This is a genomic window from Pseudomonas sp. UFMG81, from assembly GCF_015354575.1.
Lineage (GTDB): Bacteria > Pseudomonadota > Gammaproteobacteria > Pseudomonadales > Pseudomonadaceae > Aquipseudomonas.
This window is the reverse complement of record NZ_JACAFQ010000002.1, coordinates 115,344-172,610: the sequence shown is the minus strand read 5'-3', so window position 1 is coordinate 172,610 and position 57,267 is coordinate 115,344. Positions and strand designations below refer to the sequence as shown.

General features: G+C 62.5%; 49 protein-coding genes, 5 tRNA genes and 1 pseudogene (1 of these 55 cut by a window edge). 22 read left to right on the top strand and 33 right to left on the bottom strand.

What is annotated here, in order from left to right:
* Positions 1-170, bottom strand: partial view of a flagellar basal body rod protein FlgB gene (gene flgB / locus IX761_RS02610; RefSeq protein WP_194787988.1) — the 5' portion only. 238 nt of this gene lie to the left of the window's left edge; only the first 170 of its 408 coding nucleotides appear in the window; the start codon lies at positions 168-170; its stop codon lies off the left edge, out of view.
* Positions 171-523: 353 nt separating this feature from the next.
* Between flgB and IX761_RS02605 the strand changes: the two genes are divergently transcribed.
* On the top strand, positions 524-3,127 hold the full coding sequence (locus IX761_RS02605; protein WP_323744554.1) for an autotransporter outer membrane beta-barrel domain-containing protein: 2,604 nt from the start codon (positions 524-526) through the stop codon (positions 3,125-3,127).
* A 66-nt stretch (positions 3,128-3,193) separates the two neighbouring features.
* Here IX761_RS02605 and cheR read toward each other — a convergent pair whose 3' ends face one another.
* Both cheR and IX761_RS02595 read right to left on the bottom strand, forming a co-directional pair.
* A complete protein-coding gene (gene cheR, locus IX761_RS02600; protein ID WP_194787987.1) occupies positions 3,194-4,021 on the bottom strand; it encodes a protein-glutamate O-methyltransferase CheR in 828 nt (275 codons plus the stop codon).
* Between the two features lie 51 nt (positions 4,022-4,072).
* Complete coding sequence (locus tag IX761_RS02595) at positions 4,073-5,002, bottom strand: chemotaxis protein CheV (RefSeq protein WP_194787986.1); 930 nt, start codon at positions 5,000-5,002, stop codon at positions 4,073-4,075.
* Between the two features lie 63 nt (positions 5,003-5,065).
* Here IX761_RS02595 and flgA point away from each other — a divergent pair, with 63 nt between their 5' ends.
* The 7 genes and pseudogenes from flgA to IX761_RS02560 all read left to right on the top strand — a co-directional run bounded on the left by flgA (position 5,066) and on the right by IX761_RS02560 (position 9,335).
* Positions 5,066-5,815 carry a flagellar basal body P-ring formation chaperone FlgA gene (flgA, locus tag IX761_RS02590; protein WP_194787985.1) on the top strand — a complete coding sequence of 250 codons (750 nt, stop codon included), beginning with the start codon at positions 5,066-5,068 and terminating at the stop codon, positions 5,813-5,815.
* A gap of 175 nt (positions 5,816-5,990) precedes the next feature.
* Positions 5,991-6,305, top strand: a complete 315-nt coding sequence (flgM, locus tag IX761_RS02585) for a flagellar biosynthesis anti-sigma factor FlgM (RefSeq protein ID WP_194787984.1) — start codon at positions 5,991-5,993, stop codon at positions 6,303-6,305.
* 46 nt (positions 6,306-6,351) lie between these two features.
* The gene (locus tag IX761_RS02580; protein ID WP_194787983.1) at positions 6,352-6,819 is read left to right on the top strand and encodes a flagella synthesis protein FlgN; all 468 of its coding nucleotides are present in this window, start codon (positions 6,352-6,354) and stop codon (positions 6,817-6,819) included.
* 80 nt (positions 6,820-6,899) lie between these two features.
* Entirely contained in the window at positions 6,900-7,643 is a 744-nt protein-coding gene (locus IX761_RS02575; protein WP_194787982.1) for a flagellar brake protein, read from the top strand.
* Positions 7,644-7,772: 129 nt separating this feature from the next.
* Complete coding sequence (locus tag IX761_RS02570; protein WP_194787981.1) at positions 7,773-8,393, top strand: hypothetical protein; 621 nt, start codon at positions 7,773-7,775, stop codon at positions 8,391-8,393.
* Positions 8,394-8,505: 112 nt separating this feature from the next.
* A pseudogene (locus IX761_RS02565) lies at positions 8,506-8,592 on the top strand (pilus assembly protein PilZ); the annotation flags it as partial.
* A gap of 158 nt (positions 8,593-8,750) precedes the next feature.
* Positions 8,751-9,335, top strand: a complete 585-nt coding sequence (locus IX761_RS02560; protein WP_194787980.1) for a hypothetical protein — start codon at positions 8,751-8,753, stop codon at positions 9,333-9,335.
* A gap of 30 nt (positions 9,336-9,365) precedes the next feature.
* On the opposite strand, the gene IX761_RS02555 is transcribed toward IX761_RS02560, so the two are convergent.
* From IX761_RS02555 to bkdR, 3 genes are all read right to left on the bottom strand, one after another.
* The gene (locus IX761_RS02555) at positions 9,366-10,706 is read right to left on the bottom strand and encodes an MFS transporter (RefSeq protein ID WP_194787979.1); all 1,341 of its coding nucleotides are present in this window, start codon (positions 10,704-10,706) and stop codon (positions 9,366-9,368) included.
* Positions 10,707-10,837: 131 nt separating this feature from the next.
* Positions 10,838-12,079 carry a glutamine synthetase family protein gene (locus tag IX761_RS02550; RefSeq protein WP_194788164.1) on the bottom strand — a complete coding sequence of 414 codons (1,242 nt, stop codon included), beginning with the start codon at positions 12,077-12,079 and terminating at the stop codon, positions 10,838-10,840.
* A gap of 272 nt (positions 12,080-12,351) precedes the next feature.
* Entirely contained in the window at positions 12,352-12,840 is a 489-nt protein-coding gene (gene bkdR / locus IX761_RS02545) for a Bkd operon transcriptional regulator BkdR (RefSeq protein ID WP_125465000.1), read from the bottom strand.
* A 198-nt stretch (positions 12,841-13,038) separates the two neighbouring features.
* On the opposite strand from bkdR, the gene IX761_RS02540 reads away from it, so the two are divergent.
* Genes IX761_RS02540 through lpdA form a run of 4 tightly spaced genes read left to right on the top strand, consistent with a single transcriptional unit; the run spans position 13,039 to position 17,983 of the window.
* Positions 13,039-14,271, top strand: a complete 1,233-nt coding sequence (locus IX761_RS02540; RefSeq protein WP_194787978.1) for a 3-methyl-2-oxobutanoate dehydrogenase (2-methylpropanoyl-transferring) subunit alpha — start codon at positions 13,039-13,041, stop codon at positions 14,269-14,271.
* A 2-nt stretch (positions 14,272-14,273) separates the two neighbouring features.
* Positions 14,274-15,332 (top strand): alpha-ketoacid dehydrogenase subunit beta, encoded by a 1,059-nt coding sequence (locus IX761_RS02535; protein ID WP_194787977.1) that lies wholly within the window; start codon positions 14,274-14,276, stop codon positions 15,330-15,332.
* Positions 15,333-16,601 (top strand): dihydrolipoamide acetyltransferase family protein, encoded by a 1,269-nt coding sequence (locus tag IX761_RS02530; RefSeq protein WP_194787976.1) that lies wholly within the window; start codon positions 15,333-15,335, stop codon positions 16,599-16,601.
* 2 nt (positions 16,602-16,603) lie between these two features.
* Entirely contained in the window at positions 16,604-17,983 is a 1,380-nt protein-coding gene (gene lpdA / locus IX761_RS02525) for a dihydrolipoyl dehydrogenase (RefSeq protein ID WP_194787975.1), read from the top strand.
* A gap of 163 nt (positions 17,984-18,146) precedes the next feature.
* On the opposite strand, the gene IX761_RS02520 is transcribed toward lpdA, so the two are convergent.
* Complete coding sequence (locus IX761_RS02520) at positions 18,147-19,157, bottom strand: diguanylate cyclase domain-containing protein (RefSeq protein WP_194787974.1); 1,011 nt, start codon at positions 19,155-19,157, stop codon at positions 18,147-18,149.
* Positions 19,158-19,377: 220 nt separating this feature from the next.
* On the opposite strand from IX761_RS02520, the gene IX761_RS02515 reads away from it, so the two are divergent.
* A complete protein-coding gene (locus IX761_RS02515) occupies positions 19,378-19,941 on the top strand; it encodes a hypothetical protein (protein ID WP_194787973.1) in 564 nt (187 codons plus the stop codon).
* Positions 19,942-19,975: 34 nt separating this feature from the next.
* Here the strand turns inward: IX761_RS02515 and IX761_RS02510 are convergent, their stop codons facing one another.
* A complete protein-coding gene (locus IX761_RS02510; RefSeq protein ID WP_194787972.1) occupies positions 19,976-21,370 on the bottom strand; it encodes a PLP-dependent aminotransferase family protein in 1,395 nt (464 codons plus the stop codon).
* Between the two features lie 219 nt (positions 21,371-21,589).
* Here IX761_RS02510 and IX761_RS02505 point away from each other — a divergent pair, with 219 nt between their 5' ends.
* Positions 21,590-22,801, top strand: a complete 1,212-nt coding sequence (locus IX761_RS02505) for a benzoate/H(+) symporter BenE family transporter (protein WP_194787971.1) — start codon at positions 21,590-21,592, stop codon at positions 22,799-22,801.
* Between the two features lie 29 nt (positions 22,802-22,830).
* Here the strand turns inward: IX761_RS02505 and IX761_RS02500 are convergent.
* Positions 22,831-22,907 (bottom strand) — tRNA-Arg (locus tag IX761_RS02500).
* 103 nt (positions 22,908-23,010) lie between these two features.
* Positions 23,011-23,604, bottom strand: a complete 594-nt coding sequence (gene phnN / locus IX761_RS02495; protein WP_194787970.1) for a phosphonate metabolism protein/1,5-bisphosphokinase (PRPP-forming) PhnN — start codon at positions 23,602-23,604, stop codon at positions 23,011-23,013.
* Between the two features lie 345 nt (positions 23,605-23,949).
* On the opposite strand from phnN, the gene IX761_RS02490 reads away from it, so the two are divergent.
* Positions 23,950-24,276, top strand: coding sequence for an Arc family DNA-binding protein (locus IX761_RS02490; protein ID WP_003254499.1), 327 nt, complete (start codon positions 23,950-23,952; stop codon positions 24,274-24,276).
* 65 nt (positions 24,277-24,341) lie between these two features.
* Here the strand turns inward: IX761_RS02490 and mgtE are convergent, their stop codons facing one another.
* From mgtE to alaS, 8 genes are all read right to left on the bottom strand, one after another.
* On the bottom strand, positions 24,342-25,784 hold the full coding sequence (gene mgtE, locus IX761_RS02485; RefSeq protein WP_194787969.1) for a magnesium transporter: 1,443 nt from the start codon (positions 25,782-25,784) through the stop codon (positions 24,342-24,344).
* A gap of 376 nt (positions 25,785-26,160) precedes the next feature.
* Positions 26,161-26,237 (bottom strand) — tRNA-Arg (locus IX761_RS02480).
* Positions 26,238-26,307: 70 nt separating this feature from the next.
* A tRNA-Arg gene (locus IX761_RS02475) sits at positions 26,308-26,384 on the bottom strand.
* Between the two features lie 71 nt (positions 26,385-26,455).
* Positions 26,456-26,532: transfer RNA gene (locus tag IX761_RS02470), tRNA-Arg, on the bottom strand.
* Between the two features lie 106 nt (positions 26,533-26,638).
* Positions 26,639-26,729, bottom strand: a tRNA-Ser gene (locus IX761_RS02465).
* A gap of 72 nt (positions 26,730-26,801) precedes the next feature.
* A complete protein-coding gene (csrA, locus tag IX761_RS02460) occupies positions 26,802-26,990 on the bottom strand; it encodes a carbon storage regulator CsrA (RefSeq protein WP_003254503.1) in 189 nt (62 codons plus the stop codon).
* A gap of 168 nt (positions 26,991-27,158) precedes the next feature.
* Positions 27,159-28,394, bottom strand: coding sequence for an aspartate kinase (locus IX761_RS02455; RefSeq protein ID WP_028691060.1), 1,236 nt, complete (start codon positions 28,392-28,394; stop codon positions 27,159-27,161).
* Positions 28,395-28,475: 81 nt separating this feature from the next.
* On the bottom strand, positions 28,476-31,100 hold the full coding sequence (gene alaS / locus IX761_RS02450; RefSeq protein WP_194787968.1) for an alanine--tRNA ligase: 2,625 nt from the start codon (positions 31,098-31,100) through the stop codon (positions 28,476-28,478).
* A gap of 139 nt (positions 31,101-31,239) precedes the next feature.
* On the opposite strand from alaS, the gene IX761_RS02445 reads away from it, so the two are divergent.
* A complete protein-coding gene (locus tag IX761_RS02445) occupies positions 31,240-32,556 on the top strand; it encodes a M91 family zinc metallopeptidase (protein WP_194787967.1) in 1,317 nt (438 codons plus the stop codon).
* A gap of 6 nt (positions 32,557-32,562) precedes the next feature.
* Here IX761_RS02445 and astE read toward each other — a convergent pair whose 3' ends face one another.
* The 13 genes from astE to acs form a co-directional block, all read right to left on the bottom strand.
* On the bottom strand, positions 32,563-33,570 hold the full coding sequence (astE, locus tag IX761_RS02440) for a succinylglutamate desuccinylase (RefSeq protein ID WP_194787966.1): 1,008 nt from the start codon (positions 33,568-33,570) through the stop codon (positions 32,563-32,565).
* Positions 33,571-33,580: 10 nt separating this feature from the next.
* Entirely contained in the window at positions 33,581-33,871 is a 291-nt protein-coding gene (locus IX761_RS02435) for a topoisomerase II (protein WP_194787965.1), read from the bottom strand.
* A gap of 15 nt (positions 33,872-33,886) precedes the next feature.
* Positions 33,887-35,236 (bottom strand): N-succinylarginine dihydrolase, encoded by a 1,350-nt coding sequence (gene astB, locus IX761_RS02430; RefSeq protein ID WP_194787964.1) that lies wholly within the window; start codon positions 35,234-35,236, stop codon positions 33,887-33,889.
* 23 nt (positions 35,237-35,259) lie between these two features.
* Positions 35,260-36,723: a succinylglutamate-semialdehyde dehydrogenase gene (astD, locus tag IX761_RS02425; RefSeq protein WP_194787963.1), complete on the bottom strand. Its 1,464-nt coding sequence runs from the start codon at positions 36,721-36,723 to the stop codon at positions 35,260-35,262.
* Positions 36,724-37,752, bottom strand: a complete 1,029-nt coding sequence (gene astA / locus IX761_RS02420; RefSeq protein ID WP_194787962.1) for an arginine N-succinyltransferase — start codon at positions 37,750-37,752, stop codon at positions 36,724-36,726.
* Positions 37,753-37,807: 55 nt separating this feature from the next.
* A complete protein-coding gene (gene aruF / locus IX761_RS02415) occupies positions 37,808-38,827 on the bottom strand; it encodes an arginine/ornithine succinyltransferase subunit alpha (protein ID WP_194787961.1) in 1,020 nt (339 codons plus the stop codon).
* Between the two features lie 137 nt (positions 38,828-38,964).
* The gene (locus tag IX761_RS02410; RefSeq protein ID WP_194787960.1) at positions 38,965-40,185 is read right to left on the bottom strand and encodes an aspartate aminotransferase family protein; all 1,221 of its coding nucleotides are present in this window, start codon (positions 40,183-40,185) and stop codon (positions 38,965-38,967) included.
* A 557-nt stretch (positions 40,186-40,742) separates the two neighbouring features.
* Positions 40,743-41,723, bottom strand: coding sequence for a transcriptional regulator ArgR (gene argR, locus IX761_RS02405; RefSeq protein ID WP_194787959.1), 981 nt, complete (start codon positions 41,721-41,723; stop codon positions 40,743-40,745).
* A 103-nt stretch (positions 41,724-41,826) separates the two neighbouring features.
* Entirely contained in the window at positions 41,827-42,591 is a 765-nt protein-coding gene (locus tag IX761_RS02400; protein ID WP_194787958.1) for an ABC transporter ATP-binding protein, read from the bottom strand.
* 22 nt (positions 42,592-42,613) lie between these two features.
* The gene (locus IX761_RS02395; protein WP_194787957.1) at positions 42,614-43,312 is read right to left on the bottom strand and encodes an ABC transporter permease; all 699 of its coding nucleotides are present in this window, start codon (positions 43,310-43,312) and stop codon (positions 42,614-42,616) included.
* The gene (locus tag IX761_RS02390) at positions 43,309-43,998 is read right to left on the bottom strand and encodes an ABC transporter permease (protein WP_194787956.1); all 690 of its coding nucleotides are present in this window, start codon (positions 43,996-43,998) and stop codon (positions 43,309-43,311) included. The genes IX761_RS02395 and IX761_RS02390 overlap by 4 nt, the downstream gene beginning before the upstream one ends.
* Before the next feature lie 91 nt (positions 43,999-44,089).
* Positions 44,090-44,875: an ABC transporter substrate-binding protein gene (locus IX761_RS02385; protein ID WP_194787955.1), complete on the bottom strand. Its 786-nt coding sequence runs from the start codon at positions 44,873-44,875 to the stop codon at positions 44,090-44,092.
* 546 nt (positions 44,876-45,421) lie between these two features.
* Positions 45,422-47,383 carry an acetate--CoA ligase gene (gene acs, locus IX761_RS02380; RefSeq protein WP_194787954.1) on the bottom strand — a complete coding sequence of 654 codons (1,962 nt, stop codon included), beginning with the start codon at positions 47,381-47,383 and terminating at the stop codon, positions 45,422-45,424.
* 409 nt (positions 47,384-47,792) lie between these two features.
* Here acs and IX761_RS02375 point away from each other — a divergent pair, with 409 nt between their 5' ends.
* Positions 47,793-48,047, top strand: coding sequence for a DUF2790 domain-containing protein (locus IX761_RS02375; protein ID WP_194787953.1), 255 nt, complete (start codon positions 47,793-47,795; stop codon positions 48,045-48,047).
* 122 nt (positions 48,048-48,169) lie between these two features.
* On the opposite strand, the gene IX761_RS02370 is transcribed toward IX761_RS02375, so the two are convergent.
* Positions 48,170-49,729 carry a sigma-54-dependent transcriptional regulator gene (locus tag IX761_RS02370; protein ID WP_194787952.1) on the bottom strand — a complete coding sequence of 520 codons (1,560 nt, stop codon included), beginning with the start codon at positions 49,727-49,729 and terminating at the stop codon, positions 48,170-48,172.
* A gap of 256 nt (positions 49,730-49,985) precedes the next feature.
* Here IX761_RS02370 and phhA point away from each other — a divergent pair, with 256 nt between their 5' ends.
* From phhA to IX761_RS27305, 4 genes are all read left to right on the top strand, one after another.
* Positions 49,986-50,774 (top strand): phenylalanine 4-monooxygenase, encoded by a 789-nt coding sequence (gene phhA / locus IX761_RS02365; protein WP_194787951.1) that lies wholly within the window; start codon positions 49,986-49,988, stop codon positions 50,772-50,774.
* 38 nt (positions 50,775-50,812) lie between these two features.
* Positions 50,813-51,169 carry a 4a-hydroxytetrahydrobiopterin dehydratase gene (locus IX761_RS02360; RefSeq protein ID WP_194787950.1) on the top strand — a complete coding sequence of 119 codons (357 nt, stop codon included), beginning with the start codon at positions 50,813-50,815 and terminating at the stop codon, positions 51,167-51,169.
* Positions 51,166-52,362 carry an amino acid aminotransferase gene (locus IX761_RS02355; RefSeq protein ID WP_194787949.1) on the top strand — a complete coding sequence of 399 codons (1,197 nt, stop codon included), beginning with the start codon at positions 51,166-51,168 and terminating at the stop codon, positions 52,360-52,362. Before IX761_RS02360 ends, IX761_RS02355 begins: the two co-directional genes overlap by 4 nt.
* 232 nt (positions 52,363-52,594) lie before the next feature.
* Positions 52,595-52,723, top strand: a complete 129-nt coding sequence (locus tag IX761_RS27305) for a hypothetical protein (protein WP_267241053.1) — start codon at positions 52,595-52,597, stop codon at positions 52,721-52,723.
* A 313-nt stretch (positions 52,724-53,036) separates the two neighbouring features.
* On the opposite strand, the gene IX761_RS02350 is transcribed toward IX761_RS27305, so the two are convergent.
* Positions 53,037-53,258: a hypothetical protein gene (locus IX761_RS02350; RefSeq protein ID WP_194787948.1), complete on the bottom strand. Its 222-nt coding sequence runs from the start codon at positions 53,256-53,258 to the stop codon at positions 53,037-53,039.
* Positions 53,259-53,384: 126 nt separating this feature from the next.
* On the opposite strand from IX761_RS02350, the gene IX761_RS27375 reads away from it, so the two are divergent.
* Complete coding sequence (locus tag IX761_RS27375; RefSeq protein WP_194787947.1) at positions 53,385-57,170, top strand: deaminase domain-containing protein; 3,786 nt, start codon at positions 53,385-53,387, stop codon at positions 57,168-57,170.
* The last annotated feature ends 97 nt before the right edge of the window (positions 57,171-57,267 follow it).

Below are 57,267 nucleotides of genomic sequence, written 5' to 3'. Positions count from 1 at the left end.
TGCTGCTTGTCCGCCTCGGCGGCGAGCACCGACGAGAAGTCCATGTCACGCGCCTTGTAATTCGGCGTGTCGGCGTTGGCGATGTTGTTGGCCAGCACCTCGGCGCGCTGAGCGCGGAAGCTCAATGCCTTTTCGTGGATACCAAGCGCCTTGTCGAAGCTGATGCTCATGTCGGGGAAACCTTCGAAGGTTGACCAGTGATGCGTTGGCAAAGCTTTAGCAAAGGCTGTGCCAAAACCTGATTCCCGCATGAATGCTGGCCCGGCGCCTGCAATCCACGCGCTCGCTGCCAGAAAAGCGGCAAAGCGCTTCCGCCTGCAACGGCCAAAGCGGCAAATGAGAGACGGCAAAAGCGGCAAACCAAAAAATTGACGCCAAACAAAAGTATCAATGTGCCACTATCCGGGATAGCATCGCCGTCCGCGCAAAGGCGTGGCTGAGCAACGCTCTCGGAGGAGACCGCAGGCCTTACGTCACGCAGGGAAGCGCACCGCTACCACGACGATTTCCAAGGAACGAAAACGTGCCTGCCCCGATATTTCGCAAGACCCTCCTCGCCCTGGCCCTCAGCGCCAGCCCGCTGCCCGCGGTGGCCGCTAGCGGCCCACAGACCATCACCCTGACCAATGCCGGCTACGCCAGCCAGCACCAGACCTACGGCGACGACCTGACCTTCGACGGCCGTTTCAACGACATCAGCCACACCGCCATCGACCTGCTCGACGCCAAGGTCCTTGGTGACCTGACGTTCGCCAGCACGATCAACGACCTGAGCGGCAACTCGATCAACCCCGCGAGCAGCGCCAACGGTATCCGCATCGCCGACAGCGACCTCAGCGGCTATTTCTACCAGCGTGGCGATGTCAAGGTCACAAGCCCAGGCGGCACTGCCCTGAAGCTCAGCGCGACCACGATCGATGGCGACCTGGTCAACGAAGGCCTGCTTCAGTCGGGGATCGATTTCTTCAGTTCCCAGAACACCTCTGCGCGCTACGGCATCGACCTGGCCTCCACCAGCGGCGGCAGCACCCTCGTGCGCGGCGACCTGATCAACGCCAACGGCGCGCGCATCATCGTCAACGGCGACCAGGGGCGCGGCATCAACCTGGCAGGCGCCAGCCTCGAGGGCCGAGTGATCAACAACGGCGAGCTGCGCGTACTGGGCCCCGGCGCAGTTGCCATCGACGCCACCACCGGCAGCACGCTTGCCGGCGTCACCAACAACGGCCTGATCAACATCGGCGCACAGGACTCGATCGGCATCAACCTGGACGGCGCCACCCTGGTCGACAGCATGGGCCAGCAGGTGGTCAACAGCGGGCATCTCACCGCCGGCAACATCGCCATCAAGATCGGCAATGTCGCCTACGACGGCGCCGGCCTGTCGCCGCAATACAAAGCCAACGGCAACCTGAACATCTTCAACAGCGGCGCCTTGTGGGCCAGCAGGGTGGCCATCGACGCCACCACCAGCAATCGCCCGGTCGAGCTGATCATGCGCGAAGGCAGCGACATCCAGGGCACCCTCGACGGCCTGGCCAACATCGAAGTGGAAGGCAACGCCAGCTACGAGGTGTCCTTCCTCAAGCAGGGCGGCCCCGACATTCGCCTGCGCAATGGCGGCTGGATCGAGGTCGGCGACGCCGGCTCGCCGCCGGTGACCTTCACACTCAACAGCCTGCACACCGTCGTCGAAGGCAACCTGCGGGTGGCCGATCACTCGGCGCTTGGCCTGTTCCTGGGCGAAGAAACCGACCCCACCCTGGCGGTGCTCAAGGTCAGCGGCATTGCCGAGTTCGGCCAGGATGCGCGAATCGCCCTGTCCCCCGAGAACGAGGACTACCTGCCCGGCGGTGGGCGCTACCTGCTGCTCGAGGCCGGCCAGGTCCAGGTACTCGACGCCAGCGGCCAGGCGCTCGACCCCAACGGCAAGCCCAAGGTGGTCAGCACCTCGGCCCTGCTTGATGTGCGCAGCAGCACCCTGGAAGCCAACAAGGTCTATATCGAGGTCAACACCAAGTCGGCGCAGGCCATCGAGCAGATGGTCCAGCGACAGGGCGGTGGCGACAACGACCAACGCGCCCTCAACACCCTGGCGCGCTCCGGCCTGCTGGCGTACCTGGGCAAGGACGACGCTTTGCTGCGCGCCATCTCCCACGCCGACGAAGCACAGCTGGCCAGGCTGGCCGAGCAACTGGCGCCGGACGTCAGCGATGGCGCCCGCCAGGCCGCCAGCGCCAGCCAGCGCCTGATCACCAACATCACCCTCAACCGCACCAGCGGCATGCGCGGCATGGCCTCGGGCGACACGCTCCAGGACACCGGCGTATGGGTGCAGAGCCTGTACAGCGACGCCACCCAGCAGCGCCGGGACGGCATCTCGGGCTACAACGCCTACAGCCGCGGCATCGCGGTCGGCGCCGACGGCAAGCTCGACGACCAGTTGACCCTGGGGCTGGCCTACAGCTTCATCGACACCGATATCAATGGCAAAGGCGGCGACAAGACCGAGGTCGAGGGCCATGCCTTCACCCTGTACGGTGGCTATGAACTGGGCAACTACTTCATCGACGGCAACCTGACCTATGGCTTCAATGACAACGAGGGCAAGCGCGACATCGCCAATACCCGGGCCAAGTCCGACTACGACAGCACCCAGCTGGGGTTGAACCTGGTCGCCGGCTATACCTGGCAAGCCAGCTCGCAGTGGCTGGTCGAGCCTCGCCTGGCCGCACGCTACAACCGCGTCGACATCGACAGCTACAAGGAAAAGGGATCGTCCGCGGCGCTGAAGACCGAAGACCAGCGCTACGAAGCCATCGAACTGGGCGCCGGCCTGCGTGTGGCAGGTCACTATGCCCTGGGCACCGGCACCCTCGAGCCGCAGTTCAAGCTGATGACCTATCACGACTTCGCCGCCGACAAGATCCAGAACACCTCGACCTTCCTGGTCGGCAGCACACCGTTCGTGACCCACGGCGCCAGCACCGCGCGCAACAGCTACGAGGCCGGCGTGGGCGCCGACTACAAGCTGGGCGCGGTGACCGTCGGGCTCAACTATGACTACGTGGGCAAATCGGGTTTCGATGCAGACGTATTCTCGGCCAAGGTTCGCTACGACTTCTGACCGTTAGCCACACCCATGAAAAAAGGCCGGTATCTCGCGATACCGGCCTTTTTTAGTTTTCAGACCTTACTTGGCCTGGTAGATGATGCCCGGGCTGCACTGCACCATCTGGTAGTGGTCCGGCAGGCCGTTGAGCGCTTCGGACGCGCCGAGGAACAGGTAGCCGCCCGGCTTCAGGGTGCTGTGAATGCGCATGAGGATGTCCTTCTTGACCTGGGCCGAGAAGTAGATCAGCACGTTGCGGCAGAACACGATGTCGAACTTGCCCAGCGGCGCGTAGCTGTCGAGCAGGTTGTAGGAGCGAAACTCGACGCGGCTGCGGATGGGAGGCTTGATTGCCCAGCGCCCCGGCCCTTTCGGGTCGAAGTAGCGCTGCAAACGCTCCTGCGACAGGCCACGGGCAATCGCCAAGCTGTCGTATTCACCGGTCTTGCAGTTGTTGAGCATCGCCCCGGACAGGTCGGTGGCGACGATCTGCGCGCCCATCTTCAGCTGGCCGAGGTTGCTTCGCTCAAACTCGTCGATGGCCATGGAGATCGAGTAGGGCTCCTGGCCCGACGAACAGGCCGCCGACCAGATGCGCAGGCGCTGGCCCGGGTTGCCCTTGATGAACTCCGGGATCACCTTGTTCTTGAGCACTTCAAAGGGGTAGGTGTCGCGAAACCACAGCGTCTCGTTGGTGGTCATGGCGTCGACCACCTGCTCGCGCAGGCCGCCCCGCGGCTGCGCCTGGATGCGTTGCACCAGCTCGCCCAGCGACTTGATGCCCTGCTGCTCCATCAGCTTGTTGAGACGGCTGGAGACCAGGTACTGCTTATTCTCGCCCAGCAAGATGCCACAGGCTTTCTCCAGGAAGACCCGGAACTGTTCGAAATCCAAATTACCCGTAGACAATGCTGCCGCCTCTTTCTAAATCGCTAGCGCCGGGGACGAGCCCCGGCCGTTTCAATGCGCCGCCTTGATCCGGTCGACCACGCGCTGGGCAAGGTCGTCCGGCTTGAACTTGGCCAGGAAGTCATCGGCACCGACCTTCTTGACCATCGCCTGGTTGAATACCCCGGACAGCGAAGTATGCAGGCAGATGTGCAGTTTCTGCATGCGCGGATCACTGCGGATCTCCGCGGTCAGCGTATAGCCATCCATCTCCGGCATCTCGATATCCGAGATCATCATGAGGAACTCGTCCTCGGGTCGCTTGCCCTCGTCCACCAGCTTGCGCAGGTAGTCCAGGGCCTGACGGCCATCATTGAGCGCCACCACCTCGACGCCGACGGTCTGCAGGCAGCGGCTGACCTGCTTGCGCGCCACCGACGAATCATCGACGGTCAGCACCCGCAGCAGCACGGCCTTGTCCTGCACCTCGGCGTCGATCACACCTTCAGACACCGACTCGGACGACGGCGCCACCTCCGCCAGCACTTTTTCCACGTCGACGATCTCGACCATGCGGTTGTCGACCCGGGTCACGGCGGTGAGGTAGTGATCGCGGCCGGTACCCTTGGGTGGCGGATGGATCTCTTCCCAGTTCATGTTGACGATGCGCTCGACCGAGTGCACCAGAAAACCCTGGGTCTTGGTGTTGTACTCCGTGATGATCACGAAGCTTTTACGCGTTTCTTCCTTCAACCCAGGTAGACCAGTCGCCATCGACAGGTCCAGGATCGGGATGGTCGCCCCGCGAATGTTGGCCACGCCGCGCACCACCGGGTGGGATTTGGGCAGCAGCGTCAGTTCCGGGCACTGCAGCACCTCCCGGACCTTGAACACGTTAATGCCGTAGAGCTGGTCGCCATTGAGGCGGAACAACAGCAGCTCCAGGCGATTCTGACCCACCAGTTGGGTGCGCTGGTTGACCGAATCCATCACTCCAGCCATGCCGGACTCCTTCAACGATTGCCTGTGCAGCGAATCGGCACGGGCTTTGCTTTTTTGAGCACCATGTACACGAAAACGACATTTTTCCGACGACTGACGCGCCAGCTCAAGGGCTGTCTGGCCGCGCTGTGCCTCATGGCACCCGGCGCTCACACGCTGGCGGATTCCGTTACCTTGCCTGAACAGCTTATCGGTGTCACCCAAGGGTTTCTTGAATTCACCGTGGAAGATTACTTGGCGACCACCCAGACCAGCGGGCGCTACGAGATCGAGGTCAACAAGCTCGATCCGCGCCTGCGCATGCCGCTGTGCAGCCAGCAACTGGACGCCTCGCTGGAAAGCCCCACCCCGCTCGGCCGCGTCACCGTGAAGGTGCGCTGCGAGGGCAGCGCCCCGTGGACGGTGTTCGTGCCCGCCCAGGTGCGGCTGCTGCGCGAGGTGGTGGTGATGACCCGGCCACTCAAGCGCGAAAGCGTGATCGGCGACGGCGACGTGGCCCTGCGCGAGCGTGATGTCGGCACCCTGGGGCCGGGCTACCTGACGCAACTGGACCAGGCCGTGGGCATGAAACTGCTCAGGCCCACGGTGATCGACCAGGTATTGACGCAACAGGCGATGCAGCAGGCGGAGGTGATACAGAAGGGTGACCACGTGGTGATCATCGCGCGCAGCGGCACCCTCAGCGTACGCATGCCAGGCGAAGCCTTGAGCAAAGGCGGGCTGCAGGAACAGATCCGGGTACGCAACCTCAACTCCAAACGCGTGGTCAAGGCCCGGGTCACAGGCCCCGGCCAGGTCGAGGTGGCCATGTAACCCTTTGATCGCCCTATAGCGACAGAACGCTGGCGGTGAGGCACCTTGCACCCTAAACTGTGTCGAAAATCGGGTAACGCCAGCCTGCAGACAGGCGGCGATGCATTCCTGGCTAAAGTTTTGTTCGGGTTGGCCGAAAACAGGGCATGCGTCCAAATACCCAGAGGTTCTGATCATGGTCATCGACTTCAGTCGCTTGAATACTTCTCCGTCCGTCACCGGCGGCGTTCGCGGCAATGCCGCGCCCGGCAACGCCGATAAAGCCGGCGCAGCCAGCGAAGCGCCAGCCCGCGCCAATGCCAGCGGAGAAGCGGTACACCTGAGCCAAGAGGCCCAGCAGTTGCAGAAGATCAGCGATAAGCTGCGCGACCAGCCCGCCGTCAATAGCGCCCGCGTGGCCGAGTTGAAGCAGGCCATCGCCGACGGCAGCTACAAGGTCGATGCCGGCCGGGTCGCCAGCAAACTGCTAGATTTCGAAGCCCAGCGCTGAATCCAGACGCGCTGGCTTCAAGGACGCAACGAGCCAAGAGTTAGCCATGCACGACATCACGCTGCTGCAATTGATCGAAGACGACATCGCGCCCACGCAGGAACTGCTCGACCTTCTGCAAAAGGAGACAGTGGCCCTGCACGGCCGTGACATGCAGGTCCTGGAGCAGATCCTGGCCCGCAAACAGTCACTGGTGGTCTTGCTCGAACAGCAGGGCATGCGCCGCAACCAACTGCTCAGCGAGCTCGGCCTGAGCTGTGACCGTTCCGGCGTGCAGGCTGTGGCAGCGCAGTCGAGCAACGGCGAGATCATTCTGCAGCAACTCGATGTGCTCACCCAGCTGATGGACACCTGCCAGAAGGTCAACGAGACCAATGGCCGGATCATCCAGGTGCAACAGCACGCCACGGCCAACCAGATCAGAATCCTCAACGGCGGCGATTCCCCTTCGCTGTACGACAGCCGTGGCACCACCTCGCCAATGGCCAAGCCCCGGGCGCTCAGCCAGGTGTGATTAGTTCTATCAAGGCACGGAACATACTGGCAAAATGCCGTAACTTGCGTGTGACGTTTTTGCCTGGAGATTGAAAACCCGTGTTCAATGAAACCGATGCTCCCCAGCCACCAAAGGTGCTCACCACCCCTCTGGAGATCACGGCCAACCTGCGCCAGCTGCTGGACAGCCACGATCCGCTGATCATCAGCTTCCATGAGCGCAGCCAGCGATTCCAGAGCTACGTGGTGCATGTCGACCGTGACGCCGGCGTGCTGGCGCTGGACGAAATGATCCCACGCGATGGCGAGCGGTTCATCGAGAACGGCGAACCGTTCCGCGTCGAAGGCTTCCACGATGGCGTACGCATCGCCTGGGAATCCAGCACGCCCCTGACCATCACCGAGATCGATGGCCACCGCTGCTACCGCGGCCCGTTGCCCGACGAGGTCACTTATCACCAGCGCCGCAACGCCTTCCGCGCGGCGCTGAAACTGTCGCAACTGGTCGACGTCGTCCTCGACGGCACCCACCTGAAGGGTAACGGCGCCCTGCGTGGCAAGTTGCTGGACATCTCCGCCACCGGCTGCAAGCTGCGTTTCGACGGCAATGTCGAAGAGCGTCTGCAACTGGGCCAGGTGTATGAGCGCTTCAAGGCCGCTAACCCGCTAGGTCTCACCGACACCATGGTCGAGCTCCGTCACCTGCATTTCGAGGAGCGCATCAACACCACTTTCGCCGGCGTGCGCTTCCACAACCTCAGTGGCCAGGCGCAACGCAAGATCGAGAGTTTCGTCTATCAACTGCAGCGCGAAGCGCGGCGGTTCGACAAAGACGATTATTGATCCTTATGCCTGATGCGCAAACGCCACCCATTGGGTGGCGTTTGCATTTTCCCATTTGCAATACAAGCCGGAACCGGCGCTAAGGGAGCAACCGCTTCCAACTTATGCGCGGGCGTCTGACGGAATAGTGTGAATTCTCTGCGCTCAACCAGAGCGCTTTTCGAGAGTACCCGCACTATGCTTCCTACAGATTTTACCGCTGAACTGCATTGCAAATATGGCCAGGTAGGCGCCGCTGACACGCCAGCGCTATCCCTCACCTCAACCGCTATTGATCAGGACGGATGGCTGTGCACAGAGAATACTCGACCGAAAAACCTCGGTTTCACACCCATCACTTTTTCCTTCAAATTCATTGACACGATTGATGGCAAAAATCATTACCGAATCAACGCCGTTGGAACCTGGAACTTCGACGGCGCGAAGCTCGAGCGTAACCACAACGGCTGGGTGGGCCTATATGGAACACATATTGTAGGGCGCATTACGGACGCCCTGAATCCCTTTAACCATTTTTTTAGCGCCCCGCATAGATGGGAAATCGAAGTCTTGGATGACTGGAACGGCGAGGCCGCAAGCGCTGAAGGCAAGGAGTTCTGGCTGCGCGACCGCTGGGGCTATAGAGTCGCGCAGACTGAGGTCGAATGGAGTGAAATTACAGGTAGAGAGAGGACACTGCTGTATCTCAACGCAAGTAACCTCGACGGTGAAATACTGAAATTCCACCTGCGTAACATCAAAGTGTCCTGAATCCTTGGCCCTTACCGCATGGTTACGCGGGTGATGGCTCGCGCAATAGGGTTTCGACAGACGTTGACACCCTACACCGCACGCCCTTCCTCGACTTCAGGCTATCGACGTGATCCGCAGCCAGGCGCAGCGCAAGATCGAGAGCTTTGTGTACCAGCTGCAGCGCGAGGCGCGGCGCTTCGATAAAGACGACTACTGATCAACCGCCAGACATGCAAACGCCACCCATCGGGTGGCGTTTTCGTTGTTGGCCATCGCCCAAGGCTGGAAAGGCGTCCAGCTGATGTCAGTGCACACAATTGCTTAATGATGCAGGCCTCAAGCCCATCCAGGGCACCATCAGCAACAGGAGGCTTCATGATTCTTGAGAATTTCACTGCCGAGCTGCACTGCCGACACGGCCAGGTTGGTGTTGCAGACACCTCATTCACCGACAACATTATCACCAGCGCCGACGAAGATGGCTGGCTGTGCACCCGCAATGCACGCACGAACCAGGAGGGATTCAAGGCAGTCTCATTCAACTTCAAGTTCCATAAAAAGAACAGTGATCGCATCCTATACGCCATCAGCTGTGCCGACGAATGGGACTACATAGACGCCAGACTCGAGCGCAACAAAAATGGCTGGCTGGGGCTGTATGGCACTCACATAGCAGGACGATACATCGATGCGATCAGTACTCTCATTCATGGGAGCCAAGAGTACATCTGGAGGATCGAACCGCTACAAAAATGGGACGGTAATGTGAACAGCGCCGAGACTATCGAGTTCTATATTCGCGACCACCATGGGCATCGTGTCTCCCAGACCAGAGCTTTGGTCAATGGCCGAGGGAATGGGTCGTACCTGAATGCAAGCGAGCAGGAGGGTGAGATACTGACCTTCACCCTGCGCAATATCGTGCTCGAAAGCAATGGCGAGTGGGAATTTGAGTTGTGACTGCTCCGAGGCGCGGTCTTCGATGAGCGTTTAAACCTGCTTGCCCACTTCAGGCTCCCGTTTAGCCCCCTGCTCCTGCGCAACCGCCTCCTCCTCGGTATCCTCAGCAGCCACTGGCGTCTGCATCACCTCCTGCACGGTTTGCTCATCGACCCGCGGATCAAGTGCAGCCGACAGTGGCGAACCGGCCGCCGGCATGGCCACGTGCCCCAGCGGTGCATCCTGGACCTGGTGCAGCCCGGTAACCGCCTTGGGCCGAATGCGCCAGACCAGCACCAGCGCAAAGAACACGAAGAACGCATACAGCATCTGCGGGCCCAGCACCTTCATCAGCACCCCCGCCGCCAACGGCCCGATGCACGCACCCACGCCATAGGTCACCAACAGCATGGCAGTCAGCGACACCCGCCGCTCGCTCTCCACATGGTCGTTGGAGAATGCCACTGCCAGTGGATAGAGGCAGAACTGCAGCAGCGAGATGACGAACCCGATGGCGAACAGCAACTCCAGCGGCACGCCTGGCAGGATCGCCAGAGGCGCCGAAGCCAGCGCCAGTCCGATTGCCACACTGCGTATCAGTACCGCACGGTCGTAGCGGTCAGAGAGCCAGCCCAGCGGCCACTGCACCACCAGGCCAGCCAGGATGCAGCTACCCATGAACAGACCGATCTGCTCGGTGGACATGCCCTGGCTGGTGGCATACAGCGGCGCCAAACCGTAGAACGAGCCGACGATCAATCCTGAGCCCAGCACAGTGGAGAGCGATTGCGGAACCCGCTTGATGAAGAACTTCGGCTCCATCGGTGCCGGGCGCAACGGTGCGGGGTGGATGCGCCGGGTCATGGCCACGGGCACCAGGCACAGGGCGAAGCACATGGCTACCAGCATCAGCAGCTCCGGCCCCAACTGCGGATGCACCACCAGAATCAACTGGCCGAGCACCAGCCCTAGATAAGAAGCGATCATGTAGCCGCTAAACACCGCGCCGCGATGCTTGGCATCGGCCTGCTCGTTGAGCCAGCTCTCGATCACCATGTACTGGCACATCATGCCCAGGCCGACGATCATCCGCAGCCCGATCCAGACCGGCAACCAGTTGGTCATGCCATGCCCGAGCACCGCCGCGCAGACGATGCCGGCACAGGTGGCATAGGCGCGGATATGCCCGACCCGCCCGATCAACCGATGGCCGACCTTACCGCCCACCGCCAGGCCGAAATAGTTGGCCGCCATCAGCGCGCCGATCCATAGACTGTCGACGTGGTCCGCAGCCAGGCGCAACGCCAGGTAAGTGCTGAGCAGGCCCGAGCCGATCAGCATCATCAAGGCAGCGAAGTACAGCGACTGAAACGGCTTCCAGATATTACGCATACGTCCCGTCAGGCTCCTGGCGCAGGTGGCATTGGGTTGCAGGCAAGCATAAAAGCAAATTAGCCGCGACGCAGGCCCCCTGCGGCGAAAATGACCGCGAGGGGGCGCATCCAGAGGAGGTTGTGTCGCGCTCAGGCCTGCGCAGCCAGCACCCGGCGCTCCCAAGGTGTGATTTCATCGAAGAAATCGGTCAGCTCCAGGGTCTTGGTGGCGACGTAGCCTTCGATGAACTCATTGCCGAACAGTTCCCGCGCCAGCGCACTGCGCCTGAGCCGCTCCAGCGCTGCATGCAAGGTGCAAGGCAGGCTCAGGTGCTCGGGTACTTCGAACTCGCCCTGGATCGCCGGCGCTGGCGCGATCTGCTGTTCGATGCCATGCAGGCCGGCCGCGAGGCTGGCGGCAATGGCCAGGTAGGGGTTGGCATCGGCGCCCGGCAAACGGTTCTCGACCCGCCGGGCCGCCGGCGAACTGGCCGGGATACGAAGCCCGGCAGCGCGGTTATCCTCCGACCAGCAGGCATTGTTCGGTGAGGCATAGGGGTGACACAGGCGCTGGTAGGAATTGACGTTCGGCGCGAACAGCGCGGTGAAGTCAGCCAGGCAGGCCTGCAGGCCACCGATGAAGTGGTGGAAGGTATCGGTCGCCCTGCCCTGCTCGTCGCTGAACACGTTGCGACCACTGGCGATATCCACCAGGCTCTGGTGAATATGCATCGAACTCCCTGGCGTGTGTGCCAGCGGCTTGGCCATGCACACCACGGTCAGGCCATGGCGCAGCGCCACTTCCTTGAGCAGGTGCTTGAACAGGAAGGTCTGGTCGGCCAGCAGCAACGGATCGCCGTGCAGCAGGTTGATCTCGAACTGGCTGACACCCATCTCGTGCATGAAGGTGTCACGCGGCAGGCCCAGCGCCGCCATGTGCTGGTAGACCTCGTTGAAGAACGGGCGCAGGCCGTTGTTGGAGCTGACGCTGAACGCTGAATGGCCCATCTCCCGCCGGCCATCCTTGCCCAGCGGCGGCTGGAACGGCCGGTGCGGGTCGGTGTTGGGGGCGAATACGAAGAACTCGAGCTCGGTCGCTACCACCGGGGCCAGGCCGCGTTCGGCGTAGCGCGCGATCACGGCCTTGAGCTGACCGCGACTGGACAGCTGCGAGGGGCTGCCGTCGAGTTCGACTGCATCGCAGATGGCCAGGGCGCGGGGTTCGTCGCTCCAGGGCAGGCGATAGATCTGCGTCGGCTCGGCGACCAGCGCCAGGTCGCCATCGTCGCTGCCGTAGTACTTCGCCGCCGGGTAGCCACCCATGATGCATTGCAGCAACACCCCACGCGCCATCTGCAGGCGCCGCCCTTCGAGGAAACCTTCGGCGGTCATCACCTTGCCGCGGGGAACGCCGTTGAGGTCGGGGGTGACACATTCGATCTCGTCGATGCCCTTCAGGAAATCAGCCTGATTGCGTGGGCCTTCGGTCGTCATGACGCTGTCCTTCTTGTTGTGTGCGCGTGCCGGGAATGGCGACGAGCACAACATAGGCCTGGGGTGTTTAAAATATCAAGCACCCCATGGAGCACGGCGTCCTCTTCGCGGGTAAACCCGCCCCCACAGGATTGTTGGCACCCCGTGGGAGCGGGTTTAACAGCGACGGGTCAATGCTCACGCAAGGTCATGCCATTGGCCGGCAACGGCAACGCGGTCTTGTAGCGCACCTGCTTGAGGGCAAAGCTGGAGCGGATGTTCGCCACGCCGGGCAGGCGCGTCAGGTAGTCGAGAAAGCGCTCCAGCGCCTGGATGCTCGGCAGCAGGACCCGCAGCAGGTAGTCGGGGTCGCCGGTCATCAAGTAGCACTCCATCACCTCGGGGCGCTCGGCAATCTCTTCTTCGAACCGGTGCAGCGACTGCTCTACTTGCTTCTCCAGGCTCACGTGAATGAACACGTTGACGTCCAGCCCCAGCGCCTCAGGCGACAGCAACGTGACCTGCTGGCGGATCACCCCCAGCTCTTCCATGGCCTTGACCCGGTTGAAGCAGGGTGTGGGCGACAGGTTGACCGAACGCGCAAGCTCCGCGTTGGTGATGCGGGCGTTTTCCTGAAGGCTGTTGAGAATGCCGATATCGGTGCGATCCAGTTTACGCATGAGACAAATTCACCTGGTTTTTGTGTTTGTGCGGAATGTTTATCTCCGGCGCAGAACAAAGGCAATGAACATGAGAGAAAAATTCTCCTGCCGTCCCCCTATGATGTAACAGACGCTGACCTGCCAGTCACAAGCCGGCACTCAGCGGCGGCCGCTTCAAAGCTCACAAAAACAACATCCGAGCGAGCGTAAAAAGCAATGAACGAGTACGCCCCCCTGCGTCTGCATGTGCCCGAGCCTACAGGCCGGCCAGGCTGCCAGACCGATTTCTCCTACCTGCGCCTGAACGACGCGGGTCAAGTCCGTAAACCGCCCATCGATGTAGAACCTGCCGACACTGCCGACCTTTCCGGCAGCCTGGTCCGCGTGCTCAACGAGCACGGCGACGCCGTTGGCCCGTGGGCCGAGGGCATCGATGCGCAGGTGCTGCGCCAGGGCATGCGCGCCATGCTCAAGACGCGCATCTTCGACAGCCGCATGGTCGTGGCCCAGCGCCAGAAGAAAATGTCGTTCTACATGCAAAGTCTCGGCGAGGAAGCCATCGGCAGCGGCCAGGCACTGGCGCTGAACCGCACCGACATGTGCTTCCCCACCTACCGCCAGCAGAGCATCCTGATGGCCCGCGACGTGTCGCTGGTGGACATGATCTGCCAATTGCTATCGAACACCCGCGACCCGCTCAAGGGCCGCCAGCTGCCGATCATGTACTCGGTGCGCGAAGCCGGCTTCTTCACCATCAGCGGCAACCTGGCCACCCAGTTCGTCCAGGCGGTCGGCTGGGCCATGGCCTCGGCGATCAAGGGCGACACGAAAATCGCCTCGGCCTGGATCGGCGACGGCGCAACCGCCGAGTCCGACTTCCACACCGCCCTGACCTTCGCCCACGTGTACCGCGCCCCGGTCATTCTGAACGTGGTCAACAACCAGTGGGCGATCTCGACCTTCCAGGCCATCGCCGGTGGCGAGTCGACCACCTTCGCCGGCCGTGGCGTGGGTTGCGGCATCGCTTCGCTGCGAGTCGACGGCAACGACTTCATCGCCGTCTATGCCGCCTCGCGCTGGGCCGCCGAACGCGCCCGCCGCGGCCTGGGCCCAACGCTGATCGAATGGGTCACCTACCGCGCCGGCCCGCACTCCACTTCGGACGATCCGTCCAAGTACCGCCCCGCCGACGACTGGAGCCACTTCCCGCTGGGTGATCCGATCGCCCGCCTCAAGCAGCACCTGATCAAAGCCGGGCACTGGTCCGAAGACGAGCACCAGGCGGTCAGTGCGGAGCTTGAAGCCGAGGTGATCAAGGCACAGAAGGACGCCGAGCAGTTCGGCACCCTGAGCAATGGCCATATCCCCAGCGCGGCCTCGATGTTCGAGGATGTGTACAAGGACATGCCTGACCACCTGCGCCGTCAGCGCCAGGAACTGGGGGTCTGAACATGAACGATCACAACAACAGCATCGACCTGGAAAACGCCATGTCCACCACCACCATGACCATGATCCAGGCCCTGCGCTCGGCCATGGATGTCATGCTCGAGCGCGACGACAACGTGGTGGTCTATGGCCAGGACGTTGGCTACTTCGGCGGCGTTTTCCGCTGCACCGAAGGCTTGCAGACCAAGTACGGCAAATCGCGGGTGTTCGACGCGCCGATCTCCGAAAGCGGCATCGTCGGCACCGCCGTGGGCATGGGCGCCTATGGCCTGCGCCCGGTGGTCGAGATCCAGTTCGCCGACTACTTCTACCCGGCCTCCGACCAGATCGTCTCGGAGATGGCGCGCCTGCGCTATCGCTCGGCCGGCGAGTTCATCTCCCCGCTGACGCTGCGCATGCCCTGCGGCGGCGGCATCTACGGCGGGCAGACCCACAGCCAGAGCCCGGAAGCGATGTTCACCCAGGTGTGCGGCCTGCGTACCGTCATGCCCTCCAACCCCTACGACGCCAAGGGCCTGTTGATCGCCTCGATCGAATGCGACGACCCGGTGATCTTCCTCGAGCCCAAGCGCCTGTATAACGGCCCGTTCGACGGCCACCACGATCGCCCGGTAACCCCCTGGGCCAAGCACCCGCACAGCGCCGTGCCGGATGGCTACTACACGGTGCCACTGGACAAGGCGGCGATCGTGCGCCCGGGTAACGACGTCACCGTGCTGACCTACGGCACCACCGTGTATGTCTCGCAAGTGGCGGCTGAAGAAACCGGCGTCGACGCCGAGGTCATCGACCTGCGTAGCCTGTGGCCGCTGGACCTGGAGACCATCGTCGAGTCGGTGAAGAAGACCGGCCGCTGCGTGGCGGTGCACGAAGCCACCCGCACCTGCGGCTTCGGCGCCGAACTGGTGTCGCTGGTCCAGGAGCACTGCTTCCATCACCTCGAGGCGCCGATCGAGCGCGTCACCGGTTGGGACACCCCCTACCCCCACGCACAGGAATGGGCTTACTTCCCCGGCCCTTCGCGGGTAGGCGCGGCATTGAAACGGGTCATGGAGGTCTGAATGGGCACGCACGTCATCAAGATGCCGGATATCGGTGAAGGCATCGCGCAGGTCGAGTTGGTCGAGTGGTTCGTCAAGGTCGGCGATGTGATCGCCGAGGACCAGGTGGTGGCCGATGTCATGACCGACAAGGCCACCGTGGAAATTCCGTCGCCGGTCAGTGGCAAGGTGTTGGCCCTGGGTGGCCAGCCAGGCGAAGTGATGGCGGTCGGCAGCGAGCTGATCCGCATCGAGGTCGAGGGCAGCGGCAACCATGTCGATACCCCGCACAGCAAGCCGGCCGAGGCACCCGCCACGCCCGTGGTGGCCGAAGCCAAGCCTGAGCCGCGTGCAGAAGCTCGGCCGCAGGTTGCGGCGGGGCATGTCGCCGCGCCGATCGTGCCGCGCGAGGCACACGAAAAACCGCTGGCCTCCCCTGCCGTACGCAAGCGCGCGCTGGATGCCGGTATCGAGCTGCGCTACGTGCATGGCAGCGGCCCGGCCGGGCGCATCCTGCACGAAGACCTCGACGCGTTCATCAGCAAACCGCAGAGCGGCGCCGGCCAAGCGCCGGGCGGCTACGGCAAGCGCACCGACAGCGAACAGGTGCCGGTGATCGGCCTGCGCCGCAAGATCGCCCAGCGCATGCAGGATGCCAAGCGCCGCGTGGCCCACTTCAGCTATGTGGAAGAAATCGACGTCACCGCGCTCGAAGCCCTGCGCCAGCAGCTCAACGCCAAGCATGGCGACAGCCGCGGCAAGCTGACGCTGCTGCCGTTCCTGGTACGCGCCATGGTCGTCGCCCTGCGCGACTTCCCGCAGATCAACGCCACCTACGACGACGAAGCCCAGGTCATCACCCGCCACGGTGCGGTGCATGTGGGCATCGCCACCCAGGGTGACAACGGCCTGATGGTACCGGTGCTGCGCCATGCCGAAGCCGGCAGCCTGTGGAGCAACGCCAGCGAGATTGCCCGGGTGGCCCATGCTGCACGTAACAACAAGGCGACCCGTGAAGAGCTGTCCGGCTCGACCATCACCCTGACCAGCCTTGGGGCGCTGGGCGGTATCGTCAGCACGCCGGTGGTCAACACCCCGGAAGTGGCGATCGTCGGCGTCAACCGCATGGTCGAACGGCCGGTGGTGATCGACGGCCAGATCGTCGTGCGCAAGATGATGAACCTGTCCAGCTCGTTCGACCATCGCGTGGTCGACGGCATGGATGCCGCGCTGTTCATCCAGGCCGTGCGCGGCCTGCTGGAACAGCCCGCCTGCCTGTTCGTGGAGTGATCATGCCAGAAATCCTCAACACCACCCTGCTGATCATCGGTGGCGGCCCCGGCGGCTACGTGGCCGCTATCCGTGCCGGGCAACTGGGCATCCCCACCGTGCTGGTCGAAGGCCAGGCGCTGGGGGGCACCTGCCTGAACATCGGCTGCATCCCGTCCAAGGCGCTGATCCACGTGGCCGAGCAGTTCCACCAGACCAGCCGCTATACCGAACCGTCGGCACTGGGCATCAGCGTATCGTCGCCGCGCCTGGACATCAGCCGCAGCGTCGAATGGAAGGATGGCATCGTCGACCGCCTCACCAGCGGCGTCGCCGCCCTGCTGAAAAAGCACGGCGTGAAGGTGATCCATGGCTGGGCGAAGATCCTCGACGGCAAGAGCGTCGAGGTCGACGGCCAGCGCATCCACTGCGAGCACCTGCTGCTGGCTACCGGCTCGAACAGCGTCGAGCTGCCGATGCTGCCGATCGGCGGGCCGATCATCTCGTCCACCGAAGCCCTGGCGCCCAAGCGCGTGCCGCAACACCTGGTGGTGGTCGGCGGCGGCTACATCGGCCTGGAGCTGGGTATCGCCTACCGCAAGCTGGGGGCCAAGGTCAGCGTGGTGGAAGCGCGTGAGCGCATCCTGCCGACCTACGATGCCGAGCTGACCGCCCCGGTGGCCGACTCGATCAAGAAGCTGGGCATTGCCCTGCACCTTGGCCATAGCGTTCAGGGGTATGCCGATGGCTGCCTGCTGGCCCGCGATGGCCAAGGCACGGAACTGCGCCTGGAGGCCGATCAGGTACTGGTCGCCGTGGGCCGTCGCCCACGCACCCAGGGCTTCGGTCTGGAAAGCCTGGACCTGAGGATGAACGGCGCGGCCATCGCCATCGACGAACGCTGCCAGACCAGCATGCGCAATGTCTGGGCCATCGGCGACGTGGCGGGCGAACCCATGCTGGCCCATCGGGCCATGGCCCAGGGCGAGATGGTCGCCGAGATGATTGCCGGCAAGAGCCGACGTTTCGAGCCCAGCGCCATCGCCGCGGTGTGCTTCACCGACCCGGAAGTCGTGGTGGCGGGCACTACGCCGGAACAGGCCAGCCAGCAAGGGCTGGACTGCATCGTCGCGCAGTTCCCTTTCGCCGCCAACGGCCGGGCCATGAGCCTGGAATCGAAAAGCGGTTTCGTGCGGGTGGTGGCGCGCCGCGACAACCACTTGATCCTCGGCTGGCAAGCGGTGGGCGTGGCAGTCTCGGAGTTGTCCACAGCCTTCGCCCAGTCGCTGGAGATGGGCGCACGACTGGAGGATGTCGCTGGCACCATCCATGCTCACCCGACGCTGGGTGAAGCCGTCCAGGAAGCGGCACTGCGTGCACTGGGCCATGCCCTGCACATCTAGACACTGAAGCGGCAATAGCCGATTTGGCCCGTTGCGTTACCAGGCGCAGCGGGCATTTTTTTGCCAACACGCCCCTGGCCCGGGAGGGTGCAGGAGCCAGCCTTGCTGGCGAACAGCCTCAACACACAACCAACATCACACCCTCCGCCAGCGACGCTGGCTGCTACAAAATGGGTTGGTGCACGATCGCGTCCTTGCCCGCCGCCTTGGCCTGGTACAGGGCTTTGTCGGCGCGGGCCAGCAGCTTGCGCTGGTCCTCCCCGTCTCGCCATTGCACCACCCCATAGCTCATGGTCAGCTGACACTCGCCGATTCGCGCGATCGCGGCCACGGCCTGGCGAATCCGGCGCGCTGCTTCGCGCGCCTCCTCAAGCGTGGTCTGCGGCAGGACCACGACAAACTCGTCGCCACCCCAGCGTGCCAGCAGATCCTGAGCGCGCAGGCACTCATGAATGCGCTCGCTCACCTCGACCAGCGCCGCATCGCCGCGGGCATGGCCGTGCAGGTCATTGATCGGTTTGAAATCGTCCAGGTCCATGGCAATCAGCGCCAGCGGCTGGCGGTAGCGCCGGGCCCGCTCGCACTCCTGCTCCAGGGTCTTTTCCAGGCGGTAGCGGTTGGCGGTGCGGGTCAACGCGTCGCGCTCGGCCAGCTCACGGTTCTCGTCCAACTGGCGTTGCAGCTGTTGATTGACCCAGGACAGCTCGCGGGTGCGCTCGGCTACCTGGCTCTCCAGCGACTGGTTGCGCTGCTCAAGCTCCGCCACCAGGCGCTTGCCAGCGTCGATGTTGCGATGGGCGCCGAGCATGCGCGCCACCGAGCCGTCCCCGTTGCGGGCGATGATGTGGCCGCTGTCCTCAATCCACAGGTAGCTGCCGTCCTGGCAGCGGCAGCGGTACTCGATGCGATAGTGCTCGTTGCGCCGGTTGATGTAGGCCTCGAAGTGGGCCATGACTCGCGGATAGTCCTCCGGGTGGATCACGCTCTCCCAGGTGAGCACCGAATTGTCCATCGAGTGGCTGGGGTAACCCAGCATCGCGTACCAGCCTGGGTTGCGGTAGACGTACCCGCTGTTGGCATCCCAATCCCAGATGCCATCGCTGATCAGATCGAACAAGGTGTGCAGTTGCTGTTCGCTGAAACCGGCCGGTATGGGCCTTGGTGCCTTACTCATGGGACGCTCTCCTTAAACCAGCCGGCAACTGCGCCCCGGTTTCGGTGCTGCCGGCGTTACCCGAATTGCCGCATGTGGCAATCCTGTTCCTCTGCCGGGCAAGCATATGCCCACAGCGCACATGTCGATATAGCCCGGACGGGCTATTTCACACCACCGCCCGCACTGGCACAGCTTTTGCCCCATTTGTCGCGTTCGATGAACCATTCAAGGAGGAGACATGCTGATTTCAGCCAACGGCCTGAGCTGGCAGGCCCCGATACAATCGTATAACCGCATTGCCAGCGACCAGAGCCTGGCGCCACTGGCTGCATTCGAGCCGGTTGCGGCCCCCGGCAACAGCACAGCGCAGCAGGGCAGCCAGGGCAGCACGTCGCAGCAGAACACCGAGGACAACCGCAAGGAAGCCTTCGCCAAGCTGATGGTGATGCTGCAGAACCCGGATGTGGCCGCCCGCCAGCAGGCCAGCATCGGCGAGCAGAAAGAAACCGACGCCGCCCAGGCGTTCCGCGACTACATGGCCAAGTCGCCGGAAGAGAAGATCAAGGAGAAGATCCTCCAGGAGCTGGGCTTGACCGAGGACGAGTACAACGCGCTGCCACCGGAGCGTAAAGCCATCGTCGACCAGCAGATCGCCCAGCGCATGAAGGAAGATGTCGAAATGAAGACCCAGGCCAAGCTCGAACAGCAGGCACAGCGTACACAAGCTGCCAGCCAGCTGGGCGCGCACCTGGGCACGGGGGATGCGCAGGCCGAAGACAAACGCAAGACCATCGAGCTTTGACGGTTGGGCGTGGCCCGTATGCGGGCCACGCCACTCAATAGAAGCGCTTCGGGTCGCCTGATTCAAGCAGGCTGGCCAGCCGTGTCAGGGCAAAACGCAGCTCTTCACGGCTGGTAGGCGACATCAACACCACGCGCACACCCCGCGGGTCATCGCCACGTTCCACCTGAAACTGGCTGGCGCTCATGACGATCACGCCATTGGCCCGCGCCAACAGCGCGAACTCATCGCTGCGCCACTGTTCCGGCAGGTTCAGCCAGATGTGATAGCTGTAAGGCTGCGCACGCACCGCGTCACCGAGCACTTCGCGGGCGATCGCTTGGCGCGCGGCGGCTTCAGCCCGGTGCAAACGGATCAGTTGGCCATCAAGCCCCTGATTGATCACCTGGCTGGCCAGTTGCGCGGTCAAGGGTGACGGCATCCACACCGTGCTGCGCACCATCGATGTCAGGCGCGACAGCATCCTTGCCGGGCTGTACAGGTACCCGGTACGCAAGGCCGGCGCCACCGACTTGGACAGGCTGGTGAGGTAGATCGAGCGCTCAGGCGCGAAGGTCGACAGCGGTCGGGTGTCGGCATCGGTGGCGAGGAAGCCGTAGATGTCGTCATCGAGCAACAGGAAGTCGAACTCCTCGGCCAGGGCAGCGATTTGCGCACGGCGGGCGTTGGACATGATCGCCGTGGTCGGGTTCTGACAGGTCGCCACGCACACCAGCATGGCTGGACGCTCACGCTGGCAGATCTCACGCAGGGCCTCGGGAATGATGCCTTGTTCGTCCATGGGCACACCACGCAGGCGCCGGCCCAGGCCATGTGCCGCGGAAATGATGCCCGGGTAGCACAACGATTCGCAGAGCACCAGGTCACCGGCCTCGGTCATGGCGCTGAGCGCCACCATCAGCCCATGCTGGGCGCCGCTGGTGATTACCACTTGCTGCCACTGGGCGCCAGGCAACCAGTGCCGCAGCCATTGCGCGCCGGCTTCGCGATGCGCCGGGTGGCCGCCGTCGGGGGGGTAGTCCAGCGCCTGCTCGAGATGTTCGGCCCCGGCCAGTTCGACCAGCGCATTGCGCAACCAGTACTGCAAGGTATCGCCGTAGGGCTTGATGATCGACAGGTCGAGCTCCTCGGCCCGTTGCGCATGGGCGGCGGGGCTTCTGTCTACCACAGGCTGCTGGGGCTTTTCACCAATACGATCGAGGACGTAGGTACCCCGCCCAACCTCGCCATGGGTCAACCCGCGTCGCGAGGCCTCCATGTAGGCACGGCTGATCGTGCCTGGAGTGACGTCCAGGGCTTGGGCCAGTTCCCGCAGGGTGGGTAGGCGCTCGCCCCGCCGAAGGGTTCCGCTGGCGATGTCGCGGGCCAGGGCATCGGCGATGGTCAGGTACATGGGCTGATGGCTTTCGCTGATCTGGGGGACCCACATGGAACGTACCGAAGTGCAAATGAATGAAGTCGCAGCTTATCACATGACTTGAATCGATCCATTGATCGACTCAAAAGTGCCCGACAGATCTCGCAAGCCGTGCAATTTCTACGCATTTTTGTAGCGCTACGCTTGAATTGGCTTGCCACGACGGTATAGATTCATTTCGCACCGACTCAATCGACTCAATCAATTCAATATTACTCACTGGAATTCGTCATGGACCGACTTGGAAAAGACTTCTCACTTTCGGCGCTGGTCGCCGGCCTGATCGCGGTGATCATCTCCTATGCGGGCCCGCTGATCATCGTGTTCCAGGCAGCCCACCAGGCCCAACTGAGCAACGAAGTGACCGCTTCGTGGATCTGGGCGATTTCCATCGGCAGCGGCCTGACCGGCATGCTGCTGAGCTGGAAACTGCGCGTGCCGGTGATTACCGCGTGGTCGACGCCTGGGGCGGCATTACTGGTGTCGATGCTGCCAAGCGTATCGTTGGCCCAGGCGGTAGGCGCCTACATCGTCGCCTCGCTGCTGATCGCGGTGATTGCGTTGAGCGGTGCGTTCGACAAACTGATGAGTCGCCTGCCCAAGGCCATTGCCGCTGCCATGCTGGCAGGCATTCTGTTCCGCTTCGGGGCCGAGCTGTTCAACTCGATCAGCCTGCAGCCGGTGCTCGTGCTGACGATGCTCGCCACCTACCTGCTGTTCAAGCGCCTGTCGCCGCGCTACGCCATCCTCGCGGTGCTGATCGTGGGCGGCGGGCTGGCCAGCAGCCTGGGCCACCTTGATAGCCAGGCCCTGGTACTGGAAATGGCCACGCCGGTCTGGACCACACCGCAATGGAACTGGAGCGCCATCATCAACATCGGTCTGCCCCTGGCCTTGGTGTCACTCACCGGCCAGTCCGTACCGGGTATCGCCGTGCTACGTACATCGGGCTACCAGACGCCGGCACGGCCGATCGTCTCGGTGACCGCCATCGGCTCGTTGCTGCTCGCACCCTTTGCCTGCCACGGCGTCAACCTGGCGGCGATCACCGCAGCCATTTGCACAGGCCGGGAAGCTCATGAGAATGCCGACAAGCGCTATATCGCCGGCATTGCCTGCGGCGCCTTCTACCTGCTGATGGGGACCTTCGGCGCCACCCTGGCTTCGGTGTTCGCCGCCCTGCCGAGGGAAATGATCGCCGCCCTCGCCGGCCTGGCCCTGTTCGGCGCGATCGCCACGGGCCTTACCGGCGCCATGGCCGACGAGAAACAACGCGAACCGGCGCTGATCACCTTCCTGGTGACCGCTTCGGGCATGAGCTTCCTCGGCCTGGGCGCAGCCTTCTGGGGGTTGATCTTTGGGCTGCTGGCACACTTCGCCTTGAGCTACACGCGGGCGCGGCCTGCACAAAGTGAACACGTGTCGCTTGGCGAGCAACGCTGAGGCGTTCTGCAAAGAGAGAGATCGCAAGATGGCGTCCCAGGCAGGATTTGAACCTGCAACCTTCCCCTTAGGAGGGGGATGCTCTATCCAATTGAGCTACTGAGACACGAGACAGGCAACACACGATGCCTAGAAGGGACGGCGTGCATGTTAACCAGCGTATCGCCTTTTGTCATGCCTCAATCGGGCATTTTGCACGTCAGCTGTTTCTACTCTGCCTGCCCGACAATACCTTGCTCACGCAACAACCTCATCAACGCCTCGACTGAATCGGTCAATGAAGCGGAATTGTCCAGTACGTGCACGGCGGCATCGTATGCCGCCATGCCCGCGCTCCTCGCCAGCCGCTGCTCGATCTCCCAGGCGCTCTCCCGCCCTCGCGCCAGCAAGCGTTGACGCAGCGTCGCGGGTGAAACGCTCAAACCCACTGCCAGCAGGTCTGGGTAAAGCCGACGGGCCTCAGGCAGGTAACCGCGCGAACCATTGACCAGCACCGAGCGGCCGCCAGCCAGCCAGTGCTCCACGTGCGCGGGTATTGCGTAGCGAAGACCATTGGCCTCCCAGCTCAGGGCAAACTCACCAGCCTCACGCATGCCCTCGAAGCGTTCGACACTGACCCCCTCGGCAGCTTCGCCCCTGGCTTCGGCCGAGCGGGTAATGACCCGCCGGGCGACTTCGACACCGTGGGCAGCCAGCTGCGCGCGCGCTGCATCGATAAGGGAATCTTTTCCCGAACCAGAAGGTCCCATCAGGAAGATCAGCCGCCCCCTTGAGGGCGCTGCACCGCTTGCGTCATATTGCATAGCCACTATGCTCAATGTGTGGGAAGCTGCGCATTGTAGGCTTTTTCCGTACCCTTTGTTGCTAGTTACCAGATTTTGACGACAAAGGTCTGACACTCCTATGCGCCGTAATATGTGAAACTTTTCAAACCAGTACTCATTTCTGATAATTGGTACTGGCAAAAAGCCTTTATCGGATTCACTATTAGTCACAGAATTGACGCCAAGGAAACGGCGACCCTGAGGCAAGATGAAGAACCAAAATCACATAACGGTTGAACATTTTGTCGTCGCCGCGGTCGTACCACCACCGTGCGGCCAATTTGCGAACCGCTTCCACTGAACCAGAACAACCGGTCAATCTATATGCGCCCAATGAAACAGGCTATCTACTCGAGCCGCACCGCTGACAAGTTCGTCGTCCGCCTGCCTGACGGGATGCGTGAGCGCATTGCCGAAGTAGCGCGCAACCACCACCGCAGCATGAACTCCGAGATCATTGCACGCCTGGAGCAAAGCCTTATCCAAGAAGGCGCACTGGGCGATGAACTGAGCATGCGCCTGGACAGCCCAGAGCTCAGCCTGCACGAGCGCGAGCTGCTGCAACGCTTCCGCCAGCTGTCCCATCGCCAGCAGAACGCCCTGGTCGCCCTCATCGCTCACGATGTGGAAATGGCCGCCGACGCTTCCTGATACGGAACGTCACGCACAAAAAAGCCAGCGCAAGCTGGCTTTTTTGTGCGTGACGTTCGGCTCATTCAAAGCAGGAACAGCGTGGCCAGGCCCAGGAAGATGAAGAAGCCGCCACTGTCGGTCACGGCCGTGATCATGACGCTCGACCCCATGGCCGGGTCCCGCCCGAGGCGCGTCAGGGTCATGGGGATCAATACTCCCATCAAGGCAGCGAGCAGCAGGTTGAGGGTCATCGCCGCCGTCATCACCAAGCCCAGCGACCAGCTACCGTAAAGCCAGAACGCCACCACACCGATTACTCCACCCCAGATCAGGCCATTGAGCAGCGACACCGCCAGCTCCTTGCGCATCAGGCGGCTGGTATTGCCCGGCGACACCTGGTCCAGCGCCATGGCACGAACGATCATGGTGATGGTCTGGTTGCCCGAGTTACCACCGATACCAGCAACGATCGGCATCAACGCCGCCAGCGCCACCAGCTTCTCGATCGACCCTTCGAACAGACCGATGACACGCGAGGCCACAAAAGCAGTGATCAGGTTGATCGCAAGCCAGGCCCAGCGGTTGCGCAACGAACGCCAGACCGAGGCGAAGATATCTTCTTCTTCGCGCAGACCGGCCATGTTGAGCACTTCACTCTCGCTCTCTTCGCGAATCAGATCGACCATCTCGTCGATGGTCAGGCGGCCGATCAGTCGGTCGTTCTTGTCCACTACCGGCGCAGAAACCAGGTCGTAACGCTCGAACGCCAGGGCTGCATCGTAGGCATCTTCCTCAGGGTGGAAGGCCACCGGGTCATTGGCCATGACCTCCGCAACCTTCTTGTCCGGGTCGTTGACCAACAGCCGCTTGATCGGCAACACGCCCTTGAGCAGACCGTCATAGTCAACCACGAACAGCTTGTCGGTATGGTTTGGCAGCTCCTTGAGGCGACGCAGGTATCGCAATACCACTTCCAGGCTGACGTCTTCGCGGATAGTCACCATCTCGAAGTCCATCAGCGCACCGACCTGCTCCTCGTCGTAGCTCAGGGCCGAACGTACACGTTCGCGCTGCTGCGCATCGAGGCTCTCCATCAGCTCATGCACGACGTCACGCGGCAGCTCTGGCGCCAGGTCGGCGAGCTCGTCGGCATCCATCTCCTTCGCAGCGGCCAGCAGCTCATGATCGTCCATGTCGGCGATCAGGGTCTGGCGTACGGCGTCGGATACTTCCAGCAGGATGTCGCCATCGCGATCCGAGCGCACCAGCTGCCAGACCGTCAGGCGGTCTTCCAGGGGCAAGGCTTCGAGGATATAGGCGATGTCGGCGGGGTGCAGGTCATCGAGCTTGCGCTGCAGCTCGACGAGATTCTGGCGGTGGACGAGGTTCTCAACGAGGTCGTGATGGTGACCTTCCTGACGGTGCGTCAGGTCTTCGACCACCCGCTGGCGCTGCAACAGTTCGATCACCTGGGCAAGGCGATCCTGCAGGCTCTCTTGGGCTTTTTTTACTTCAACTTCGGTCATAGGCGAACTCCACTCCCAGCAGCGGAGCACGCCGGGAGAATCAATCGGTCAGATCTGGCAGTTTGATGCGCGTTAGGGAGTAACTACTGGGTAAGTCCATGGTGGGATTCCACAAGCCCCGGCGGGGCTGACGGGCGCAATCATACACTGTGCAAGCTGTCGGATCGCTTAAAATTTTGGCCAGAACAATCGTTTGCACGATAAAGCTATGACAACGCTCGAAGCCAACAGTGCGACGGCTCGAGGGTAGGAAAAAGCACATTCGCCTACGGGATGTTCAGCAGTGGCTAGCAACTTGAGTCTAGTCGCGCGAACTCGAAATCAGTAAACGCCGGACAAGAAAAAGCCCGCTTGTATAAGCGGGCTTTTTCAGAAGTGGCGGACTCAGGAGGATTCGAACCTCCGACCGCTCGGTTCGTAGCCGAGTACTCTATCCAGCTGAGCTATGAGTCCGTGGGGTAGTTTTAGACCAGATTACCACTGGTGGCTTGATGTAGCCTTGCAAGCAAAGCCACTTCAAAAGTGGCGGACTCAGGAGGATTCGAACCTCCGACCGCTCGGTTCGTAGCCGAGTACTCTATCCAGCTGAGCTATGAGTCCGTGATGGTAGTTTTAGACCAGGTTACCACTGGTGATTTGAAGCAGCCTTGCAATCAAAGCCACTTCAAAAGTGGCGGACTCAGGAGGATTCGAACCTCCGACCGCTCGGTTCGTAGCCGAGTACTCTATCCAGCTGAGCTATGAGTCCGTGTCTTGCCGCGCATTATAGGTCGCTGAAACATTTTTGCAAGAACTTTTTCGTTTAAAATCAACTACTTAGCGTTCTTACCGTTTACAGCGCCCTAAGCGAATAATGGCGGTGAAGGGGGGATTCGAACCCCCGATACCCTTATGAGGTATACTCCCTTAGCAGGGGAGCGCCTTCGGCCACTCGGCCACCTCACCGCAACACGAGGCGAATATTAAACACACCCTTCCTCGTTTGCAACCCTTTTTTTTAAAAAAACTTCAAAAAAATTAAAGGCTTGGCTCTTCGTCCTTCTCTTTCTTGATCCGCAGGTAGATTTCCTCACGGTGAACGGCCACTTCCTTTGGCGCGCTCACGCCGATACGCACCTGGTTGCCTTTGACACCCAGGACCGTCACGGTGATTTCACCGTCACCAATGATCAGGCTCTCGGCGCACCGACGAGTCAGAATCAGCATAGCTTTCTCCTCACATGAAACTTCAGGGACAACAGTCTTTGATTAAGCAGGGCCCGGCCGGGGACGACGGCACTGGCCCGAACAAACCGTCAGCTACACCTGGACAAGGGTGCGCCGACAGCCAGAAACGCGAAGGGCGCGGCAAGCCGCGCCCCTCCAGGCAGCGTGTCACTCACCCTGTCGGGCGGGAGCGTCAAGCTCGAACGCGGTGTGCAGCGCGCGAACGGCCAGCTCCAGGTACTTCTCTTCGATCACGACCGAGACCTTGATCTCGGAGGTAGAGATCATCTGGATGTTGATGCTCTCCTTGGCCAGTGCTTCGAACATGCGGCTGGCAACGCCTGCGTGGGAGCGCATGCCAACACCGACGATCGACACCTTGGCAATCTTGGTGTCGCCGATCACTTCACGCGCGCCGATTTCACGGGCGGTGTTCTCCAGCACGCTCAGCGCCTTCTCGTACTCGTTGCGGTGCACGGTGAAGGTGAAGTCGGTGGTGTTATCGTGCGAGACGTTCTGCACGATCATGTCCACTTCGATGTTCGCGGCACTGATCGGGCCGAGGATCTTGAAGGCAACGCCTGGGGTGTCCGGGACGCCACGAATGGTCAGCTTGGCTTCATCACGGTTGAAGGCGATACCGGAAATGATCGGCTGTTCCATGGATTCCTCTTCATCGATGGTAATGAGGGTACCCGGACCCTCCTTGAAGCTGTGCAGCACGCGCAGCGGGACGTTGTACTTGCCGGCGAATTCCACCGAGCGGATCTGCAGCACCTTGGAGCCGAGGCTGGCCATTTCCAGCATCTCCTCGAAGGTGATCTTCTCCAGGCGCTGGGCCTGGGGCACAACGCGCGGGTCGGTGGTGTAGACGCCATCGACATCGGTGTAGATCTGGCACTCGTCGGCCTTCAGAGCCGCCGCCAGGGCCACGCCGGTGGTGTCGGAGCCACCACGGCCGAGGGTGGTGATGTTGCCGTGCTCGTCGACACCCTGGAAACCGGCCACCACCACGACACGCCCGGCCTTGAGGTCGGCGCGGATCTTCTGGTCGTCGATCTGCAGGATGCGCGCCTTGTTGTGCGCGCTGTCGGTGAGGATGCGCACCTGGTTGCCGGTATAGGATACCGCCGGCACGCCACGCTTCATCAGGGCCATGGACAACAGGGCGATGGTGACCTGCTCGCCGGTCGAAACGATTACGTCCAGCTCGCGGGGTTCCGGTTTGTCGGTGATCTGCTTGGCCAGGTCGATAAGGCGATTGGTCTCGCCGCTCATGGCCGACAGCACCACCACCAGGTCGGTGCCTTGCTCACGGAATTTCTTGACCTTGTCGGCAACCTGCTCGATCCGCTCGATGGAACCGACAGAGGTACCGCCAAATTTCTGTACGATCAACGCCATTTCAAAGGTGCCTCAGCCCACAAGGGCCCCAAAAAACAATCCAACATGGTGGGGCGGTGACTAGACCACCGCCCCGCCATCTCAAAGTCCCTGCTCGGCGAACGGCACGGCCAGGGCCAGGGCATTGTCCAGCGCGGCGACGTCGACGCCACCGCCCTGGGCCATGTCCGGACGGCCACCGCCCTTGCCACCCACTGCCGCAGCGGCTTGCTTCATCAGATCGCCAGCCTTGAGTTGGCCGGAGAGGTCCTTGGTCACGCCAGCCACCAGCACGACCTTGCCCTCATGCTCGCTGCCCAGCAGGATCACTGCGTGGCCGAGCTTGTTCTTCAGTTGATCGACGAGCGCCAACAGGGCCTTGCCATCCTGCCCATCCAGGCGGGCGGCGAGCACCTTGGCACCCTTGACCTCAACGGCCGCATTGGAGAGATCGTCCCCGGCGGCGCTGGCGGCCTTGGCCTGCAGCTGCTCGAGCTGCTTTTCCAGCTGACGGTTGCGCTCAAGCACAGCCGACAGCTTGTCGATCAGGTTGTCACGGTTACCCTTGACCAGTTGCGCGGCTTCCTTGACCTGCTCTTCGGCAGCGTTCAGGTAGGCCAGCGCGGCGGCGCCGGTGACCGCTTCGATACGGCGCACGCCAGAGGCCACGCCGCCTTCGCTGATGATCTTGAACAGGCTGATGTCGCCGGTGCGCTTGGCGTGGATGCCACCGCACAGCTCGACGGAGAAATCGCCGCCCATGCTCAGCACGCGCACGGTGTCGCCGTACTTCTCGCCGAACAGCGCCATGGCGCCCTTGGCCTTGGCGGTCTCGATGTCGGTCAGTTCGGTCTGCACCTCGGTATTGCGGCGCACTTCACGGTTGACGATGTCTTCCAGGGCCTTGATCTGCTCCGGTTTGACCGCCTCGAAGTGGCTGAAGTCGAAACGCAGGCGCTGGCTGTCGACCAGCGAGCCTTTCTGTTGTACGTGCTCGCCCAGTACCTGGCGCAGCGCTTCGTGCAGCAGGTGAGTGGCGGAGTGGTTCAGCGAGGTGGCGTGCTGCACCTCGGCATCGACCTGGGCCTGGACCGCAGCGCCAACAGTCAGCGCACCGCTGGCGACCACACCGTGGTGCAGGAAGGCGCCGCCGGTCTTGGTGGTGTCGCGCACGTCGAAGCGCGCTGGGCCAGCCTGCAAGTAGCCGCTGTCACCCACCTGGCCACCGGACTCGGCGTAGAAGGGGGTGCGATCCAGGATCACGACACCCTCTTCACCCTCGCCCAGTTGCTCGACCGCCTGGCCGTCCTTGTACAGGGCGATGACCTTGCCCTGCCCTTCGGTGGCGTCGTAGCCGAGGAAGTCAGTGGCGGTGTCGACCTTGACCAGGCTGTTGTAGTCCATGCCGAAGGCGCTGGCGGAACGGGCACGCTCACGCTGGGCCTCCATTTCACGCTCGAAGCCGGCTTCGTCGATGGTCAGCTCGCGCTCGCGGGCGATGTCGGCGGTGAGGTCCATGGGGAAGCCGTAGGTGTCATACAGCTTGAACACCACGTCGCCCGGCACGACCTTGCCCTGCAGCTGGGCCAGGTCCTGCTCGAGGATGCGCAGGCCCTGCTCCAGGGTCTTGGCGAACTGCTCTTCCTCGGTCTTGAGCACGCGCTCGATGTGCGCCTGCTGGCTTTTCAGCTCAGGGAAGGCTTCGCCCATTTCAGCGACCAGCGCAGCGACGATCTTGTGGAAGAAGCTACCGGTGGCGCCCAGCTTGTTGCCGTGGCGGCAAGCGCGGCGAATGATGCGGCGCAGCACGTAGCCACGGCCTTCGTTCGACGGCAGCACACCATCGGCGATGAGGAAGCCGCAGGAACGGATGTGGTCGGCAACCACTTTCAGCGATGGCTGCTCGTCATTGCTGCAACCGATGGCCTTGGCGGCGGCGGCCAGCAAGCTCTGGAACAGGTCGATCTGGTAGTTCGAGTGCACGTGCTGCATCACCGCACTGATGCGCTCCAGGCCCATGCCGGTGTCCACCGAAGGGGCCGGCAGTGGGTGCAGGACGCCGTCGGCAGTGCGGTTGAACTGCATGAAGACGTTGTTCCAGATCTCGATGTAGCGGTCGCCGTCTTCTTCCGGCGAGCCGGGTGGGCCACCCCAGATGTCGGCGCCGTGGTCGTAGAAAATCTCGGTGCACGGGCCGCATGGGCCAGTGTCGCCCATGGTCCAGAAGTTGTCGGACGCGTACGGAGCACCTTTGTTGTCACCGATGCGCACCATGCGCTCGGCCGGTACGCCGACTTCCTTGGTCCAGATGTCGTAGGCTTCGTCGTCGCTGGCGTAGACGGTGACCCACAGCTTCTCTTTCGGCAGCGCCAGCCACTTGTCCGAAGTCAGGAACGTCCAGGCGAAGGTGATGGCGTCGCGCTTGAAGTAGTCACCGAAGCTGAAGTTGCCCAGCATCTCGAAGAAGGTGTGGTGACGGGCGGTATAGCCGACGTTTTCCAGGTCGTTGTGCTTGCCGCCGGCGCGTACGCACTTCTGACTGCTCACCGCGCGGGTATAGGCGCGCTTTTCCTGGCCGAGGAAGCAGTCCTTGAACTGGTTCATACCGGCGTTGGTGAACAGCAGGGTCGGGTCATTGCCCGGAATCAGCGAGCTGGAGGCGACGCGGGTGTGACCCTGCTCTTCGAAGAAGCGAAGGAAGGCTTCACGGATTTCTGCGCTTTTCATAGGTTCTTCCACGGAAACGGCCGGCCCCTTTGGGCAAACTCGTCAAATCGACGAAACGACGGCAAAGGGCGCCATTATATCCAGCCTGAACGGCGGATGCAGTGTGTTTATAAGATAGAAACGTTCAATCGAAGGTGAAATGACCTTCATTTTGGCGGTCATATCCGCAGGCTATACAGTTCACCGCGCCGGGACAACTACACCGGCTTGCAATATGTACCGCCGCGTCCACCTGCACGACTCCGAAGATTGCCCCTTCATTCTCGGCAATACGGAGCAACACATGCCCATCAATCAACCTGTCACGCCCTTGCAGCGTGTCAGCACTGGCCCGTCGCCAAAAGCCCTCAACGACGACCATCCACTTCCCTATCTGGATCAGAATCTCGATCTGCAAGCCCTGCCCGGCAAGCTCCTGGTCAAATCGCAACGCCAGCGCATCGACCTGTACGCCCGGCGCGACAAGCACGGCGCCCACTTGCAGACCGAAGCCCGCTGCTACTTCATCGCCCTTAACGAGCGCGACGTGCTGCACATCATTACCAAGGATGGTGACGACAAGGTCGAGATTGATGCCGAACAAGAGCACCTAATCATCGTCGAGACAGGCGAAGGCGACGATTGGGTGAAAGGCCATGCCAGCTCCAATGCCAATATTCTGGTCAACACCGCACAGGGTAATGACCGGATCGAATTGGACGGACGGGGCCTCGGGACTATCTATGCAGGTGACGGCGATGACCATGTCACCACCAGGATGCAACGGTCGACAGTATTCACAGGAGCAGGAGACGATCATGTGCTCTGCCTCGGCGAGTCGATCGTGGACGCGACCGTCGGTGTGAATCGGGTGGTGAGAACACCACATCGTGATCATGTCTATGCCAACGACCAGAGCCTGCTGATTGCCAACAACTTCGACACCCGACTAACCCCCAGGTCAGGCGCACATGCCGGTTACCGCTCAATCACGATCAACGGTACGCCCGAATACAGACAACTGGTGATCGCTAACCTCGAGCTACTGCTCGCCACCTCGACGGGTGAAGCGCTGCTACAGAGCCTGGATGCCAGCAATGTGCAGATCGCCATTGACGACATCGCTGAAACGGACAACGGTCGTTTCGACTTCGATCATGCACTGGGCGACCCCAGTATCAGAGACGGGCAACCCGGGACCAGGGTGCTGACGGGCAAGATCGGCTTCAACCCGCTGGCCCAGCGCCCCAACACGCCGGCTGTGGTGATCCTGTACCACGAGCTGTGCCACGCCTGGAATCACGCCAATGGCACGGTCATGCCGGAGCATGAGAACCAGGTCACCGGCCTTTGGACCGCAAACACCTTCGACTTCGACGGCGATCCGAGCACCCCACCCGACAACACCAACCCAGACCCCTTCAACGAAAATGCCCTGCGCCGCGAGCTGGGGCTGCCCCGACGCAACGTCTATTGAGACGCGTCAGGATAGCCGCTGACCGTTGTCTGGCACGATGAGTATCCCCGCCCTGAGGCCATTCTTGACCTTGGGGTTGGGGAAGATGATCCGCGCGCCCTCCTCCTCGACGACCCAGCGCATTTCGGCGAGGTCCTCGGCCAGCAGGTAACCCTTGCTCAGTTCGGAGAAATTCTCGATGTCCGCTGGCAGGTGCAGATGGAAACTGTCACTGTGCTTGATGATCTCGCGGGCGACGCTGAACAGTTTGAGCCCATCCAGCGAGCCTGTGGTTTCGGGCTCGGTCCCTTCGATGATCTGGATCAGGCGCTCCTCGAGCTTGTCGAGGTTGACCCCTTCGTTCTGGCCGAACGGCCGTGCCTTGCCCAATTCGAGGGTGAAAGCCTCGGCATCCAGCTGCTCGTAGGTGAAGGCACTGAAGGTAATCGACGACTTGCTTTGCAGCAGCACCGCCTCCATCCCCGCCGCCGCCAGGCGCGCCAGCTCACGCCGAGAGTGCTTACGCCCCTCCTTGAAAGGGTACAAGGCGAACTGTTCGATCTTGGACCCGCGAATCGCGGTATGCAGGTCGTAATGCAGGCGGGTGCGCTCTGGCTTGCTGAAGAACACCCGGGCAAACTGCTCGAGCTCAGCGGCACGCAGCGCCTCGAAACCGCTGGAGAGCTCATGACGGCCATTGAACAGGCGATTGATATCCTGCTCGATAAAGCGCTCGCCCTTGCGGATGGCCGCCGGGTTGCCAAACAGGAACAACACCCGCGCTCGGGGCTTGATCTTGCCATTGGCCACACCATGCAGCAGCCGCTCGAGCAATTCGATGGGCGCTGTCTCGTTGCCGTGAATCCCGGCCGACAACAGCAGGTCCAACCCACTGTCTTCGCCTTCCGGTGGCCGCACTTCGAGTGCGCCCTCCCCCAGCCAGCGCAAACGCGCGCCCTTGGTCGTCACTTGGGTCTTCTCGGCCGGTTCGTGATCGGTCAGGGTCAGCTCAAGCAGTTTGCCGAGGGCGAGCATAGGCGCTTCCTTAGTGGTGGTGGCCGCAGTCCGGGCCGTGGACGTGGTCGTCGTCATCTCCGGCTTGCGCCGGTTCCATTTCCAGCTGCAAGCTGACCAGGTTGGTGGCCATCGGGCGCAGCAGCAGGTTGGCGTACTCGGTGTCGTTCTCGTCGACATCGACACCGATCAGCAGCTGGCCGCGACCATCCTGCTGGATCCACACTTCCTTGCCCTGCCACACCACGGCAAAGCGGGTGCAGGAGGTTTCCAGCTGGGTGCCGTCTTCATCTTCCAGGATCAGGCGCAGGGCGTCGGACATTGCAATTTCTCTCTATCAGGGTTGGCGTTGGAACGGATAGACCGAGCCCAGCTTGAGGATCTGGGTCAGTTCGTCCAGGGCCGTGCGGCACTCGGTGAGCAGTTGCGGGTCGGCCAGGTCCGCTTCGCCCAGGCGATCGCGGTAGTGCTTGTCGACCCACTGCACCAAGGTGTCGTACAGCGAGGCGGTCATGATAACGCCTTGGTTGACCGCCGCCAGTTCGTTTTCCTTCAACGCCACCCGCAAACGCAGGCAAGCCGGGCCACCGCCGTTCTGCATGCTCTGCTTGAGGTCGAACACCTTGACCTCCTTCACCGGGCCGCCCTGGCTGGTCAGCTGGCCGAGGTAGGCCCAGACGCGTTCATTGTTGCGGCACTCCTCCGGCACCACCAGCAGCATGGAGCCGTCATCACGGCTGAGCAGCTGGCTGTTGAACAGGTAGGAACGCACCGCGTCCTCCACCGTTACCGCCGCGCGCGGCACGCAGATGCCCTTGAAGTTGCCACCCTTGCTGGCCAGTTTAGCCTGCAGCTGGCCGAGCACCGCATCGGTCTCGAGGAAGGCGTCCTCGTGGTAGAACAGCACCTCGCCGTTGCCCACCGAGATCACGTCGTTGTGAAACACCCCTTGGTCGATCACTGCCGGGTTCTGTTGAGCGTAGACCACGCCCTCGTCACGCAGGCCGTGCAGCCGGGCGACCGCCTGCGAGGCTTCCAGGGTCTGGCGCGCCGGGTACTTCTGCGGCGCCGGGTAGCGGCTGTCGAAGGCGCTGCGGCCATAGACGAAGAACTCGACGCCGGCCTCGCCATAAGCGCGGCAGAAACGGGTGTGGTTGGCCGCGCCTTCGTCACCGAACTGCGCCACCGCCGGCAGCGCTGCATGGTGGGCGAAGACCTTGTCATCGCTGAACATGGCGCCGAGCACGCGGCTGGTGGTCGGGTGCTCGATGCTGCGGTGGTACTTGCAGTTGAGGTTGGCGGCCGTGAAGTGCACACGGCCATCGGCGGTGTCGGCACTGGGGCTGACGGTAGCGGCGTTGGCCACCCACATGCTCGAGGCCGAGCAACTGGCGACCAGCAATGGCATGGCTTCTTTCGCCGCGCGCTGGATCACCTCGGCGTCGCTGCCGGTGAAGCCCAGGCTGCGCAAGGCCGCCACATCCGGGCGCTCCTGCGGCGCCAGCACGCCTTGCTGGAAGCCCATCTCCATCAGCGCTTTCATCTTGGCCAGGCCCTGGCACGCAGCTTCGCGCGGGTTGGAACCCTGCTGGCTGTTGCTCTGTGACGCCACGTTGCCGTAGGACAAGCCGCCGTAGTTGTGGGTCGGCCCCACCAGGCCATCAAAATTCACTTCATAGGATTTCATCGGCTAGGCTCCGAGACCTGTTGTTATAGGGTGACGCCCGGCGTCAGGGTCGCCGGCAGTACAAGGCTCGCGGTCTCCAGCGAAGCCACGGGGTAGGCGCAGTAGTCGGCCGCGTAGTAGGCGCTGGCGCGGTGGTTGCCGCTGGCGCCCACGCCGCCGAATGGCGCGCTGCTGGCAGCACCGGTCAACTGCTTGTTCCAGTTGACGATGCCGGCGCGGCTGCGCAACCAGAAGTGCTGGTAGCGGGCATTGGAGTCCGACAGCAGGCCGGCGGCCAGGCCGTACTGAGTGTTATTGGCCTCCTCGATCGCCGCATCGAAGTCGGTGTAGCGGATCACTTGCAGCAATGGGCCGAAGAACTCTTCGTCCGGGCGACCGGCCACGGCGGTGACATCAATGATGCCTGGCGTCAGCAATGCGGCATTGGCTTGCGGCTGGGTCATTTGCAGAAGCGCCATACCACCCTTGCCAAGCAGTTCGGCCTGGGCGTCGATCAACGCGCGGGCTGCCTGCAGCGAAATCACCGAGCCCATGAAGGGCGCCGGCTGCTGGTCGAAGGCACCAACGCTGATACTGCGGCTGACGTCTACCAGGCGGGCGAGCAGTTGGTCACCCCACGCGCCTTGCGGTACCAGCAGTCGGCGGGCACAGGTGCAGCGCTGGCCGGCGGAAATGAAGGCCGACTGGATGATGGTATACACCGCCGCGTCCAGGTCCTTGACCTCGTCGACCACCAGCGGGTTGTTGCCGCCCATTTCCAGGGCCAGGATCTTGTCCGGGCGACCGGCGAACTGCTGGTGCAGCAGGTTGCCGGTGCGGCTCGAGCCGGTGAAGAACAGACCGTCGATGCCAGGGTTGGCGGCCAGCGCCACACCGGTTTCACGGGCACCCTGCACCAGATTGAGCACGCCGGCCGGCAGGCCGGCCTCGATCCAGCACTGCACCGTCAGCTCCGCGACTTTCGGTGTCAGCTCGCTTGGCTTGAACACCACGCAGTTGCCTGCCAGCAGTGCCGGCACGATATGGCCGTTGGGCAGGTGGCCGGGGAAGTTGTACGGCCCGAACACCGCCACCACACCGTGGGGCTTGTGGCGCAGCACTGCGGTGGCGTCGGCCAGCGGGCCGCTCTTCTCCCCCGTACGCTCACGGTAGCTCTGCACCGAAATAGCGACCTTGTTGACCATGCTGGTCACTTCGGTGGCCGACTCCCACAGCGGCTTGCCGGTTTCCTCGCCAATACAGCGCGCCAGCGCTTCGCTACGCGCCTTGAGCTTTTCAGCGAACGCTTCGAGCACCCCGATACGGGCGTCCAGGCTCAGTTGCGCCCAACCGGGGAACGCCTCACGAGCGGCATGCACGGCAGCTTCCACCTGGGCGGCGTCGGCGCCCTGCCCTTGCCAGACCACCGCCTGGGTGACCGGATTGAGCGATTGCAGCGCTTCGCCCTGGCCAGCGAGCCATTGGCCTGCGATGTAATGCGTATTCATTTACTGAGCCTCCCGGCCGGCGGACAGCGGCACTGCGCGCACATTGTCGCCGGCGCCCAGGCGCAGGCGCTTGGCGGTCTGCGGATCGACCACCAGGGTGCCCGCGGCCAGGCGCGCCGGTGCGGCCGTGATGCGGCAGTCCTCGCGCTTGCGGTTATGGATGATGTAGGGGGTAGCGTCGTCACCCGGCGTGCCGACGGCCAGCACCAGGGTTTCGCTCTCGCGCACGGCGCGAATTTTCGAGGTTTCGCACTCGATGGCCGGGCCGGCGTCGAAGATGTCGACATAACCCTGGTAGTTGAAGCCTTCACGCTTGAGCATGGCCAGGGCTGGCTCGGTGTCGGTGTGCACGCGGCCGATGACATCGCGCGCGGCCTGCGACAGGAAGCAGGTGTACAGCGGGAACTTGGGCATCAGCTCGGCGATGAACGACTTGTTGCCCACCCCGGTCAGGTAGTCGGCCTGGCTGAATTCCATCTTGAAGAAGTGCCGCCCCAGGCTCTCCCAGAACGGCGAACGACCGGCTTCATCGGACATGCCGCGCATCTCGGCGATGATCTTGTTGCCGAACAGCTCGGGGAATTCAGCGATGAACAGCATGCGCGCCTTGGACAGCAGGCGGCCATTGAGGCCACTGCGACAGTCGCTGCGCAGGAACAACGAGCACAGCTCGGAGTTGCCGGTCAGGTCGTTAGCCAGGAACAGCGTGGGGATCTCGCGGTAGATGCCCAGTTCTTGCGAAGCACTGACGGTCAACCCCACCCGGTAGTTGTACCAGGGCTCACGCAGGCCGACGGCGCCGGCGATGGCACTGATACCCACCACCAGGCCCTCGTCGTTCTCCAGCACGAACAGGTAGTCAGTGTCGCCGCGCTCGGCCTCGCCACGGAAGGTCTTCTCGGCCCAGCCGACCCGCTGGCCGAGCCGCTCCTCGTTGGCCGGGAGGGTGGTCAGCCCGGTGGTGCCGGTACTGCGGGCCAATTCGATCAGCGCGGGTAAATCGCTGCTGCGTACAGGACGAACGATCATGCTATCTCCTTGTGCGGCGGACTTCGCCTGCCGCGAAACTCTCTGTTCCGGCTTATCAGACCGCGACCAGGCGCACGCTGGCGCCCTCGCCGACACCCAATGCCTCGGCGGCCTCGCTACTCAGGCTGAGCGGTTTGCCCGGCACCCAGTCCAGCTCCAGCAGCACCGCCCGGTAATCCTGCAACTGGCCGTTGCACACCAGGTACGGGCGGCCACCCTTGACCGGCGCTTCGTCGAGCTTGACCGGCACCACACGGCTCTGGGCGATCGAGCGAATGCCCGAGGTGCGCGCGTGCAGGGTCGGGCCGCCGTCGAAGATGTCGATGTAGTGTTCGGTCTCGAAGCCTTCGCGCATAAGGATGTCGAAGGTGATCTGCGCCCGCGGGTGCACCTGCCCCATCGCTTCTTGCGCTTCGTCGTGGAGCAGCGGCACATAGATCGGGTAATGCGGCATCAGCTCGGCGAGGAAGGTGCGGCTCTTCAGGCCGCACAGGCGCTCGGCATCGGCGTAGTTGAGGTCGAAGAAGTTGCGCCCGATGGCATCCCAGAACGGCGACTCGCCCTTCTCGTCGCTGTAACCGACGATCTCGGTCACCACCGAATCGGCAAAGCGCTCCGGGTGCGCAGCCATGAACAACAGGCGGCCACGGGAGTTGAGCTCGGCGAAAGCGCTGCTCACCAGTTCCGGTACCACATAGAAACTGGTCAGCAGGCTGTTGCCGGTGAGGTCGTGGCACAGCGAGAGCACGTGGATCTTGTTGTGGATCTTCAGCTCGCGCGAAGCATGCACGAAGGTCTCGTTGCGAAAGCTGTAGAACGGCTCGGAGTAGCCGGCCGAAGCGACGATGGCCGAGCAGCCGACCAGCTTGCCGGTGGCGCTGTCCTCGAGCACGAAGAAGTAACTCTCTTCGCCATTGAAGCTCACTTCGGCGGCGAACGAGGTTTCCGAGGCGGCGATCTTGTCGCCCAGGCGGCCGGTATCGTCCGGCAGCGAGGTGACACCAATGGGGCTGTCGGCAGCCATGCGCTGCACTTCGTTCAGATCCGCCATTTGCGCGGGGCGCATCACCAGCATGGTGTCACTCCTTTCGGGAAAGCACGCCGATCACATCGGCACGGAAAAACAGCGGACACACACCGCTATCTGCAAGCAGGTGCCCGCATTGGAATTCAGGGTTCGCCGGCCCCAGGTCGAGGCCGGCGAACGGGCGATCAGCCCTTGGTCAGTTTCGCCACAGCGCGCTCGAAGCGGTCCAGGCCTTCATCGATGTCGGCGTCCTCGACCACCAGGCTTGGGGCGAAGCGCACCACATCCGGGCCGGCCTGCAGCACCATCACGCCTTCTTTCTCGGCGGCGTTGAGGATGTCCTTGGCCTTGCCTTTCCAGGCGTCGCTCAGCACACAGCCGATCAGCAGGCCAACGCCACGCACCAGGGTGAACAGGCCGGTGTCCTGGCCGATCTGCTCCAGGCGGGTCTTGAAGCGCGCGTGCTTGGCCTTGATGCCGGCCAGCGTCTCTGGGGTATTGATCACGTCCAGCACCGCGCAGGCAACGGCGCAACCCAGCGGGTTACCGCCGTAGGTGGTGCCGTGGGTACCAACGGCCAGGTGCTTGGCAATGTCGCTGGTGGTCAGCATGGCGCCGATCGGGAAGCCGCCACCCAGGCTCTTGGCGCTGGTGAGGATGTCTGGCGTCACGCCATAGTGCTGGTAGGCGTACAGCGAGCCGGTACGGCCAACGCCGGTCTGCACTTCGTCGAAGATCAGCAGGGCATTGTGCTCGTCGCACAGCTTGCGTGCGCCTTCCAGGTAGGCCTTGTCCGCCGGGACCACACCGCTCTCGCCCTGGATCGGTTCGATCACCACGGCGCAGGTCTTGTCGGAAATCTGTGCCTTCAACGCTTCCAGGTCGTTGTACGGCACGTGGCTGATGCCGGTGATCTTCGGGCCGAAACCGTCGGAGTACTTGGGCTGGCCACCGACGCTGACGGTGAACAGGGTGCGACCGTGGAAGCTGTTCACGGTGGCGATGATCTCGTGCTTGTCCGGGCCGAAGCGGTCATGGGCGACGCGACGGGCCAGCTTGAAGGCCGCCTCGTTGGACTCGGCGCCGGAGTTGCAGAAGAACGCGCGCTCGGCGAAGGTCGCGTCCACCAGCTTGTGCGCCAGGCGCAGGGCCGGCTCGTTGGTGAATACGTTGGAGACGTGCCACAGGGTGTTGGCCTGCTCGGTCAGCGCCTTGACCAGCGCCGGGTGGCAGTGACCCAGGGCGTTCACCGCGATGCCGCCGGCGAAGTCGATCAGCTCGCGACCGGTCTGGTCCCAGACTCGGGAACCCTCGCCTCGGACCGGGATGAAGGCCGCCGGGGAGTAGTTGGGAACCATGACCTGGTCGAAATCGGCACGTTGCACCGGGGCTTGCTCAACGGACATCTGAGTCTCCTGAAGAGGAACGCTGGCCTGGAAGTGGCGAGCGATGGGGGGATTGTAAGGACTGATCGGCGCCTGTCCTTGCTGCCAGGCGACAACTTGTTACAGCGCAAAACCCTGTTTCCAGCGGGTTTTCGGCAATGCGACAAACAGTGTCGCAATCGCGCAGTGTAACGGCAGAGGGAGAATGGGTGAACGGGTGTTCACAGGTTATATGGCGGGGATGCCGCGTAGGGCGAGGTTATTGCGTAGTGGCTGAAATCGAGCGCCGCNCGNGCGGCGCATCGCTGGCAAGCCAGCTCCCACATTTGTTTCGGGCCAATTATTCCTGTGAAGGTACCGCTGCACGCCTTGGTGCATGTCTCAAGTCTTGTGAGAGGCCGGCAATGCCCACCGAGACACCGCGTCATGCCAACAAGGCGGACAGTGGAGATGAGCCAGAAGTAATTGGCCCGAAACAGATGTGGGAGCTGGCTTGCCAGCGATGCGCCGCGCGGGCGGCGCTCGATCTCTGCCCAGCACCAAACTCAAGGCATGCACCCCTCGCCCCAAACCGCCTGTCAGCCCTTTTCGGCTGGAGCCGAGCTCAGCTCGAACGGGCTGCTACTGCGGCGCTGGTTGCGGTCTTCGCGCGGGGTGGCGCCAAAGAAGTTGCGGTACGCACTGGAGAAATGCGGCCCGGAAGAGAAGCCGCAGGACAAACCGATCTGGATGATCGACTTGCTGGTCTGCATCAGCATCTGCCGCGCCTTGTTCAGGCGCAGCTCCAGGTAGTACTGGCTGGGAACGCGATTGAGGTACTGCTTGAAGATCCGCTCCAACTGGCGGCGGGACACGCAGACATGCTGGGCGATCTCGTCGGTGGTCAGTGGCTCTTCGATATTGGCCTCCATCAGCAGCACCGCCTGGGTGAGCTTTGGATGGCTGGAACCCAAGCGGTTCTGCAACGGAATGCGCTGACGCTCACCGCCTTCGCGGATACGCTCGACCACCAACTCCTCGGACACCGCGCCAGCCAGTTCGGCCCCATGATCCCGCGCCAGCACCGCCAGCAGCAGGTCGATCACCGCCATACCGCCACAGGCCGTCAAACGGTCACGATCCCAGTCGAACAGATGGCTGGTAGCGATCACCTTGGGGAAGCGCTCGCCAAAATCATCCTGCCAGCGCCAGTGCACGGCCGCACGATAACCATCGAGCAGCCCCAGCGCCGCCAGCGGATACACGCCAGCGGACAGGCCGCCGATCATGCAGCCGCTACGCGCCAGCTGCTTGAGCGCGCTCGACAGTGCCGAGCCGGTTGCCGCCGGCGGCTCGTCGGCCACCAAAAACAGCTTGTGACACCCCTCCAACCGCCCCGCCCACGCCTCGCCCGGCAAACGCCAGGCGCCCTCCTGACCCGCCTCGGCCTGCAGATAGACCAGCTCGTAGACCACATCCGGGTGCACCCGCTGAGCCACCTGCAACACCTCGTCCGCCAGCGCCAGGGTCAATGGCTTGGTGCCGGGCCAGATGAGAAATCCGATTCGCTGGGTGGTCATAGGGCGTGATCCGAAACCTGGGAAGGAAGAGTGGCGCTTGTGGCGCCGGGGCATACTGCGTGCGTTGCGCAGCATGCCCCATCATGGTGCAAAAGTGCAGCCTTTACTTCAGGCTGCCGGAAAGGAACTGCTTGAGGCGCTCGGACTGTGGATTGGCCAGCACTTCCTTCGGGCAACCACGCTCTTCCACCAGGCCTTTGTGCAGGAACACCAGCTGGTTGGACACTTCGCGGGCAAAGCCCATCTCGTGGGTGACCACCACCATGGTGCGGCCTTCCTGGGCCAGCGACTGCATCACCTTCAGCACATCGCCCACCAGTTCGGGGTCGAGCGCCGAGGTGGGTTCGTCGAACAGCATCACTTCAGGCTCCATGGCCAGGGCGCGAGCGATGGCCACCCGCTGCTGCTCGCCGCCGGACATGTGCCCGGGGAAGGCGTCCTTGCGATGAGCAACGCCCACCTTGTTGAGATAGTGCTCGGCCTTCTCCAGCGCTTCCTTCTTGTTCACGCCCAGCACATGGACCGGCGCCTCGATGATGTTCTCCAGCGCGGTCATGTGCGACCACAGGTTGAAATGCTGGAACACCATCGACAGGCGCGAGCGCATGCGCTGCAGCTGTTTCGGGTCGGCGGCCTTGAGCGCGCCGTCCTTGCCGGCCACCAGCTTGAGCTCTTCATTGTTGAGCAGGATCTTGCCCGCGTGCGGCTGCTCGAGCATGTTGATGCAGCGCAGGAAGGTCGATTTGCCCGAGCCACTGGAGCCGATGATGCTGATCACGTCGCCCGCCTTGGCTTCGAGGGAGACGCCCTTGAGCACCTCGTGGCTGCCGTAGCGCTTGTGCAGGTCTTGGATTTGCAGTTTGTACATGCTGTCGGTTCTCACAGAGCGGTCAGTGCTTGCGCGGCGCCAGGTAGCCGAGCCAGCGGCGTTCGGCCATCTTGAACAGGCGCACCAGGATGAAGGTCAGGCACAGGTAGAACACGCCCGCCGTGATGTAGGCCTCGAAAGGCAGGTAATACTGGGCATTGACCGTGCGCGCGGCACCGGTGATGTCGATCAGGGTGACGATCGACGCCAGGCTGGTGGTCTGCAGCATCATGATCACTTCGTTGCTGTACTGCGGCAGCGCCCGGCGCAGTGCCGACGGCAGCAGGATGCGGCGGTACATCTTGAAGCGCGACATGCCGATGGCCTTGGCCGCCTCGATCTCGCCATGGGGCGTGGCCTTGAGGCTGCCGGCGATAATTTCCGCGGTGTAGGCACTGGTATTGATGGCGAACGCCAGGCAGGCGCAGAAGGTTGCACTGGACAACCACGGCCACAGGAAGCTCTCGCGCACCGCCTCGAACTGGGCCAGGCCGTAATAGATCAGGAACATCTGCACCAGCATGGGCGTGCCACGAATCACGTAGGTGTACAGCCACGCCGTCATGTTCACCACCGGCTGTTTCGATACGCGCATCAGCCCCAGCGGGATGGCCGCCAGCAGGCCGAACACCAGCGACAGCGCCAACAGCTTCAGCGTGGTGAGCAGGCCGCCAAGATACAGCGGCATGGCCTCCCAGATGACGTTGTAGTCAAAGATCATAGTTCAACCACCTTGACGCCTACCGAGTAGCGCTTCTCGAGGTATTTCAACGCCAGCAGCGAGACACTGGTCAGCACCAGGTACAACGCCGCCACCGCCAGGAAGAAGGTGAAGGGCTCGCGGGTGGCGTCGGCCGCCTGCTTGGCCTTGAACATCATGTCCTGCAGGCCGACCACCGAAATCAGCGCGGTCGCCTTGGTCAGCACCAGCCAGTTGTTGGTGAAGCCCGGGATCGCCAGACGGATCATCTGCGGCACCATGATGCGGAAGAACACCTGCAGGTTGCTCATGCCGTAGGCCGCGCCCGCCTCGGCCTGGCCCTTGGGGATGCCCAGGAAGGCGCCGCGGAAGGTCTCCGACAGATAGGCCCCGAAGATGAAGCCCAGGGTGCCGATACCAGCCACCAGCGGGTTCAGGTCGATATAGTCATCGTAGCCGAGCAGCGGCGCCACACGGTTGAGCAGATCCTGGCCGCCGTAGAAGATCAGCAGGATCAAGACCAGGTCAGGGATGCCACGAATCACCGTGGAATACAGGTCACCCAGCCAGGCCAACCAGCGCACCGGCGACAAACGCAGCGCCACACCGATCAGACCGAGGACGATGGCCAGGGCCATCGACGACAGGGCGAGCTGCAGCGTCAGCCACGCCCCATCGAGGATGACTGCCCCATAGCCTTTCAACATGATTGCAATTCCTCAGGGCTTGGGAATGAAAAATGGTGCAAACCTCAGAGATTCTGCTGTTTGCACCATTGCACAGGTGAATCTCGACGACTTACTGGGCTTCAGGGCCGTAAATATCGAAATTGAAGTACTTGGCTTCGATCTGCTTGTACTTGCCGTTGGCGCGGATCGCATCGATGGCCTTGTTGATACGCTCGCGGTTGGCGTCGTCGCCCTTGCGCACAGCGATACCCACGCCATCACCGAAGTACTTCACGTCGGTGAACGATGGGCCAACGAAAGCAAAGCCCTTGCCGGCGTCGGTTTTCAGGAAGCCGTCTTCGAGCAGGGTGGCATCGGCCACGGTGCCGTCGAGGCGGCCAGCCGCCACGTCCAGGTAGATTTCGTTCTGGGTGCCGTAAGGGACGACAGTGGCGCCTTTGGGGGCCAGCACTTCCTTGGCGAAGCGGTCGTGGATCGAACCACGCTGCACACCGATCTTCTTGCCCTTGAGTTCATCCAGGCTTGCGCTGACGGTGGAACCTTCCTTCATCACCAGGCGAGCCGGGGTGAGGTAGTAGCGCTTGGTGAAGTCGACCGACTTCTTGCGGTCGTCAGTGATCGACATGGACGACAGGATGGCGTCGATCTTGCGCACTTTCAGCGCCGGGATCAGGCCGTCGAACTCCTGCTCGACCCAGGTGCACTTGGCTTTCATCTCTTCGCACAGAGCGTTGCCGATGTCGTAGTCGAAGCCGGCGATGCTGCCGTCGGGTTGCTTGAAGGCGAAGGGTGGGTAGGCGGCTTCGATACCGATCTTCAACGGCTTCTCATCGGCCTGCGATACCAGGGAAAACACGGAAAGCGCCAGGGCGCCAAGCAGTGCGAGCTTCTTCATCAGGTAACTCCATCGGTACGGGGCAATACAAGGCAGTTGTAACGGCTGCCCGATATGCGAATGGGTACAACGCGAGCCGCGCAGGTTTCGACCAAGGTCGCAGACCACGAGCGAGTGAGTGGCATTTTAGCGACAGCCCGGTAGTCGATATTTCTTCAAAGCGACAACTAGTTACAGAAGCGCCTGAAACCGCGGCGGGCGATATTGACAGCTCTTGCAGATTATGCAAGCGCAAAAGAGAAATAACCTTTATCCAAAGCAATAAGCGCGCCCATTATTGGCAAAGCCTTGTATTCCGGCAAGTGCAGCGTGGCGTGGCGCAGAAAATGGCGGAAAAATCGCACCACGCTGGCCCGCGAATGTTTCCACAAGCCCCATTTCCGTGCGAAATGACCTACAGGCAAGGTTACCGATGAATGTCGGGTAACAGTTCATTCAGTAAAGCAAAAACCCCGCCGATTGCCCGGCGGGGTTTGATTCAAACCATCGCGGGGCAAGCCCGCTCCCACACAGCGTGGGAGCGGGCTTGCCCCGCGATTGAATGGCTCAGGCCGAAGCCAGGCTCATCGCCTTGTGGGTGTCGATCAGGTGCTGCACCACCCCCGGATCGGCCAGGGTGGAGATATCACCCAGTGCGTCGTACTCGCCCGTGGCGATCTTGCGCAGGATACGGCGCATGATCTTGCCCGAGCGGGTCTTGGGCAGCCCCGGCGCCCACTGGATGACGTCCGGCGAGGCGATCGGGCCGATCTCCTTGCGCACCCAGTTCTTCAGCTCCAGGCGCAGCTGCTCGTTCGGCTCCTCGCCGGCATTGAGGGTGACGTAGACATAGATACCCTGCCCCTTGATGTCATGCGGCACCCCCACCACCGCCGCCTCGGCGACCTTGGCGTGGGCCACCATGGCGCTCTCGATCTCGGCGGTCCCCATGCGGTGGCCAGACACGTTGAGCACGTCATCCACGCGACCGGTGATCCAGTAGTAGCCATCCTCGTCGCGGCGGGCACCGTCACCGGTGAAGTACATGCCACGGAAGGTCTTGAAGTAGGTGTCGACGAAGCGATCATGGTCGCCATACAGCGAGCGCGACTGGCCCGGCCACGAGTCGAGGATCACCAGGTTGCCTTCGGCGGCACCTTCGATCAGGTTGCCCAGGTTATCGACCAAGGCCGGCACCACACCAAAGAACGGACGGGTTGCCGAGCCCGGCTTAAGCGCAGTCGCCCCTGGCAGTGGGCTGATCAGCACACCGCCCGTCTCGGTCTGCCACCAGGTGTCGACGATCGGGCAGCGCTGCTTGCCGACCGTCTTGTAGTACCAGTTCCAGGCCTCGGGGTTGATCGGCTCGCCCACCGAACCCAGCAGGCGCAGGCTGGAACCGTCGGCACCGGCCACGGCGGCCTCGCCTTCGGCCATCATCGCGCGGATCGCGGTCGGCGCGGTGTAGAGGATATTGACCTTGTGCTTGTCGACGATCTTCGACACGCGGGTGATGTCCGGGTAGTTCGGCACACCTTCGAACAACAGCGTGGTGGCGCCGTTGGCCAGCGGACCATAGACGATGTAGCTATGGCCGGTGACCCAGCCCACGTCGGCGGTGCACCAGTAGACTTCACCCGGGCGATAGTCGAACACCCGCTCATGGGTCAGCGCGGCATACACCAGGTAGCCGCCGGTGGTGTGCAGCACGCCTTTCGGCTTGCCGGTGGAGCCGGAGGTATAAAGGATGAACAGCGGCTCTTCGGCGCCCATCTCTTTCGGTGCGCAGTGGCTGGACGCCACCTTCATCAAGTCTTCGTACCAGATGTCGCGGTGCTGGTGCCAGGCGATGTCGCCACCGGTGCGCTTGCACACGATGATCTTCTGCACGCTGTTGGTTTCAGGGTTGGTCAGCGCCAGGTCGACGTTGCCCTTGAGCGGCGTGCGACGACCGCCACGCACACCTTCGTCGGCGGTGATCACCACTTTCGACTTGCAGTCGATGATGCGCCCGGCCAGGGCTTCCGGCGAGAAGCCGCCGAACACCACCGAGTGGATTGCGCCGATACGGGCACACGCCAGCATGGCCACCACGGCCTCGGGGATCATCGGCATATAGATGGTCACCACGTCGCCACGGTGCACGTCCTGGCCACGCAGGGCGTTGGCGAACTTGCAGACCTGCTCGTGGAGCTCGCGGTAGGTGATGTTGCGGTGTTCGGAAGGGTCGTCGCCTTCCCAGATGATCGCCAACTGGTCGCCGCGCTCTTCGAGGTGGCGGTCCAGGCAGTTGGAGGAAACGTTCAGAGTGCCGTCGGCGAACCACTTGATATCGACATGATGGTCGTCGAACGAGGTCTGCTTGACCTTGGTGAAGGGCTTGATCCAGTCCAGGCGCTGGGCCTGCTCGCGCCAGAAGCCGTCCGGGTTGATCACCGATTGCTGGTACATGGCCTTGTAGGTGGCCTCGTCGGTCAGGGTACTGGCCGCAATCTCGGGACGAACGGGATACAGTGGAGCCGCACTCATCTGTGTTACCTCGGTGTAATAGTTGTTTTTGTATGGAATCGTTTGTAACTGTACCAGAGCGGCCAATGCCATTCGACGTTGGTAGTAACGCGACGAACCGGTGCTCTTTCGATTTTGCGCAACCGCTCTAGCCCATGGCACACGGCCATCCCGAGCGCGAAAAAAACCTGACCACCGAGGGATTGTTACAGATTCTGTCAAAAGACTTTATCAAAACCCCCTCTGTTTCAACCCCCGCCACCTCCATAAAATTCACCTCGCCAGCAACGGCAACGCGATTAACTTCTGGTTACAGCCCCCACGAAGGCAAAGTTGATCCGCACCTCATCCTGATAGTTGAACAACCGTTGTACTCGCGGCGCCACAAGCGCCGCGTGCCCCCACACGACCTTAGACAGGTAAATAGAAAATGAAAGCTTTACTGGTATTGGTACTTGGCGGTTTTTGCAGCATGGCGATCGCCAGCGAAGCAAAAGATGTCGAGCAGATTCCGGTTGAACAGTACAGTTACTCGCAGCACCTGGACATCGCCCGCGTCATTTCCATGAGCGAAGTACCGAATGTCTGCGAAGTGGTGCCCGCCCGTATGACCTACGAGGACTCCCAGGGCCAGAAGCACATTCTCGAATACCGCGTGATGGGGAACGGTTGTTCCAACGGCTGATCCTGTGAATTGGGGCCCCACTGGGGCCCTTTCGCGGCTAAAGCCGCTCCTACAGGCTGTGCACCATCCCTGTAGGAGCGGCTTTAGCCGCGAAAAATATTGAAGCTTACAACTTTCTGAAACTAATCCGCCGACTTACCTAGCGAATATTCGCGCAACTTGTTGGCAATCGTTGTATGTGAAACACCCAGTCTTTTGCCCAGCGCCCGGCTACTTGAATATTCACCCATCAAACTTTCAAGTACCGCCTTTTCAAAACGCCCGACAATCTGCGCAAGATCACCGTCCAGCGAAAACTCGCCCAACGGCTGGCGCGCACCATAATCCGGCAAACGGATATGTTCGCTCTTCACCACCCCGCCCTCGCATAACGACACGGCCTGGAACAATACGTTCTCCAATTGCCGCACGTTGCCCGGCCAATGGTACTGGCTGAGTTTGTCCATCGCTGCCGGCGCCAACCGCGGCATCGGGCAACCAATCTGCCGGCTGGCCTGGTCGAGGAAATGCTGCACCAGCCCTTCCAGCCCATCCATGCACTCGCGCAGCGGCGGGATGTGCAGCGACAGCACGTTGAGTCGGTGATAGAGGTCCTGGCGGAACTCGCCACGGGCGCAGAGTTCGGACAAGTCCACCTGCGTCGCGCAGATGACCCGCACATCCAGGTAGACCTCTTCGTCGCTACCCACGCGACGGAAGCAGCCATCCTGCAGGAAGCGCAGCAGCTTCACCTGCAGACGCGGGCTCATCTCCCCTACCCCGTCGAGGAACAAGGTGCCGCCGGCGGTCAGCTCAAGCAGCCCGAGTTTACCCTCTGCCCGCGCCCCTTCGAACGCCCCCGGCCCATAACCGAACAGCTCGGTCTCGGCCATCGACTCTGGCAAGCCGGCGCAGTTGAGCGCCATCAATGGCGCCTGGCCACGCGGGCTGGCCAGGTGGCAGGCACGGGCCAGCAGTTCCTTGCCGGTACCGGTCTCGCCCTCGATCAGCAGCGGCGCATCCAACGGCGCCATGCGCCTGGCCTCGCGCACCACCGCCGCCATCACCCGTGAGCTCTGGAAGATGCTGTCGAAGCCGCGCAGTTCCTGCTTGCGCACGTTGTAGATGCGCTCGCCGATGCGGTCGGCGCGGTGCAACGTCAGCACTGCACCGGCCAGCGCCTCGCTTTCGTCATGTTCCGATTGCAGTGGCGCGATGTCGGCCAGGAACACGTCGCCCTTGACCTTGATGCGCAAGCCGTTGATCCGTGACTTGTTGGCCCGCACCAGCTCTGGCAGGTCGAAGTCCTCGACATAACGCGACAGCGGGATGCCCGGCACCTCGTCGACCCGCACCCCGAGCAACTGCGCCGCACTGCGGTTGGCAGCAACGATGCTGCCGCCCATGTCGATCGACAGCACCGGGAAATCCAGCGCCCCGAGCAACGCATTGAGTTCCATGTGCCGGCGCTCGCTGGGCATCAGCCCGACGCGCTTGACCCCGAACACCCCGGCAATCGATTCGAACTTCGGCCGTAGTGCCTGGAATTGCAGGTTGATCAGGTTCGGGCAGTGCAGGTAGATGGCGTTACCATGATCGCCCCCTACCTCGCCGCGCAACACGTTGATGCCGTACTCCACCAACAGGTTGAGGATGTCGCGAAGAATGCCGATGCGGTTCTGGCAGTGCACTTTGATACGCATGAAAGCTCTCGAAGCCGGCCAGGTTTTTACCGAGCCCGCGGAAAAGTCGTAAAGATAAGCTGACAGTTTCAGCCCAACAGCCAGCCTTATGCCTGTGATTTTCCGGGATGACGCTGATTTTGTAAAATTATCGTTACAAAACCTGGATAAGCGGACCCTTGCCGAGTGCGCAACCCCCCGTGCAAAGCGGCGCCGAGGGGGATATTCCTAGTGCATGTCCTGCACATAACAAGAAAGCCCTCACCAGGAGAGCCACATGAAACACACGCAATACGTGGCACGCGAGCCCGATGCGCATGGTTTTATCGACTACCCGCAGCAAGAGCATGCGGTGTGGAATACCCTGATCACTCGCCAGCTGAAAGTCATCGAAGGCCGGGCCTGCCAGGAGTACCTGGACGGCATCGAGCAGCTCAAGCTGCCCCATGACCGCATCCCGCAGCTGGGCGAAGTCAACAAGGTGCTCGGCGCCACCACTGGCTGGCAGGTTGCCCGCGTACCGGCGCTGATCCCCTTCCAGACCTTCTTCGAACTGCTGGCCAGCAAGCGCTTCCCGGTCGCCACCTTCATCCGCACTCCGGAAGAACTCGACTACCTGCAAGAGCCCGACATCTTCCACGAGATCTTCGGCCACTGCCCGTTGCTGACCAACCCGTTCTTCGCCGAGTTCACCCACACCTATGGCAAGCTCGGCCTGGCCGCGACCAAGGAGCAGCGCGTCTATCTGGCGCGGCTGTACTGGATGACCATCGAGTTCGGCCTGATGGAAACTCCGCAAGGCCAGAAAATCTACGGCGGCGGCATCCTCTCGTCACCGAAAGAGACCGTCTACAGTCTTTCCAGCGAGCCGGAGCACCAGGCCTTCGACCCGATCGAAGCCATGCGCACCCCGTACCGCATCGACATCCTGCAACCCCTGTACTTCGTCCTGCCGAACATGAAGCGCCTGTTCGACCTGGCCCACGAAGACATCATGGCCATGGTCCACCAGGCCATGCAGCTGGGTCTGCACGCACCGAAGTTTCCACCCAAGGCGGCCGCCTGAGCCGTCCTGCCGATAACAACTCAAACCGGAAAACACTCATGAATGCCTTGAACCAAGCCCACTGCGAAGCCTGCCGCGCCGATGCCCCGAAAGTCACCGACGAGGAACTGGCGGTACTGATCCGCGAGATCCCGGACTGGAACATCGAAGTGCGCGACGGCCACATGGAGCTCGAGCGCGTGTTCCTGTTCAAGAACTTCAAGCACGCCCTGGCCTTCACCAACGCTGTTGGCGAAATCGCCGAAGCCGAAGGCCACCACCCGGGCCTGATGACCGAATGGGGCAAGGTCACCGTGACCTGGTGGAGCCACTCGATCAAAGGCCTGCACCGCAACGACTTCATCATGTGCGCGCGCACCGACGAGGTCGCCAAGACCGCCGAAGGGCGCAAGTGATGCATTTCGCGGCGATCGATCGGGTCCCGGGGGACCCGATCCTCGGGCTAATGGAGGCCTATGCCCGCGACGACAACCCCGCCAAGTTCGACCTGGGTGTCGGCGTGTTCAAGGACGCCCAAGGCCTGACGCCGATCCCAGTGGCGGTCAAGCAAGCCGAGCAACGCCTGGTCGAGCGCCAAGCCAGCAAAAGCTACATCGGCGGCCACGGCGATGCAGCCTTCGGCCGGTTGGTCAGCGAACTGGTGCTGGGCAGTGAATCGCCGCTGCTCGCCAGCCAGCGCGCCGGTGCCACCCAGACCCCCGGTGGTACCGGCGCCCTGCGCCTGGCAGCGGAATTCATCGCCCACTGCCTGCCCGGCCGTGGCCTGTGGCTGAGCGACCCGACCTGGCCGATCCACGAGACGATCTTCGCCGGTGCCGGCCTGAAGGTGTCGCACTACCCCTACGTGGGCAGCGATAACCGCCTCAACGTTGCCGGCATGCTCGCTGCGCTGGAACAGGCACCGGAAGGCGACGTGGTGTTGCTGCACGCCTGCTGCCACAACCCCACCGGCTTCGACCTGGGCCAGGATGACTGGCGCGCGGTGCTGGAGATCGTCAAACGGCGCAACCTGCTGCCGCTGATCGACTTCGCCTACCAGGGTTTCGGCGACGGGCTGGAAGAAGACGCCTGGGCCGTGCGCCTGTTCGCCGCCGAGCTGCCGGAACTGCTGATCACCAGTTCCTGCTCGAAGAACTTCGGCCTGTACCGCGACCGCACCGGCGCCCTGCTGGTGTGCAGCCACGACAGCGAGAAACTCCAGGATGTGCGCAGCCAACTGGCCTTGCTCGCCCGCAACCTGTGGTCGACACCACCGGACCATGGCGCCGCGGTGGTTGCAGAGATTCTCGGTGACCCTGCGCTCAAGGCGCTGTGGGTCGAGGAAGTCGAGGCCATGCGCCAGCGCATCGCCGAACTGCGCCAGGGGCTGGTCGAGGCCCTTGAGCCACACGGGCTGGCCGAACGCTTCGCGCACATCGCCGCGCAACGCGGGATGTTCTCGTATACCGGGCTGAATCCGCAGCAGGTGCGCCTGCTGCGCGAACGGCACAGCGTGTACATGGTCGGCACCGGCCGGGCAAATATCGCCGGCGCCGATGCCAAGCGCCTGGAACAGCTGGCTGCAGCCATCGCCGACGTCTGCCGCTGACGGCAGACCTTCAGTGGGAGCGGGCTTGCCCCGCGATAAATCGATCGCGGGGCAAGCCCGCTCCCACAGCACTCAACACTGCACTGCGGCTCGGTACCCGTCGGCAAAAACCGACGAATGCGGCGGAAAAATCTCAAACTGTCATCCCTACTGCTGTATCCTGCCCCAGCTTTTCGAAGCCACACACGCGCCACGCGCAGTCTTTTCACTCACACTTGCGAGGAACGACGAGATGCATGAAATCCCGAATCTTCCCTTCCCAAGCCTGAACCCCGAAGAGCAATCCGTTGCCGCCCACGCCGAACCGACGCCTGCCGTCGAACAGGGCAGCGACGATCAACCCTGCGCCGACCAGGAATAAGCCGCGCATTCACTGACCGTGTGAAAACGGCTGGCCTAAGTGACGCTATTCGCCAGCGCGTTTTCACACCGCCCACAACACCCAACTCGATCCTGGCGCGATAACCCGCTACCACCCTGCCTCATCACTGCCGGCCAGACTTGCCCCTCCTAACCCAGGAGGCCCCATGGCAACCACGAACCCTTCCAGCACTCTCTTAGCCACGATCCGCGCCCTCAGCATCAATGATGTGTTGATCCGAAGCGAGCTCTCCGGCGATCTCGACCTTGCCACCTCGCTGAATGAGCACTTCGACCAGGCGTTTGGCTTCGACTCACAGTTCCCAAAAGATCTGCAGGACTCGGCACTGAATCTTGCCCTTGACCTTGCGCTGCGCGGCAAACCGGCAAGTGTGCTGCTGAACCGCATGCTCGGACGCCGGCCCGACGAAAATGTAAACAGCAAGGCTTGCACCCAGTTCTATCTGACCCTTGCCAACCTGCTGATCGGCACCGTTGATACCTATGAACAGCCTGACCTCTTCCACCTTGCGCATGTAGGGGCGACGCACCGAGCCAGCAGTTACGCCCAGGCAATCTGGGAGCATTTCCCGCGGCTGAAGCGAACAAGCGCCTATATCATCGCCACGCTACTCCTGCGCGCATTCTCCACCGAGTCAATCGTGCAACGCCCGCATCTCCCGGCACTCGAGCTTGGCGACGCGCTCGACCTGCCCGTGTTGGCCGAACACCTGCTCGAGCAAACGCCTGGCCACCACCTGTTCGAAAAGTTGCTTAATCACATGCAGGCCTCACTCTACTACGGGGGCTGGTTCTACCCTCGACCAGCCCCACGCGAGCCCAAGGCCGGCGTGCAGTCGAAACGCGTCGCGCACACCCTTCTCGAGGGCTCGGCCTTGAATGCACCTGCCGATCAGGCACTCGACGCATTGCTCGGCTCCAGGGCGTTCGATCAACTGGGCAAAAAGCTGGCGGCAGCGTTGCAGTGGGACACATCGTATGAGGGCAAGCCGATGTACCTGGCCCTTGCCGAACAAGCCCTGATCGACGCGCTCTACCCTGCCCAACAGCGTCGCCCGGGCTACCTGCTCGACTTCGAGCTGTTCAGCGAACTCAACAAGAGCGCACCCTTCAGCGAGATTCGCCTCGCCCTGACAAGCCATCTGCACGCCCGTATCGGCGGCCTGCCGGCAATGGCGCAACTGGCCAGTGAACTCCTGATGCGCCGATTCGCCCCCGAACTGCTGATCGACGACGCGCCCGATGACTTCCTCTACACGCCTGACCTGCGTTGGGCCAACCTGCGTCAAGGTGCCCAGCTGTTGTTGGCGAGGCACGCGCCACTGACCTTCGACGCTGCCGAACAGGCCACCCACCTACCGCAAGACCATGACACCGCCTTGTTCGACAGCGCCCTGGCCAACACGCTGGCCGAGTGGGCGCAGTTGCAAGGCTTCGCCCAGCACGCCCCGCCATGGTCGAAGCATCAATGGCAGACGGCCTATGACCACTACCTCAACGCCTGGGACCTGGAAAGCCTGCGCAACCTGCCCGACCGCTTCGAGAGCGCCAGGGAGATGTTGCGCCTGGAGGGCTTCGCCCCAGACGGCAAGAACGTGGACAATCAACTGCATATCAATGCTTACCTGGATCATGGCGCGGACTACAAGAAAAGCCCCCTGCCTGATGCGACCGCTATGTATGACCGAGCATTCGAGCAGTGGCGCAAACGCGCGCAAAACACCTACGAAGACATCCTGCAACGTATGCTGCGACACCTGCCGCTGACTGAGCAGGAGCGTTTGAGCAACAGCACCTGGAGCGCCCACGCCGTCACCTGGCCCTTTTATATCGGGTCGATCAAAGGCGCCATTCCCACCTATGCAGACACACCCGCGTCTGACTGGCGCGACGAAGTCGGCACACTGGGGATTCTCGTGCACCTTCCAGGCGACAAGTCCGACACCCTCTATGAACTGTTCCCAGAGCAGCTCGAGTGGCGGAGCCGACAACTGCCCAAGGCGCAAGCAGGCCATTGGGCCGACAGCCTCGACTTGAAGTACCGCGACTACAACGAAACCGACTTACCCTGGCACGTCAGCCCGTGGCCGAAGACCATCAAGCTGATCGATTCACCGGCCGAAAATCGCCTGCAGGCACTAGGCCGCAGCTACGCGACATCGGTCGCCCTGGGTAACCGCGAAGCACTGTACATCGCAGGCAAGGGCGCAACCCCCCTGGAACATGCTGCCGCGCAAAAGCTCAAGACCAGCACGGGCCGCTATATCTTCAAGCTTTTTTCAAACCTTGTGCCGCTGCTGGGGTGTTTCGACGTACGCAATGGCAGCGAAGCCTTGAGTTGCGGCCTGGATGCACTGGGTACCTTCGGCGCCGTCACCGTGCTGGGGGGGCGGATCATCAAGCCGCTCATGAGGCTCAGAAACACCACAGGCGCAAGCGCCAGCGCCATGCGCCTGGGCATGTTCCGCGCCGCCAGGCACTGGAAGGACCAGGCGATACCCACGCAACTGCACCGACACGCCGCAGGCCCCAAGCATTGGCCCGGCCCGCTTGAGGCAGGTGCGCGGCAAAAACTCTCCGACCCGCTCCCCCAGAACAAGCTGCTGCCCGGCCACAAGCCCGATGTGATCAGCCTGCTGCTGGGCGAAGGCGACGACATCACCCGCGCCTGGGACAAGGCCTCCAACCCGGTTGTCCTTCCCCTGTTCATCGCCCGCGACCCTGACACCCTGGATGCGATCATCAACGGTGTCGCCTACCGGCACAGGATCGGCCAGCCTGGTGGCCTGGCCCAGCGCGTCCAGCACATGCCGCTACAAAGGGCTGACAACCCCGTATTGCAGGCCAGCCCCTACCCCGATGCCCCGGCCCAAGGTATCGCGCTGTACCTGGCACCGGCCACCCAGCAGGCGGGCACGCCGGCATACGGCCAGCACGTCAGTCGCGCATTCGAGAGCATCCGCATAGAGCCTGCCCCTATCACCTATCGACCAACAGGCGCGGCCAGCGATAGCGTGGCGCAGGTCATGGTGCGGGAAAACCGGCTGGTGCAATACACCGAAGAAATCCTCCCCGGCCGCGGCCGCCACAGCCATACCGGGCGCATGATCCTCAAGGCGCTGAGTGATGACGAGGCCGAAGCACTGGGCGTGCTCAACCCGCCGCATTACTACAACGAAGGCGTGCGAGGCTACCCGCTTGGCGAGCATTGGTTCGGCCTGCCAGCAGACATGACGCCTGCCGAGGTTGCACGCCTCACCGGCTACTGCCCCCCGGTCCGGCTCGGCAGGCTCAGCCACAGCATCACCGACCGCCGCACCCTGCGTGGAGCACGCGTTGCGTATCTGGACGAGGACTGGTTGCTGGTCGAAGCCGACACCGGCGTGTTCTACGGCACACCCTTCGACTTCGATGCCTGGCAACGCAGCCAGACCCGGGCGTTGCTCCAAGGCACACTGACACCAACCCTGCATCCCGCCCCCGCGGCAAGCACAGGCCTGACGTTTACCCGCGTGACCGACCTCAATGCCATCACCCAGTACCTGGATGTCAGTGAAACCTATCGCCTGGTAGCCACCCGCGCCAACCTGCAACAGGACATCGACAACCTGGCCAATCTGCTGGGCGACTGGATCCGCCACCGGCGGCGCAACAATCCGCCAACGGCGCCCACGCCTATCGAGCAATTGCTCGATACTGTCGAGGAACAGCGCCTCCCGGAACTGGCCAGGAACATCCTCACTTCACCCAATGCCCAGGACCAGCTCACCGGCCTGTCCATGAGCGGCCTTTCCGGCCTGAACAAGGAAGTCATCGCGAACTGGCAAAGCCTGGTTGACGTGAGCAGCATCGAAAGACTGCACATCAATGGCGTACTCAATCGCCTGCTACCCGCAGCCGGCAGCAAGCAACCCTACACCCCGCTGAGCATCGCCGAACTGCTCAGCGACGCAGGCAAGGAGCAACTGCGCAAGCACCTGTCCGGTGCCAACCTCGCCTTTGCCACGGTCACGCTGAAGGATGGCAGCCGCCGGGTGTACTTCTCGCTGTCCGGGGGCAAAGCCAGCAAGCGCATCCAGATCGCCCCTCCTGCCGAAGGCGAGCGATCGCCGGTCGAATACATCGACGCCAGGGCGCGCATGCAGGGCCTGGATCCGGACCCGCGCTTCACCGACCTGCCCATCCTGCGCCGCGCCGAGTGGCTGACCATCAAGGTGCACAAGCGCCACCTGGACTCGGAGCGGCTGATCGCCTCGACCCTCAACCGCGACCTGCTCACCCAGGCCGACCAGGTTGAAGACATCCAGGTGTTCACCTTGCTCGATGCCTGCCGCTCCTGCGGTGGTCATGTACTGCCACGCCTGCGCCTGGATTATCCGGACGCAACCTTCAGCGTGGCCTGGCTGTTGCCGTACACCAATAATTGAGTGATTGGCTTGCGCCCGGCAGGCCGCTGCCGGGCGCAAGCCCAAAGCTTCACCCACGTCCAGGAGCGAGGGGGCTATCATGGCAAGGCATCCGCTT

What these genes read in the sequence shown, in the direction of transcription:
- IX761_RS02595 (WP_194787986.1), bottom strand. Translation starts at nt 5,002, where the DNA reads ATGGCTGGAGTGATGGATTCGGTCAACCAGCGCACCCAACTGGTGGGT.
- flgA (WP_194787985.1), top strand. Translation starts at nt 5,066, where the DNA reads ATGTACACGAAAACGACATTTTTCCGACGACTGACGCGCCAGCTCAAG.
- flgM (WP_194787984.1), top strand. Translation starts at nt 5,991, where the DNA reads ATGGTCATCGACTTCAGTCGCTTGAATACTTCTCCGTCCGTCACCGGC.
- IX761_RS02580 (WP_194787983.1), top strand. Translation starts at nt 6,352, where the DNA reads ATGCACGACATCACGCTGCTGCAATTGATCGAAGACGACATCGCGCCC.
- IX761_RS02560 (WP_194787980.1), top strand. Translation starts at nt 8,751, where the DNA reads ATGATTCTTGAGAATTTCACTGCCGAGCTGCACTGCCGACACGGCCAG.
- IX761_RS02555 (WP_194787979.1), bottom strand. Translation starts at nt 10,706, where the DNA reads ATGCGTAATATCTGGAAGCCGTTTCAGTCGCTGTACTTCGCTGCCTTG.
- IX761_RS02550 (WP_194788164.1), bottom strand. Translation starts at nt 12,079, where the DNA reads ATGACCGCCGAAGGTTTCCTCGAAGGGCGGCGCCTGCAGATGGCGCGT.
- bkdR (WP_125465000.1), bottom strand. Translation starts at nt 12,840, where the DNA reads ATGCGTAAACTGGATCGCACCGATATCGGCATTCTCAACAGCCTTCAG.
- IX761_RS02540 (WP_194787978.1), top strand. Translation starts at nt 13,039, where the DNA reads ATGAACGAGTACGCCCCCCTGCGTCTGCATGTGCCCGAGCCTACAGGC.
- IX761_RS02535 (WP_194787977.1), top strand. Translation starts at nt 14,274, where the DNA reads ATGAACGATCACAACAACAGCATCGACCTGGAAAACGCCATGTCCACC.
- IX761_RS02530 (WP_194787976.1), top strand. Translation starts at nt 15,333, where the DNA reads ATGGGCACGCACGTCATCAAGATGCCGGATATCGGTGAAGGCATCGCG.
- lpdA (WP_194787975.1), top strand. Translation starts at nt 16,604, where the DNA reads ATGCCAGAAATCCTCAACACCACCCTGCTGATCATCGGTGGCGGCCCC.
- IX761_RS02520 (WP_194787974.1), bottom strand. Translation starts at nt 19,157, where the DNA reads ATGAGTAAGGCACCAAGGCCCATACCGGCCGGTTTCAGCGAACAGCAA.
- IX761_RS02515 (WP_194787973.1), top strand. Translation starts at nt 19,378, where the DNA reads ATGCTGATTTCAGCCAACGGCCTGAGCTGGCAGGCCCCGATACAATCG.
- IX761_RS02510 (WP_194787972.1), bottom strand. Translation starts at nt 21,370, where the DNA reads ATGTGGGTCCCCCAGATCAGCGAAAGCCATCAGCCCATGTACCTGACC.
- IX761_RS02505 (WP_194787971.1), top strand. Translation starts at nt 21,590, where the DNA reads ATGGACCGACTTGGAAAAGACTTCTCACTTTCGGCGCTGGTCGCCGGC.
- phnN (WP_194787970.1), bottom strand. Translation starts at nt 23,604, where the DNA reads ATGCAATATGACGCAAGCGGTGCAGCGCCCTCAAGGGGGCGGCTGATC.
- IX761_RS02490 (WP_003254499.1), top strand. Translation starts at nt 23,950, where the DNA reads ATGCGCCCAATGAAACAGGCTATCTACTCGAGCCGCACCGCTGACAAG.
- mgtE (WP_194787969.1), bottom strand. Translation starts at nt 25,784, where the DNA reads ATGACCGAAGTTGAAGTAAAAAAAGCCCAAGAGAGCCTGCAGGATCGC.
- csrA (WP_003254503.1), bottom strand. Translation starts at nt 26,990, where the DNA reads ATGCTGATTCTGACTCGTCGGTGCGCCGAGAGCCTGATCATTGGTGAC.
- IX761_RS02455 (WP_028691060.1), bottom strand. Translation starts at nt 28,394, where the DNA reads ATGGCGTTGATCGTACAGAAATTTGGCGGTACCTCTGTCGGTTCCATC.
- alaS (WP_194787968.1), bottom strand. Translation starts at nt 31,100, where the DNA reads ATGAAAAGCGCAGAAATCCGTGAAGCCTTCCTTCGCTTCTTCGAAGAG.
- IX761_RS02445 (WP_194787967.1), top strand. Translation starts at nt 31,240, where the DNA reads ATGACCTTCATTTTGGCGGTCATATCCGCAGGCTATACAGTTCACCGC.
- astE (WP_194787966.1), bottom strand. Translation starts at nt 33,570, where the DNA reads ATGCTCGCCCTCGGCAAACTGCTTGAGCTGACCCTGACCGATCACGAA.
- IX761_RS02435 (WP_194787965.1), bottom strand. Translation starts at nt 33,871, where the DNA reads ATGTCCGACGCCCTGCGCCTGATCCTGGAAGATGAAGACGGCACCCAG.
- astB (WP_194787964.1), bottom strand. Translation starts at nt 35,236, where the DNA reads ATGAAATCCTATGAAGTGAATTTTGATGGCCTGGTGGGGCCGACCCAC.
- astD (WP_194787963.1), bottom strand. Translation starts at nt 36,723, where the DNA reads ATGAATACGCATTACATCGCAGGCCAATGGCTCGCTGGCCAGGGCGAA.
- astA (WP_194787962.1), bottom strand. Translation starts at nt 37,752, where the DNA reads ATGATCGTTCGTCCTGTACGCAGCAGCGATTTACCCGCGCTGATCGAA.
- aruF (WP_194787961.1), bottom strand. Translation starts at nt 38,827, where the DNA reads ATGCTGGTGATGCGCCCCGCGCAAATGGCGGATCTGAACGAAGTGCAG.
- IX761_RS02410 (WP_194787960.1), bottom strand. Translation starts at nt 40,185, where the DNA reads ATGTCCGTTGAGCAAGCCCCGGTGCAACGTGCCGATTTCGACCAGGTC.
- argR (WP_194787959.1), bottom strand. Translation starts at nt 41,723, where the DNA reads ATGACCACCCAGCGAATCGGATTTCTCATCTGGCCCGGCACCAAGCCA.
- IX761_RS02400 (WP_194787958.1), bottom strand. Translation starts at nt 42,591, where the DNA reads ATGTACAAACTGCAAATCCAAGACCTGCACAAGCGCTACGGCAGCCAC.
- IX761_RS02395 (WP_194787957.1), bottom strand. Translation starts at nt 43,312, where the DNA reads ATGATCTTTGACTACAACGTCATCTGGGAGGCCATGCCGCTGTATCTT.
- IX761_RS02390 (WP_194787956.1), bottom strand. Translation starts at nt 43,998, where the DNA reads ATGTTGAAAGGCTATGGGGCAGTCATCCTCGATGGGGCGTGGCTGACG.
- IX761_RS02385 (WP_194787955.1), bottom strand. Translation starts at nt 44,875, where the DNA reads ATGAAGAAGCTCGCACTGCTTGGCGCCCTGGCGCTTTCCGTGTTTTCC.
- acs (WP_194787954.1), bottom strand. Translation starts at nt 47,383, where the DNA reads ATGAGTGCGGCTCCACTGTATCCCGTTCGTCCCGAGATTGCGGCCAGT.
- IX761_RS02375 (WP_194787953.1), top strand. Translation starts at nt 47,793, where the DNA reads ATGAAAGCTTTACTGGTATTGGTACTTGGCGGTTTTTGCAGCATGGCG.
- IX761_RS02370 (WP_194787952.1), bottom strand. Translation starts at nt 49,729, where the DNA reads ATGCGTATCAAAGTGCACTGCCAGAACCGCATCGGCATTCTTCGCGAC.
- phhA (WP_194787951.1), top strand. Translation starts at nt 49,986, where the DNA reads ATGAAACACACGCAATACGTGGCACGCGAGCCCGATGCGCATGGTTTT.
- IX761_RS02360 (WP_194787950.1), top strand. Translation starts at nt 50,813, where the DNA reads ATGAATGCCTTGAACCAAGCCCACTGCGAAGCCTGCCGCGCCGATGCC.
- IX761_RS27305 (WP_267241053.1), top strand. Translation starts at nt 52,595, where the DNA reads ATGCATGAAATCCCGAATCTTCCCTTCCCAAGCCTGAACCCCGAAGAG.
- IX761_RS02350 (WP_194787948.1), bottom strand. Translation starts at nt 53,258, where the DNA reads ATGCGCAAGGTGGAAGAGGTCAGGCTGTTCATAGGTATCAACGGTGCC.